Genomic DNA, 54451 nt, shown 5'->3' with positions numbered 1-54451 from the left:
GGTCGGCTGGGTGACGTGACAGCGCGCCGCCGCCTGGCCGAAGTGCCGCGTCTCGTCCAGGGCGATGAGAAAACGTAGTTGCTTGATATCCACAGATTACCTCCAGGCGCTCTGCCCCCTCTCCCACTGGGAGAGGGCCGGGGTGAGGGTCGCCAGGACTGCGGCAGTCGTCACTGCGGCAGCAACTCCCGATAATCCCGTACCGCCGCGAACTCCTCACTGTCCTTGGGCCCGCGGCGGCTGTCTGGCTCATGGATCGCCAACAGGTGGGCGACCCCGTAGTCACGAGCGCTACGCAGGATCGGCAGGTTGTCGTCGATGAACAGGGTACGCGCCGGATCGAAGGCGAAGTCGGCCTGCAGGGCGTGCCAGAACTGCTGTTCTTCCTTGGGGAAGCCATAGTCGTGGGAACTGATCAACCGGTCGAAATAGGGCGCCAGTTCGATGCGCTCCAGCTTCAGCGACAGGGAATCGCGATGGGCGTTGGTGATCAGCGCCACGCGCTTGCCGGCGCGCTGCAGGGCGGCGAGAAAGGTGTCGGCGTCGGGTCTCAGGGCGATCAGGTGAGCGATCTCCTTCTTGAGTTCGCGCATGGAAAAGCCCAGCTCGGCGCTCCAGAAGTCCAGGCAATACCAGGTCAGCTTGCCCTGGTGGCTGAAAAACAGCGGCTCCAGCTCGGCCTTGGCCAGCGCCAGGGACTGGCCGTGGCGCTCGGCATAGCGCTGCGGCAGGTACTCCAGCCAGAAATGGTTGTCGAAATGCAGATCGAGCAGGGTGCCGTCCATGTCCAGCAACACGGTATCGATACGGCTCCAGTCGAGAGGGGTCATGGTGACTCCGGATCATGTAACAGGCGGGTTATCATACCCGTCCGCCCAGCCCAGGAGCCGTCCATGCGCCAGAAACCCACTGTTCTCGCCCGACAGATCGTGGCCAAGAGCCGTCTGTTCACCGTCGAGGAGATGCAGTTGCGCTTCGCCAACGGCGAGGAACGCACCTATGAGCGCCTGGCCAACAAGGGCACCGGTCACGGTGCGGTGATGGTGGTGGCCCTGCAGGACGCCACCCGCGCCCTGCTCATCGAGGAATACTGCGGCGGCGTGGAAGACTACGAACTGTCGCTGCCCAAGGGTCTGGTGGAGCCGGGCGAAGAGATCCTCGACGCCGCCAATCGCGAACTCAAGGAAGAGGCGGGTTTCGGTGCCCACCAGCTGGAATACCTCACCGCGCTGTCGCTGAGCCCCGGCTACATGAGTCAGCGCATCCATGTGGTGCTGGCCCGCGACCTCTATCCGGAGCGCCTGCCGGGCGATGAACCCGAGCCACTCGAAGTCAGCAGCGTCGACCTGCGCGAGCTGTCGCAGCTGGTGCAGAATCCGCGCTTCTCCGAAGGCCGCGCCCTGGCCGCCCTCTACTTGGTGCGCGACCTGCTCACCCAACGCGGAGAACTGCCGGCATGATGGCGCCCGTTTCCATTACCGCTCCGCTGGTACTCAACGTCATCGACCTGGTGCGCCAGGCCGGCGCGGCCATCCTGCCCCACTGGCGCCAGGGCGTGGCGGTGCGGCAGAAGAGCGACGACTCGCCGGTGACCGCCGCCGACCTCGCCGCCCACCGGGTGCTGGCGGACGGCCTCGCCCGGCTGACCCCGGACGTGCCGGTGCTATCGGAAGAAGCCTGTGACATCCCCTTCGCGGCGCGTAGCGCCTGGGACGTCTGGTGGGTGGTCGATCCCCTGGACGGCACCAAGGAATTCATCGACGGCAGCGAGGAATTCACCGTCAACGTGGCCCTGGTCGAACGCGGCCAGGTGATCTTCGGCGTGGTCGGCATCCCCACCCGGGATGTCTGCTTCAGCGGCGGTCGTGAACTGGGCGCCTTCCGCATCCAGGGTGAAGACGGCGTCGAGATCGGCGTGCGCAACCAGCCGGAAGACGCCTTCACCGTGGTCGCCAGCCGCCGCCACGGCAGTCCGGCGCAGCAACGGCTGCTGGAAGAACTGGGCAACACCCTCGGCGAACCCAAGCTGGTCAGCGTCGGCAGCTCGCTGAAGTTCTGCCTGCTGGCCGAGGGGCTGGCCGACTTCTATCCCCGACTCGCCCCCACTTCTCAATGGGACACGGCCGCCGCCCAAGGCGTGCTGGAAGGCGCCGGCGGCGAGGTCCTGACCCTGGACGGTCAGCCCCTCACCTACGAGATGCGCGAGTCCTTCCTCAATCCGCACTTCCTCGCCCTGCCCCGCGAGGCCGCCTGGAGGCAGCAGGTGCTGGAGCTGGCCGGCTCCTTGGGCGACGCCTGAGCCGTCAGACCACGACCCTGGCCAGCTCCGGCACATCGCCCGACAGGCCCAGGGCGCGGCGCACGAACAGCGCCTTGGCCTCGAAATGGCGGTCGACCTGCTTGAGCGCGGCGTTGCGCAACCAGCGCAGCGGCAGGCGGTCGTCCTGGAACAGCCGCTGGAAGCCTTCCATCGCCGCCATCATCGCCAGGTTGTGCGGCATGCGGCGGCGCTCGTAACGTTCCAGCACCCGCTGTTCGGCGATGGATTCACCGCGGGCCTGGGCATGGCGCAGTTCCTCGGCCAGCACCGCGGCATCGAGAAAGCCCAGGTTGACGCCCTGCCCGGCCAGCGGATGGATGACGTGGGCGGCATCGCCGATCAGCGCCAGGCCAGGCTCCACATAGCGCTTGGCATGGCGCTGGCGCAGCGGGATGCACAGCCGCGTGTCGCTGCATTCCACCTTGCCCAGGCGATGCTCGAAGGCCTCGCCCAGGGCCTGGCAGAAGGCCGCGTCGTCCAGGGCCATCAGCCGCTCGCCCTGCTTGGGCGTGCAGGACCAGACGATGGAGCACCAATTCGTGTCGCCGCCGCGATCTAGCGGCAGGAAGGCCAGCGGGCCGTCGTCGGTGAATCTCTGCCAGGCGGTGCGCTGGTGCGATTCGGCGCAGCGCACGCTGGTGACGATGGCATGGTGCAGATAGTCCCACTCGCGGGTTTCCAGCCCGGCCAGGCGACGCACGGCGGAGGTGGCGCCATCGGCGGCCACCACCAACGGCGCGCGGATCTGACGATCGCCGGCCAATTGCACCAGCCACTGGTCGCCGGAGCGACGCAGCAACTCCAGGCGCGCCTCCGGCAGGAGCAGGACGTTGGCCTCGGCCAGGCGTTCGAGCAGGGCCTCCTGCACCACGCGATTCTCGACGATGTGGCCGAGCACCTCGGCGTGCACGCTGGCGGCATCGAAATGCACGGCGCCGGTACCGGAGCCGTCCCAGACGTGCATCGCCTGGTAGGGACTGACGCGGCGCGCCAGGATGCCGTCCCAGGCGCCCAGGCGCTGCAGGATGCGCTGGCTGGCCAGCGACAGGGCGCTGACCCGGGGCTCGAAGGGCAGGTCGCTTTCGACCGCGCCCGGGGTGAGCGGGCCGCGGTCGAGCAGCACCACCGACAGGCCGCTGTCGGCCAGCGCCAGGGCCAGGGCGCTGCCGACCATGCCGGCACCGACGATCACCAGATCCGCATGGGTCAGCATGCTCGTTTCTCCTCGCAGGTCAGGGACGGGTACCCAGGCCCATGGCCTGGCGGGCGAAGGCACTCTTGGCCGGTGGGCACAGCTCCAGGCCGACCAGGCCCAGGTTGCGTCCGGCACTGAGCCAGGGCCGGCTGTTGGAAAACAGTCGGGTGATGCGATCGGAAAAGCCGATGGTCAGCTGCTGATCCAGACGCTGACGCTGCAGATAGTCCTGCAAGGTGGCGAAATCACCGGGCGCCGCGCCGCTTTCCAGCAGGCACTCGGCCAGGCTGTCCACGTCGCGCAGAGACAGATTGAAGCCCTGACCGGCGATGGGATGCAGGCTGTGGGCGGCGTTGCCCAGCACCACCAGATGCGGGCGGACCTGTTCGTTAGCCTCCAGTAAGGTCAGCGGATAGGCGTGACGGGTGCCGACCTGGGTGAAGCTGCCCAGGCGATAGCCCACCGCCTGCTGCAATTCGGCGAGAAAGACGGCATCGGGCGCCTGTTGCAGCCGCAATGCTTCGGCATCCGGCTGGGTCCAGACCAGGGCGCTGCGCTGGCCCGGCAGGGGCAGCAGCGCCAGGGGACCATGGGGCGTGAAACGCTCGAAGGCGCGGCCGCCATGCCCCAGATTGGTCGAGACGTTGGCGATCAGCGCGGTCTGCTCGTAGACCGTGCGGCGCACCTCGATGCCGAGGGATTCGCGCAGCGCCGATCGCCCACCGTCGGCCAGCACCGCCAGGCCGCATTCGAGGACGTCGCCATCATCCAGTTCCAGACGATAGCCATCGGGTATGGCGGTGAGCGTGCGCACCTCGGCCGGGCAGCGCCAGTCCACCACCTCGCGATCCAGCGCCTGCCAGAGCACCTGGCCGATCCAGGCGTTCTCCACCACATAGCCCAGCGCCGGCAGATTCTCGTCGCGGGCGAGCAACTGGGTCACGCCGAAGCGGCCCTGGTCGGAGACCTGGATCTCGCGGATCGCCTCGGCATGTTCCGCCAGGGCCTCCCACACGCCGAGACGCTGGTAGATCAGCCGTGAACCATAGGACAGCGCCGAGGAGCGAGCGTCGTAGCTGGGCTGATAGGTATCGCCGGGGGCGAAGGGTTCCACCAGCAGGATGCGCCAGCCGCGCGCCTTGGCGCCGGCCTGCAGGGCCAGGGCCAGGCTGGCACCCACCAGGCCGCCGCCGATGATGGCGATATCAGGACGTTGCATGAGCGTTCTCCCGGCGGTCGCGCGCGGCCGCCATCAAGCCTTCGATCTCCGCGGCCGCCTTGGGCAGGCCGGCGGTCAGCACCTCGCAACCACTGCGCGTCACCAGCACCTCGTCCTCGATGCGGATGCCCAGGCTACGCCATTTGCGCGGCACCTCGGCGTCCGGCGGGATATAGAGTCCGGGTTCCACGGTCAGCACCATGCCCGGCTCCAGCATCCGCCACTGGTCGCCGATGCGATATTCACCCACATCATGGACATCCAGCCCCAGCCAGTGACCGGCGCGGTGCATGTAGAACTCGCGACAGGCGCCCGCCTCGATCAGGTCGTCCAGTTGGCCCTGGAGCAGGCCCAGGGCCAACAGCCCTTCGGTGATCACCCTGACCGTGGCCTCGTGGGGTTCGTTCCAGTGCCGCCCGGGCGCCACGCAGGCAATGGCGGCCTGGTTGGCCGCCAGCACGATGTCGTACAGCTGCCGCTGCTCGGGCGAGAAGCGGCCATTGACCGGAAAGGTACGGGTCACGTCGCTGGCATAGCACTCCAGCTCGCAGCCGGCGTCGATCAGCACCAGGTCGCCGTCGCGCAGGGGCGCGTCGTTGGCCTGGTAATGCATCACGCAGGCGTTGGCCCCCGCGGCGACGATGGAGCCATAGGCCGCCAGCCGTGCGCCCCCCTGGCGAAAGCAGTAGTCCAGCTCCGCCTCCAGGTGATACTCGCGCAGCCCCGGCCGGCAGGCCTGCATGGCACGCAGGTGGGCGGCGCAGGTCAGCTCGGCGGCGGCCTTGAGCAGGCGCACTTCGGCGGCCGACTTGTACAGTCGGCTGTCGTGCAGCAGGGTATCCAGCGCCAGCAGCTCTCGTGGCGGCGAGGCGCCCTGATCGGCCTTGGCGCGGATCAGTTCGATCCAGTTGAGCAGTTGCCGCTCGAATTCCGGATGGGCACCCATGGCGTAGTAGACCCGCTCGCGGCCTTCCAGCAGGCCGGGCAGGATGTCGTCCAGATCGCCGATGGGAAAGGCGTCGTCCGCGCCATAGTCGGCCAGCGCCCCTTCCTGACCCGCGCGCCGGCCCTCCCAACGCTCCATCTCCAGGTCCCGCTCGCGGCAGAACAGCAGGTATTCACCATGGGCACGGCCGGGAATCAGCACGGCCAGGGCTTCCGGCTCGGGAAAGCCGGTGAGGTACTGGAAATCGCTGTCCTGGCGATAGGGCTGCTCGATGTCGCGGTTGCGCAGGCACACCGGCGCAGCGGGCAGCAGGGCGATGCCGCCGTGGCCGATCTCGGCCATCAGGGCGCGGCGGCGGCGGGCGAATTCGGCCTTGTGGATTCGCGGCATGGCCGCTCAGTGCACCACGGGCGCAGGTTCGAGGAGAGGACCGCGGCCGTACTCGCCATAGAGCAGCAGCGGAGCCACGCGCAGGTATTCGGTGACTTCCATGAAGTCGGTCTCACCCTCTTCGCCTTCCTCGGCGGGCTCCTGGATCTGCGCGATAGCCGCCAGGTCTTCGAGCACCTCGCGCGCCTCGCCGGAGACTTCGCCCGTGCGCCCGGACAGGCCGAAACCGGCCAGAAAGCCCTGGCACCACTCGCCCAGGGCGGCGGTGCGCTCGACCAGGGGGAATTCGTCCGGTGGCAGCATCAGCACCAGGGCCACCTGCTGACCGGCGAATTCCTGCTGCACCATGCCCAGCAGCCCCGAGAGCGCCGCCTGCAGACGTTCGCCCGGCGCGCCACCGAGCAGCTCGCTGGCCGCGGCCAGCCAGTCGTTCTCGTCGAAGCCCGCGCCGCCACAGACCCGGCCGAGCAGGTGACCGTGGAGTTCGGCGGGCGAGACCGGCAGAGCGGCCTCGGCGAGCAGGGTGGAGAAGGCGGCGTAGGCGGATGCTGAGCTGGACATGGCGTCGAGGTGAGGCGCTGGCTAGAATGAAGCCTTATCCTACGCGCTGACCCCGCCGGCGGCCAATCTCGTTGCACCCTTCTGGAGCTGTAGCCCTCATGAGCGAGTCTCGCGACACGCCCCTCGACGCCGATCTGGAAGCCCTCGGTGACCGTGTGGAGCGCCTGCTCCTGCGGCTTGAGGAATTGCAGCGGCAGAATCGACAACTGCGCCAGGGCGAGCGCAACTGGCGCCAGGAGCGCGCCGAGTTGATCGAAAAGAACGAATTGGCCAGATCGAAGGTCGAAGCGATGATTTTACGCCTGAAAGCTTTGGAGCAGGACTCATGAGCATCGAGACCGTGACCGTCCAGATAATGGAAAAGGAATATCGCATCAGCTGCCCGGCTGACGAGCGCGCCAACCTGGAGAGCACCGCTCGCTACCTGGACGGCAAGATGCGCGAGATCCGCGCCAGCGGCAAGGTCATCGGCGCCGACCGCGTGGCCGTGATGGCCGCCCTCAACATCACCCACGAACTGCTGCACCGCCAGGACGACGTCAGCCTGGAAGTCAGCAGCACCCGCGAGCGGGTCCGCGACCTGCTGGATCGCGTCGACCGGGCACTGATCACCGAACACGACACCACTGCCTGACCGCCGACCCGGGGATCGGCGGGGGTTTGCATCCTGGCTCAGGGGCGTATACTGGAGGTCACTCTCTGGTGTGTGCGCCAGTCGGTCATGTCCCCGAGCCGATAAGCAACACCCCGGGGGTTGCTCGTAAGACTGGTGTGCATGTCCGCTACGGCGGAAAGCCTAAAGGTCTACGACTTCTCCCACCTTGAACCAAGGGTTCAAGGGCTACACCGGCAGCGGCATTCCGGAGAGCTCATTTCTTCCATGACCACCCCGCCTTCTACCGATCTCAGCAGGCCCGCGCTGCGCAAGCTTCTCCGCCAGCGACGTCGCGCCCTCACCCCCGTACAGCAACGCCAGGCCGCCCGCGAACTGTATCGCCAGCTTGCCCAGCATCCGCTGTTTCGTCGCGCCCGCCATATCGCCTTCTACCTGCCCAGCGATGGCGAGATCGATCCGCGTCCATTGTTCGAAGAAGCCCAGCGCCGCGGCAAGGCCACCTATCTGCCGGTACTCTCCCGCTGGCCACGCACCGCCATGATCTTTCAGCGCGTCGGCCGCGGTGAATCCTGGGTGCGCAATCGCTTCGGCATAGCCGAGCCACGCCCGGATCGGCGCCTGGGTCGGCCGACCTGGGCTCTCGGGCTGATCCTGATGCCGCTGGTGGGCTTTGATCCGCAGGGCGGACGCCTGGGCATGGGCAAGGGCTTCTATGACCGCAACCTGGCCTATCTGGCACGCCGGCGGCAATGGCGCAGCCCGCAGCTGATCGGCTGTGCCCATGAATGTCAGAAGGTGGAGCGACTGGCACTGGCGGCCTGGGACGTGCCCATGGCGGCCGTAGTGAGCGATGGCGGCTGGTACGGTCAGCGTACCGGAGAGACTTCCCGCGCCGGCTGAGCGTCGCTGGTGTAGCGAGCGTATTGCTGCTGGTTCTGGCGCTGCTCCCAGAAGCTCTGGGTATACCCGGTGGTGACCACGCCCAGGGTAAAGATCAGGACCAGCACCCACAACAGATCAGGTTTGCGTTTCATCGAACTGGGCCACCCCCTTGCTGGCACCTTTGGGCAGGACAGGACGTCGCCCTGTTATGCTCAGCGCGTACGATCAGACTACATCCGGAATGCGCGGCATTCTGCGACAAGCGGTCGCCCCTTGCAATCGACCAGACCCTTTCCTGGAAGCTCCCGAGCCTCCATTCGTCAGGAGACGAACCGTGGCCTGCTGGCTGTTGAAATCCGAGCCCGATGAGTTCTCACTGGACGACTTGCAACGCCTGGGCCAGGCGCGTTGGGACGGCGTGCGCAATTACCAGGCACGCAACTTCCTGCGCGCCATGAAACCCGACGAGCTGTTCTTCTTTCATCATTCGAGTTGCGCCGAACCGGGCATCGCCGGCATCGGCCGGATCGTGGGCGAAGCCTTCGCCGACCCCACCGCCCTAGACCCGGAAAGCCCCTACCATGCGCCCAAGGCCAGCGCCGCAGACAATCCCTGGACGGCGCGCCAGGTGGCCTTCGTCGAGGCCTTTCCGCGAGTGCTGAGCCTACCGCGCCTGCGCCAGTTGCCGGCACTCGCCGACTTCGCCCTGCTGCGCAAGGGCAATCGTCTGTCGGTGATGCCGGTCAGCGCCGAGGAGTGGGCGGCGATCGTCGCCGCGGCCCACGCCTGACCGCGCTCAGGGCTGGATGATCAGGTTGTTGAACAGCAGGTCTTCCACCAGGGGCTTGCCTTCCTCCTGGGTGAGCACGTTCTGCACCTGCTTGAGCGCCTCCTGGCGCAGTTTCTCGCGGGCTTCCACGCCGGCCAGGGTCTCGTCGGTCTGCTGGGCGAAGAGCATCACCAGCTGATTGCGGATCAGCGGCTCGTGGAACTCGACCTTATCCTTGGCTTCCTTGCCGGTCATCATCAGGGCGATGTCGGCCTTGTAGTACTTGAGCTTGGGCCCGCTGCCATAGTTGCCGACCAGGGCCGGGGTCAGGTTGTAGAATTCGGTCTTGGGGGCCTCCCCTTCCTTTTTCTCTTCGTTCGCCCAGGCAGTGAAGGCCAGGCAGAAGGACAACAAAACGGCGGCGACGGCTTTCACGGCGAATCCTCTAGAGATGGATGGCTGCAGCATAGCCAGCGGAATTCAAGGGGTCACCTCGAACCTGAGGGTTCCGATCACCTGGCCGACGTCCGTAACCACTTGCACCTGCCAACGGCCGGTCACGTCGCCGGGAAAGTTCTGTTTGTGGGTCCAGGCGCGATAACCGGCCTCGCGACCGCCGCTGATATCCAGGGGAATCCGATCCACCTCCCGACCGGCATGACGCCAGACATGGTAGATACGCTCGTTCAGGCCACGCGGTGCGTTGATGGCGGTGAAGGCATAGAGCCCCTGGGTGCGCAGCTGGGCGCTGCTCAGGCTCTTCACCGCATCGCCGGGCTGGCGCTTGAGGCTGTCGAAGTTGGTGCTCATGCCCATGTCGGTCAGCCATAGGGTGGCCGGCGGCACCCAGGCGCGCCCCAGCCAGCCAAAGGCGCCGATGGCCAGGCACAGGCCCAGCAGCCCCAGCCAGCGCCAGCCCAGGCGCACCCGGAAGGCCACCGCCAGACTGGGAAAGGACAGCAGCACGGCGACGCCCAGGGCCAGTTCGTAGCTCTGGGTAGTGGTCAGGTGCAGGATGATCGGTAGCGCCGTGAGCAGTACCGCGAACAGCGTCAGGGTGTGATAGCTGAGAAATACCCAGCGCCGCGGCGCCAGGGTCTTGTAGTAGAGCGGATCGATGATGGACACCAGGGCGGCCGCGCCGAGCAGTCCGGTGAACAGCGCCTGGCCGCTGTTCCAGGCCGTGGTGATGGCAAAGAACGGCAGGCAGAAGAACAGACTTTCCTGGTGGATCAACTGGGTAGCGTAGCGTAGCAGCGGTGGTGGCAATTCCCAGCCGAAACGGCGGCTGACCCAGCCCCGCAGCACGTTTTCCAGCATCAGCCAGACCCAGCTCGCCAGCATGATCACCGCCATCACCGGGGCGAAACCCTTCTGCCGGTCCACCAGCAGGAAGCTGCAGATCCCCGAGATGAAGCCGGCCAGGGCGATCAATCGCGGATAGCGCTCGAACAGGGTGGTGATCAGGGTCAGGGCGCGGGAGGACAGGACTTTCCAGGCAGGCATGATGACTCGTGAAAACGGCAGCAAAGACGCGCCACCCTAGGCGCGCAACCCGTACAGATCAAGGGGGAATCCGGGCACCCACTGCCACAGGGCGGAAAAGCCTATGCAGGCTGTAATATCATTGTAATATTCGAAAACGAACCTGGAATGTTCGCTTTCGATTAATACCTATAACAATACCGAGGCTCCCATGCTTGGAATCTTCGCCCCTGCGGCCCATCGCACGCCGCTGCCCGCCGATCGCATCGATCCCGTCTACCGCCGTCTCCGCTGGCAGATCTTCGCCGGGATCTTTATCGGCTATGCCGGCTACTACCTGCTCCGCAAGAACTTCTCGCTGGCCATGCCCTATCTGGTGGAGCAAGGCTACAGCCGGGGTGAACTGGGCGTGGCGCTGTCCGCGGTGGCCATCGCCTACGGCCTGTCCAAGTTCCTCATGGGGCTGGTCTCGGACCGCTCCAATCCACGCTATTTCCTGCCCTTCGGGCTGGTGATGTCGGCGCTGGTGATGCTGCTGTTCGGATTCGCACCCTGGGCCACCTCCAGTGTCAGCATCATGTTCGTCCTGCTGTTCCTCAACGGCTGGTTCCAGGGCATGGGCTGGCCGCCCAGCGGTCGCACCATGGTGCACTGGTGGTCGCAGAAGGAGCGTGGCGGGGTGGTCTCGGTGTGGAACGTCGCCCACAACGTCGGCGGCGGCCTGATCGGCCCGCTGTTCCTGCTCGGCCTGGCCTGGTTCAACGACTGGCACGCCGCCTTCTATGTCCCGGCCGTGGTGGCTCTGGCGGTGGCGGTCTTCGCCTTCATCGCCATGCGCGATACCCCGCAGTCCTGCGGCCTGCCATCGGTGGAACACTGGAAACAGGACTTCCCCGAGGGCTACAGCGAAGGTCACGAACGCGAATTCTCCACCAAGGAGATCTTCGTCGAGTACGTGCTGAAGAATCGCCTGCTCTGGTACATCGCCTTTGCCAACGTCTTCGTCTACCTGCTGCGCTATGGCGTGCTGGACTGGGCCCCCACCTACCTCAAGGAGGCCAAGCACTTCTCGGTGGACAAGACCTCCTGGGCCTACTTCTTCTACGAATGGGCCGGCATCCCCGGCACCCTGCTCTGCGGCTGGCTCTCGGACAAACTGTTCCGCGGCAACCGTGGCGCCACCGGGGTGGTGTTCATGCTCGGCGTGCTGGTCGCCACCCTGGTCTACTGGCTCAACCCGGAAGGCAATCCCGGCATCGACCTGGCGGCCCTGGTATCCATCGGCTTCCTGATCTACGGCCCGGTGATGCTGATCGGCCTGCAGGCGCTGGAACTGGTACCCAAGAAGGCCGCCGGCACCGCCGCGGGCTTCACCGGCCTGTTCGGCTATCTGGGCGGTTCGGTGGCGGCCAACGCCCTGGTGGGCTACACCGTGGACCACTTCGGCTGGGATGGTGGCTTCATGCTGCTGGTCGGCTCCTGCGTCCTGGCCATCGTCTTCCTGGCGATGACTCTGAGACACACCGGCATGGTGGCCAAGTCGGCGCAGTAGCGCCGATTGCCCAGGATGGATGACGGCACAGCCTCATCCACTCTGGGTCCTGGTCGAAAACGCTTTGTGCTTTTCGATCAATCGCGGCCATGGGCCGCTCCTACAGGTAGAGCTTACCCGTAGGAGCGGCCCATGGCCGCGATAGGCTCACCCCCGCGGCGCGTAGGCGAAGACGTCGGCGCGCATCTGGTGCGCGTCCATGCCGGCTTCCACCAGGGCGTCCAGGGTGGCATAGACCATCGCCGGCGAGCCGCTGGCATAGACGTGCAGGCCGCTCAGGTCGGCGAAATCCGCGCGCACCACCTCGTGCAGCAGACCACAGCGCCCTTCCCAGCCACAGGCATCGCTCACCACCCGGTTCAGGGTGAGATTGGGCAGTTCCGCCCAGGCGTCCCAGGCCTCGATGGCGTAGAAGTCGTCTGGCGTGCGCACGCCCCAATAGAGGTGCACCGGATGGGCGAAGCCACGGGTGCGGGCATCTTCGATCAGGCTGTGCATCTGCGCCATGCCGGTCCCGGCGGCGATCAGTACCAGGGGGCCTTCAGGCAATTCGGCCAGATGGGCGTCGCCATAGGGCAACTCGACCTGGGCCATGCCCCTGCTTTCCAGTTGCGCCAGCAGCGCCTGGCTGCTGGCCTCGCGGTCCAGCACGTGCAATTCCAGCTCACGCCCCTGGTGGGGCGCCGAGGCCAGGGAAAAGGCCGATTGCTTGCCGTCATCGCGCTGGATCAACAGGTACTGACCGGCGTGATAGCGCGGCGCCCGGCCGGCCGGCGCGCGCAGGCGCACCCGGCGGACATCGCCCCCCACGTCATCCAGGGCAACCACCTGACAGGCCAGCTGGCGCACCGGCAAATCGCCGGGCGCCAGGACGCCATCCCACTGCAGCAAGCAATCGCCGAGCGGTACCGCCACGCAGACATAGACCTCGCCGTGATCGACGGTCTTTCCGTGCTGGGTGACCTGCCCCTCCACCAGCAGCGCGGCGCAGAGCTGGCAGTTGCCGTTGCGGCAGCTGTGCGGTCCGCTGTAGCCGAGACGCTGCGCGGCGGCCAGGATGGCTTCGCCGGGCTGGGTTTCCAATACCGCACCCGAGGGCTGCAGGGTGACCTTCATCGTCATCTCCGTTAATCGATCCCGAGACTGGACCACATCTCGTCCACCCGTTTGACCACCGCTTCGTCCTTGACGATCGCCCGCCCCCACTCACGCGTGGTTTCGCCCGGCCACTTGTGGGTGGCATCCAGGCCCATCTTCGAGCCCAGGCCGGAGATCGGCGAGGCGAAGTCCAGGTAGTCGATGGGGGTGTTGTCGATCATCACGGTGTCGCGCTTGGGATCCATGCGCGTGGTGACCGCCCAGATGACATCGTTCCAGTCGCGGGCATTGATGTCGTCGTCGGTGACGATCACGAACTTGGTGTACATGAACTGCCGCAGGAACGACCAGACACCCAGCATCACCCGCTTGGCATGGCCGGGGTACTGCTTCTTGATGGTCACCACCGCCATGCGATAGGAACAGCCTTCCGGCGGCAGATAGAAGTCGACGATCTCCGGAAACTGCTTTTGCAGGATGGGCACGAAGACTTCGTTGAGCGCCACGCCGAGGATGGCCGGCTCGTCCGGCGGCCGTCCGGTGTAGGTGCTGTGGTAGATGGGGTCGCGGCGGCGGGTGATGCGTTCCACGGTGAACACCGGGAAGGTATCGACCTCGTTGTAGTAGCCGGTATGGTCGCCATAGGGGCCTTCCGGCGCCGTCTCACCCGGATGGATGACCCCTTCCAGCACGATCTCGGCACTGGCCGGCACCTGCAGGTCGTTGCCCACGCACTTGATCAGCTCGCTGCGACTGCCGCGCAACAGGCCGGCGAAGGCGTATTCGGACAGGGTATCGGGCACCGGAGTGACTGCGCCCAGGATGGTGGCCGGATCGGCGCCCAGGGCCACGGCCACCGGGTAGGGCTGGCCGGGATGCTTCTGGCACCACTCGCGGAAATCCAGGGCACCGCCTCTATGGCTCAGCCAGCGCATGATCAGCTTGTTGCGGCCGATGACCTGCTGGCGATAGATGCCGAGGTTCTGGCGCTCCTTGTTGGGTCCGCGGGTGACGGTCAGGCCCCAGGTGATCAGCGGCGCCACGTCGCCCGGCCAGCAGTGCTGGATCGGCAGCTTGCCGAGATCGACCGCCTCGCCCTCTTCGATCACCTCCTGGCAGGGCGCGTCCTTGAGAACCTTGGGCGCCATACTGATGACCTTCTTGTAGATCGGCAGCTTCGACCAGGCGTCCTTGAGGCCCTTGGGCGGCTCGGGCTCCTTGAGAAAGGCCAGCAGCTTGCCGATCTCGCGCAGAGCGCCGACGTCTTCGGCGCCCATGCCCAGGGCCACGCGCTGGGGCGTACCGAACAGGTTGCCCAGCACGGGCATGGAGAAGCCCACGGGATTCTCGAACAGCAGCGCCGGGCCCTGCTTGCGCAGGGTCCGGTCGCAGATTTCGGTCATCTCGAGGATCGGCGAGACCGGGGCGGTCACGCGCTTCAGTTCACCACGCTGCTCCAGGCTGCGGATGAAGTCACGCAGATCTCGGTATTGCATGCGGCCTCTTGGCGCTGGGGAAAGTCTGGCAGTCTACCGCCTGAGTCGCGCATCGAGAAAGCATTGGCCCAGAAACGCCAAAGGCCGGGATTTCCCGGCCTTTGCTTGCGACTGCGCCTTACTTGCTGCGCTTCATCGAATCGAAGAACTCGTTGTTGGTCTTGGTCTGACGCAACTTGTCGAGGAGGAATTCGATCCCGGCGATCTCGTCCATCGGATGCAGGATCTTGCGCAGGATCCACATGCGCGACAGCTCTTCCTCGTCGGTGAGCAGCTCTTCGCGGCGGGTGCCGGACTTGTTGATGTTGATGGCCGGGAAGACGCGCTTCTCGGCGATCCGACGCTCCAGGGGCAGTTCCATGTTGCCGGTGCCCTTGAATTCCTCGTAGATCACCTCGTCCATCTTCGAGCCGGTTTCCACCAGCGCGGTGGCGATGATGGTCAGGCTGCCGCCTTCTTCGATGTTACGGGCGGCACCAAAGAAGCGCTTGGGCTTCTCCAGGGCATGGGCGTCGACACCACCGGTGAGCACCTTGCCGGAGCTGGGGATCACCGTGTTGAAGGCCCGCGCCAGACGGGTGATGGAATCCAGCAGGATGACCACGTCCTTCTTGTGCTCGACCAGGCGCTTGGCCTTCTCGATCACCATGTCGGCGACCTGCACGTGGCGGGTCGGCGGCTCGTCGAAGGTGGAGGCCACCACTTCACCGCGCACGGTGCGCTGCATCTCGGTCACTTCCTCGGGACGCTCGTCGATGAGCAGCACGATGAGGTAGCACTCGGGATTGTTGCGAGTGATGTTGGCCGCGATGTTCTGCAGCATGATGGTCTTGCCGGCCTTGGGCGGCGCGACGATCAGACCGCGCTGACCCTTGCCGATGGGGGCACAGAGGTCGATGACCCGACCGGTGAGGTCTTCGGTGGAGCCGTTGCCGGCTTCCATGGTCAGGCGCTTGTTGGGGAACAGGGGCGTGAGGTTCTCGAACAGCACCTTGTTCTTGGCGTTTTCCGGCCGGTCGAAGTTGATGGTGTCGACCTTGAGCAACGCGAAGTAGCGCTCGCCCTCTTTCGGCGGACGAATCTTGCCGATGATGGTATCGCCGGTGCGCAGGTTGAAGCGGCGGATCTGGCTGGGGGAGACATAGATGTCGTCGGGACCGGCCAGGTAGGAGGAGTCGGCGCTACGCAGGAAGCCGAAGCCGTCCTGCAGGATCTCCAGCACGCCATCTCCGGAAATCTCGTCGCCACCTTTCGCATGCTTCTTGAGCAGCGCGAAGATGATGTCCTGCTTGCGGGACCGGGCCATGTTTTCCAAGCCCGCGGCATCCGCCATTTCCAACAGTTCCGTGATGGGCTTTTGCTTGAGTTCGGTCAGATTCATAGACGTATGTTGACGTGAGAAGAGGCGAAGGAGGGAATCGAGCTGAGCGGTCGGATGCGAGATTAGCTTCGCGGGATGCGTTCTGAAGAGGAGAACTGACGGCTGCAGCAGATGAGAAGACGACCCGCTGATGGGGTCGTGGGCTGGAATCTAGCACCTGCATGGGTGCTCGTCCAGCCGTCCAGGCATAAAAAAGCCCCGCATGGCGGGGCTTTCGACTGGATTCCTCAGACGTTGGCGTCGAGGAAGGCGGCCAGTTGCGACTTGGACAGGGCACCGACCTTGGTGGCCTCGACCGCGCCGTTCTTGAACAGCATCAGGGTCGGGATGCCACGCACGCCGTACTTGGGCGGGGTGTCCTGGTTTTCATCGATGTTCAGTTTGCAGACCTTGAGCTTGCCCTGGTAATCCTTGGCGATCTCATCCAGGACCGGGGCGATCATCTTGCACGGACCGCACCATTCGGCCCAATAGTCGACCAGCACGGGGCTGTCGGACTTCAGCACGTCCTGCTCGAAGCTGGCGTCGCTGACGTTGGTGATGTATTCGCTCATTGACTCTCTCCGAATTCGGGTGCGACTTGAAGTATGGCCATGATAGCCCTGCTGCCGTCACTTCGAAAGCATTCGAACATTGATGGTGACTATGACGGGCATTGATGGCAGAGGCAGCTCACGATCCGGCGAGCCGGCGATAGGGTCTTTTTAGCACCGTTTGACCACCGCGCCGCCGATCATGGACAGCTGGTTAGACAGCGGGCACCGGGAAAGGGGTTCCACTGCGCAGCGCCGCATTGCGGATATGTTCGCGCATGGCCTTTTGCGCCGCTGCCGGCGAGCGGCGACTCAGGGCCCGAAGGATACGCCGGTGTTCCTGCCAGGTTTCCAGTGCCCGCTCGGGCCGGACGAAGGGCAGCTTCTGACTTTCGTGAAAGCGCTCGGGGCTGGTGGTGATCACTGCCAGCATGGCCGGATTGTCCGCGGCCAGCAGCAGCTGGCGATGGAAATCGAAGTCCAGCGCGGCCGCTTCTTCCAGCTCATTGGCCCGCAGCGCCCGGTGCAGGGCGGCGAGATTGACCTCCAGGCGATCCAGGTCGGCGGGGCCCAGGGTAACGGCGGCCAGACCGGCCGCGAAGCCTTCGAGGGCAAAGCGCAGCTGGAAGACATGGGCGGCGGCGACCTCGCCAGCGAAGGGCCAGTGTCCGTCCGCCGTGCTCGCCGTCTCCTGGACATAGACCCCACGTCCAGGCTGCACGCTGACCAGGCCCAGGGCACTGAGGGTGGACAGCGCCTCGCGCAGGGAGGCGCGACTCACTCCCAGCCGCTCGGCCAGCTCACGCTGCGCCGGGAGCGCCGCGCCGGGGGCATAGCCTTCGGTCTCGATCAGCCGGCGAATGGCGTCGACGGCATATTGGGGTACGGCGCGGGTGGCAGCGAAGGGCATGGGGTGGTCAGGCCAGTCAGTCCGGAAGTTCGCCTTTTATGCCGATTTTCCCGCCAGTTCAAGCCTGGCCCCATGGCGGAGCAGAGGGCGGTAAGCGCGCACCAAAGCGGCCCACACCCAAAGCAGAGGTCTGCTTAGCCACCAGCGAGCTGTTCAGACCAGTAAGACCAATCCTCAGGTCTGACGGCCCTCGCGCCCGTCTGGCCAGGGACTGGCACATGAAATGCACTGGGCACAGCCACCCATCCTGCTTCCGGAGTCTCGTCATGCTCAAGCGCTGGACCGCCCTCTCCCTGCTCGCCTTGGGCCTGACCGCCCTGCACACCCCCGTCCAGGCCGACCAGCTGGCCGATATCCAGCAGCGCGGCACGGTGCGCATCGCCGTGCCCCAGGACTTTCCGCCCTTCGGCACCGTGGGCCCCGACCTCAAGCCCCGCGGCCTGGACATCGACACCGCCCAGTTGGTCGCCGACAAGCTGGGCGTCAAGCTGGCGCTGACCCCGGTCACCAGCACCAACCGCATCCCCTTCCTGACCACCGGCAAGGTGGACATGGTCATCTCCAGCCTGGGCAAGAATCCCGAGCGCGAACAGGTCATCGACTTCACCAAGCCGTATGCGCCCTTCTTTCTCGGCGTCTTCGGCGCCAAGGGCAGCGGCCTGAGCACGCCCGAGGAGCTGGCTGGCAAGACCATCGCCGTGACCCGCGGTGGCATCGAGGACATGGAGCTGAGCAAGGTGGCGCCCAAGGAGGCGGTGATCAAGAGATTCGAGGACAACAACGCCACCATCGCTGCCTATCTCGCCGGCCAGACCGAATTCATCGCCAGCGGCAGCTCGGTGATGGCCTCCATCGCCGAGAAGAAGCCCGAGCGCGCGCCGGAAATGAAGCTCACCCTGAAGAATTCGCCCAACTACATCGGCCTGGCCAAGCACGAACCGGCACTCAAGGCCAAGCTGGACAGCATCATCGACGCCGCTCGCGCCGACGGCAGCCTGGATCGCCAGGCCGAGAAATGGCTGGGCCAGCCGCTGCCCAAGGACATGTAAGGCATGGCCTATCAGTTCGACTTCCAGCCGGTCCTGCAGCAGGGTGACCTGCTGCTCAAGGGCGCCCTCTTCACCCTGGAGCTGACCGCCATCGGCGCGGCGCTGGGCATCGCCCTGGGCATCCTGGGCGCGGTCTGCCGCGCCTGGCAGCTCAAGCCCTTCGACCGGGTGTTCGGCGTCTATGTCGAGCTGATCCGCAACACGCCCTTTCTGATCCAGCTGTTCTTCATCTTTTTCGGCCTGCCCTCGCTGGGGGTGCACATCAGCGAATGGCAGGCGGCGGTACTGGCCATGGTGATCAATCTGGGCGCCTATTCCACGGAGATCATCCGTGCCGGCATCCAGGCGGTACCCAAGGGCCAGCTGGAAGCCGCCGCGGCCCTGGCCATGACCCGCGCCGAGACCTTTCGCCACGTGATCCTCAGGCCCGCCCTGGCCAAGGTCTGGCCGGCGCTGTCGAGCCAGGTGGTGATCGTGATGCTGGGTTCGGCGGTCTGCTCGCAGATCTCCACCGAGGAGCTGACCTTTGCCGCCAACTTCATCCAGTCGCGCAACTTCCGCGCCTTCGAAACCTATCTGCTGACCACCCTGCTCTATCTAGTCATGGCCATCGGCGTACGCCAGCTGCTGCACTGGATCGGTCGGCGCTTCATCCAGGGAGGCCGCTGATGGACTTCACCCTCTGGGACATCGTCCGCAACCTGGGCACCGGGCTGTACTGGACCTTTGTCCTCTCGCTGGCGGCCTTTGCCGGCGGCGGTCTGGCCGGCCTGCTGGTGCTCTGGGCACGACTGTCGCCGCTGCGGACGCCACGCACGCTGGCGCGCCTGCACATCGAGCTGTTCCAGGGCACGCCACTATTGATGCAGCTGTTCCTGGTGTTCTTCGGCGTCTCGCTGCTGGGGCTGGAGATTCCCGCCTGGCTGGCCGCCGGGGTGGCCCTGACCCTGTTCACCAGCGCCTACCTCGCCGAGATCTGGCGCGGCTGCGTCGAGGCCATTCCCCATGGCCAGTGGGAAGCCTCGGAAAGCCTGGCCCTGACCCGCTTCGAGCAGTTGCGCCACGTCATCCTGCCGCAGGCCCTGCGCATCGCCGTGGCGCCCACCGTGGGCTTCTCGGTACAGGTGGTCAAGGGCACCGCGGTGACCTCCATCATCGGCTTCACCGAGCTGACCAAGATCGGCGGCATGCTCGCCAATGCCACCTACCAGCCCTTCACCGTCTACGGCCTCGCCGCCCTGGGCTACTTCCTCCTCTGCTACCCCCTGTCGCTGGCCGCGCGCTGGCTGGAAAGGAGACTGCATGCCGCTGCTTAGAGTGACCGCCCTGCACAAACACTATGGCAATCACCATGTGCTCAAGGGCATCGACCTGACCGTCGAGGAAGGCCAGGTGGTGGCCATCATCGGCAAGAGCGGCTCGGGCAAGAGCACCCTGCTGCGCACCCTGAACGGTCTGGAGTCGATCAACGACGGCGTCATCGAGGTGGATGGCGAGTACCTGGACGCCGCGCGGGTCAATCTGCGTTCCCTGCGGCAAAAGGTCGGCATGGTCTTCCAGCAGTTCAACCTCTTCCCGCATCTCACGGTGGGCGAGAACGTGATGCTGGCGCCCCAGGTGGTCAAGAAGACGAGCAAGGACGGGGCCCGCGCCCTGGCCCAACAGATGCTCGACCGGGTCGGCCTGGCGGAAAAATTCGACAGCTATCCGGATCGGCTGTCCGGCGGCCAGCAGCAGCGGGTGGCCATCGCCCGCGCCCTGGCCATGTCGCCCAAGGTGCTGCTGTGCGACGAGATCACCTCGGCACTGGACCCTGAGCTGGTCAACGAGGTGCTGGCGGTGGTCAAGCAACTGGCCAGCGAAGGCATGACCTTGATCATGGTCACCCACGAGATGAGATTCGCCCGCGAGGTGGGCGACAAGCTGGTGTTCATGCATCAGGGCAAGGTGCATGAAAGCGGCCATCCCCAGGCGTTGTTCGCCCAGCCGCAGACCCCGGAACTGGCCCAATTCATCGGTCAAGTGGCCTCCTGAGCCGAAAAACCCCATTTTTTCTGCCACTTTGCGCAACCGTCACCGCTGTGCGCTTGAAGCCGTCACCGGCTAGCTGGCACGATGGCGCGGTTTATCGCCGAGAGCCTCCAGATGCAGCCTTCGCCAGCCGAACCCCACGAACTGATCGCCGCCATCGACCTGGGCTCGAACAGCTTTCATATCGTCCGGGCACGCAATTTCCACGGGGAGATCCGCATCCTTGAGCGGCTGGGCGAAAAGATCCAGCTGGCCGCCGGCCTGGACGACTCGCGCCTGCTCAGCGAAGAGGCCATCCAGCGTGGCCTGGACTGCCTGCGCCGCTTCGCCCAGCTGATCGCCGGCATGCCGCGCGGCGCCGTGCGGGTGGTGGGCACCAACGCCTTGCGCGAGGCACGCAATCGCGCCGAATTCATCCAGCGCGCTGAAGCCGTGCTCGGCCATGCGGTCGAGGTCATCTCCGGTCGCGAAGAGGCGCGTCTCATCTATCTGGGCGTGTCCCACTCCATGCCCGATGTGCCCGGGCGTCGCCTGGTCACCGATATCGGCGGCGGCAGCACCGAATTCATCATCGGCCAGCGCTTCGAAACCCTGCAGCGCGAGAGTCTGCAGATGGGCTGCGTCAGCTTCACCAAGCGTTTCTTCGCCGACGGCAAGATCACCGCCGCCCAGTACGCCCGTGCCTATACCGCCGCGCGTCTGGAATTGATGAACATCGACCAGGGTCTGCGCGAGATGGGCTGGCACCAGGCCCTTGGCGCCTCCGGCACCATTCGCGCCGTGGCTCTGGCGATCCAGGCCGCCGGTCGCGGCACTGGCGAGATCACCCCGGACGGCATCGAGTGGCTCAAGCGCAAGCTGCTCAAGCAGGGCGACATCAACCTGCTCAACATCGACGGCGTGAAGCCGGATCGGCGCGCCATCCTGCCCGGCGGCCTGGCCATCCTCGAAGCCCTGTTCAAGGCCCTGGAACTGCAGGAGATGCACCTCTCCGAAGGCGCCCTGCGCGAAGGGGTCCTTTACGACATGATCGGCCGGCACAGCCATGAGGACGTGCGCGAACGCACCCTCAAGGGCCTGGCCGAGCGCTACCACGTCGATCAGCGCCATGCTGAGCGGGTGGAAAAGCGCGCCCTGAAGTCCCTGGCACAGGTCGCCGAGGCCTGGGCCCTGACCGACGAGAACCATGCCGAACTGCTGCGCTGGGCGGCGCGCCTGCATGGCGTGGGGCTGGACATCGCCCACTACCAGTACCACAAGCACGGTGCCTACCTGATCGAGCACTCGGACCTGCCCGGCTTCTCCCGCCGCGATCAACAGGCCCTGGCTCTGCTGGTACGCGGCCATCGCCGCAACATCCCCCTGGAGCGCCTGCAGGAGCTCGGCCCGGAAGGCGAGCCGCTGCTGCGCCTGACCCTGCTGCTGCGCTTCGCCATCCTCTTCCACCACATCCGCCACAAGAGCATCCCGGACGTCCAGCTCAGCGCCGGCGAGCGCAGCCTGGACGTGCAGTTCCCCGACGGCTGGCTGGAGGAAAATCCCCTGACCCAAGCCGACTTCGAACTGGAAGCCCAGTGGCTGGAGCGGGTGGGGTATCGGTTGAGCGTGCGCTGAGGGGATTTTTCGTAGGTTGGGCTGAGCGCCAGCGAAGCCCAACTGTTGGCTTTTCACCGCCCTAACTGATTATCGTGTTTTGTTGATGGCTCTTGTTTCGCCTGGCCGGCGACTTACTTTTCTTTGCTTGTGCAAAGAAAAGTAAGCAAAAGAAAGCACACCCCAACAGTTCGGCCCTACGCTGCGCTCCGGGTCCCCTCGTCCCGGCGCCGTGGCGGGGGCACGGCACGAAGGGGCCTCCTGCCCCTCGCGCCTTGCTCGGCGTCCTGCCTCGCAACCCCCGCCACGACACCGGAACTCGGCCTCACTGACGGGGACAGGGCGCCAGCCGGAGGCCACAGTGTTTACAGAGAGAACTAGAGCGGATTCGTAGCGTGGAAAACCGCGCAGCGTTTTCCACAGGTGAATACCGACGTCATCAGTGGACAAGACTTGGCTGTTGTCCACGCTACTAGTCGGCTCTGGTTTTTCAACCAAAACTTTCAGGCTGGCGAAATCGCCCCGTTCAGGAGGACGAACCCTAGCGTCGTGGAGTGGGTCGAGCCGCATGGATGCGGCGAGAGGCCTAACGGGCCATGGACGGCCCGTGCAGGCCGACCCCGGAACGGCGCTGGGGTGAGCGAAACGTAGCGTAGCGAAGTAACAGCCGCAGGCTGGCCCGAAGGGCGAGCAACGCGAGTCACCCGAGGCGCAGCGGAGGGCCGGATGTCCGGGGCAAGCGTTTTTGGTTACTTTTGTCCGGGGCGCGCAGCTGCGACTGGCAAAAGTGACTCGCCCGGGTGGGCGAAACAAGAGCAATCTGCAGAGTTCGATAAGCAGCTATGGCACCAATAAAGCCGAGCTGAAGTACCGCAACGTTGGGCTTCGCTGGCGCTCAGCCCAACCTACGGAACGGTCAGGGCCCATGGCGGCATGGGCCCGAAACTCCCTCAGCGGGTATTCACCACCGGACTGGCCAGCCGCTCCAGCAGCGTCGCCTGCACGCTACGGGCGTTCTGGTTGCCGGTCGGCGACTGCCGCACGTAGCTGCCGTCTTCCTGCAGCACCCAGGCCTGGGTGTTGTCGGTGAGGTAGCTTTCCAGCTCCTTCTTGACCCGGCTGATGAGCTTCTTGCCTTCCACCGGGAAGCAGGTCTCGACGCGCATGTCGAGGTTGCGCTCCATCCAGTCGGCGCTGGAGAGATAGAGCTTCTCGTCGCCGCCGTTGAGGAAGTAGTAGATGCGGCTGTGCTCCAGGAAGCGGCCGATGATGGAGCGCACCTGGATGTTGTGGGACACGCCCGGTACGCCCGGACGCAGGCAGCACATGCCGCGCACCACCAAGTCGATCTTCACCCCGGCCTGGCTGGCCTTGTAGAGGGCGCGGATGACCTTGGGATCGGTGAGGCCGTTGACCTTGGCCATGATCTGCGCCGGGCGCCCCTCGCTGGCCGCCACCGCTTCGCGGTTGATCATCTCCAGCAGGTTCTTCTTCAGGGTGAAGGGCGCGTGCAACAGCTTCTTCATGCGCAGGGTCTTGCCCATGCCGATCAGCTGGTTGAACAGCTTGTGCACGTCCTCGGTGAGGGCCACGTCGGCGGTCAGCAGGCTGTAGTCGGTGTACAGCTTGGCGTTGCCGGCGTGGTAGTTGCCGGTGCCCAGGTGGGCATAGCGGCGCAGCTCGCCGTTCTCGCGGCGCAGGATCAGCATCATCTTGGCGTGGGTCTTGAAGCCCACCACGCCATAGATGACCACGGCGCCGGCCTGCTGCAGGCGGCTGGCCAGCTGCAGGTTGGACTCCTCGTCGAAACGCGCGCGCAATTCGATGACCGCGGTCACCTCCTTGCCGCTACGCGCCGCGTCCACCAGGGCATCGACGATCTCGGAGTTGGCGCCGCTGCGGTAGAGCGTCTGCTTGATCGCCAGGACGTTGGGGTCCTTGGCCGCCTGGCGCATCAGGTCGATCACCGGGGTAAAGGACTCGAAGGGGTGCAGCAGCAGCACATCGAGCTTGCCCAGCACGTTGAAGAGGTTGTCCTTCTTCTGCAGCAGCTTGGGAATGGTCGGGGTGAAGGGGGCGTTCTGCAGCTCCGGGTGGCTGTCCAGGCCGGTGATGGAAAACAGCCGGGTCAGGTTGACCGGGCCGTTGACCTTGTACAGCTCGTTTTCGCCCAGGCCGAACTGCTTGAGCAGGTAGTCGGTGAGGTGTTTCGGGCAGATGTCCACCACCTCGAGCCGTACCGCATCGCCATAGCGCCGAGAGAACAGCTCGCCGCGCAGGGCGCGGGCCAGGTCTTCGACATCCTCGGTGTCCACCGAGAGATCGGCGTTACGGGTCAGACGGAACTGGAAGCAGCCCTTGACCTTCATGCCGGGGAACAGATCGTCGGCATGGGCGTGGATCATCGAGGACAGGAAGACGTAGTTGTCCCCGGGACCGGCGACTTCCTCCGGCACCCGGATGATCCGCGGCAGCAGGCGCGGCGCCGGGATGATGGCCAGGCCCGAGTCGCGGCCGAAGGCGTCCATGCCCTCCAGCTCGACGATGAAGTTGAGGCTTTTGTTCACCAGAAGCGGGAAGGGGTGGGTCGGATCCAGGCCGATGGGGGTGATGATGGGCGCGATCTCGTCGCGGAAGAACTTGCGCACCCAGGCCTTGATCTTGACGTCCCAGTAACGCCGACGGATGAAGCGGATCTGCTGCTCGGCCAGGGCCGGCAGCAGCACGTCATTGAGGATGGCGTACTGCCGCTCCACCTGGCCGTGGACGATGTCGCTGATGCGCGCCAGCGCCTGGTGCGGCAGCAGGCCGTCGGCGCCGGCCTGCTCACGGGCGAAGGTGATCTGCTTCTTCAGGCCCGCCACGCGGATCTCGAAGAACTCGTCCAGGTTGCTGGAAAAGATCAGCAGGTACTTGAGCCGTTCGAGCAGCGGATAGGATTCGTCGAGGGCCTGCTCCAGCACCCGGATGTTGAACTGCAGCTGCGACAACTCGCGATGGATGTAGAGGCTGCTGTCATCCACATTGGCCGCCGGCACGCTAGGCACGGCCGGCAATTCGGCGGGGGCCGGCACCTCGGCGTCCAGCGCCAGCGTCTCTTCCGTGGATTCTGGAGACTCGGCGGCGACGGACTGTTGCAGATCGGTTTCGACGAAATCCTGGCTACTCATTGAAGCTCCTTAGGAACGCGAAGGCCCCTGGCAAAGTTGTTGGGCGGCGCGCTTGGCGAAATAGGTGAGGATGCCGTTGGCCCCGGCACGCTTGAAGGCCAAGAGCGACTCGAGGATGACGGCGTCGGACAGCCAGCCGTTCTGGATCGCGGCCATGTGCATGGCGTACTCGCCGCTCACCTGGTACACGAAGGTCGGCACGCGGAATTCCTCGCGGACCCGGCGGACGATGTCCAGATAGGGCATGCCCGGCTTGACCATCACCGAGTCGGCACCCTCGGCCAGATCGCCGGCGATCTCGTGCAGCGCCTCGTCACTGTTGCCCGGATCCATCTGGTAGGTGGCCTTGTTGCCCTTACCCAGATTGGCGGCCGAGCCAACGGCGTCGCGGAACGGCCCATAGTAGGCACTGGCGTACTTGGCCGAGTAGGCCATGATCTGCACGTTGTGATAACCGGCGTCTTCCAGGGCGGCACGGATGGCGCCGATGCGACCGTCCATCATGTCTGAGGGCGCGATCACCTGGGCCCCGGCAGCGGCATGGGACAGCGCCTGCTTGACCAGCACCTCGACCGAGATGTCGTTGAGCACGTAGCCGCGCTCGTCAAGGATGCCGTCCTGGCCGTGGGTGGTGAAGGGATCCAGGGCCACGTCGGTGATCACCCCCAGTTCCGGGAAATGCTCGCGCAGGGCACGGGTGGCGCGCTGGGCGATACCGTCGGGGTTGTAGGCCTCGGCGCCGTCCAGCGACTTGCGCTCGGTGGGCGTGACCGGGAACAGCGCGACCGCGGGAATCCCCAGCGCCACCAGCTCGGCGGCCTCTTCCAGCAGCAGGTCGATGGACAGCCGCTCGACGCCAGGCATCGAGGGGATCGCCTCGCGGCGGCCTTCACCGTCGAGCACGAAGACCGGCAGGATCAGGTCATCCACCGTCAGCACATGCTCGCGCATCAGGCGACGGGAAAACTCGTCACGGCGCTGACGACGCATGCGAGTGGCAGGATAGCTACGGTTGATGGGGGTAAAACTCACGATCGACTCCCGGACCCGGATCACGGGTCAGTGTGAGGGGTTATAGGCCACAATCATGACCGATTGGTAACAACGGATGACAATATGGTGTGCCTATAGGTGCTATCCAAGGCAGACGCCGGCTGGACCCGGCGTGACACAGAGTCGCATGGAAATCGCGGACTGACCGTCTGGCACCCGGCGGACGGAAGTTCGTCACACTTTCTTTCCAGACTCCAACCGGGGTAGGCTGCGCCATCCTTATCCACCTCGTGTAGCGCCGAATGCTCCAGCAATTCCTCCACGATTTCGGCTATTTCGCCCTTTTTCTCGGTACTTTTTTCGAGGGCGAAACCATTCTGGTGCTGGCCGGCTTTCTTGCCTTTCGCGACTACATGAACATCCAGACGGTAATCCTGGTCGCCTTCTGCGGCAGCTACGCCGGCGATCAGCTCTGGTATTTCCTCGGCCGCCGCCACGGGCGCAAACTGCTGGCGCGTAAACCCAAATGGGAAGCCGCTGGCGAGAAGGCCCTGGCGCATATCCGGCGCCACCCGGATCTCTGGGTGCTCAGCTTTCGCTTCGTCTATGGCCTGCGCACGGTGATGCCGGTGGCGATCGGCCTGTCGGGTTATCCCCCGGCGCGCTACCTGATCCTCAATGGCATCGGCGCCATCGTCTGGGCCACGGTGCTAGGCTATGCCGCCTACCACTTCGGTGCCGTCCTCGAAGGCGTGCTGGGCAATCTCAAGCGCTATGAACTGATGGTGCTGGGCGGTCTGGTAGTCATCGGGCTGCTGCTCTGGCTGTGGCGACGCAGCCGTACGCCCAAGACCTGATTGCCAGCCAGCTCTTTACTCGGTACGTCTATCGAAACCGGATTAAAGGCTCGGTCAGCGCTGCCGATGCCCTGAGCATCAACCTCTTTCAACGCCCCGTGCGGCAAGCTGGCGATCGAGCATGCTGAACTTCTCCACCTTGCTTCCCCCCGGCCATCAGATCCTGGCTGCCAACGAGTACGAAAGCGTACTCGTGGTCCTGTCGTACCTGATCGCCAGCGCCGCCGGCTATACCGCCCTGGCCATGGCCGACTGGGTCACCAATAGCCGCTCCCGTCGCGGCAGCGAGCTGGCCAAGCTGATCGGCGCCATCGCCCTGGGCGGCGGCATCTGGTCGATGCACTTCCTCGCCATGCTGTCGTTCAAGATCGGCATCCATGTGCACTACGCGCCGTGGCAGACCCTGGCCTCGTTGCTGATCGCCATCGCCGTGTCCTACACGGTCATGCATCTGATCGGGCGTGAATCCCTCACCGCACCTCAGTACCTGCTCGCCGCCCTGGCTGCCGGCCTGGGCATCGCGACCATGCACTACACCGGCATGCTGGCCATGCAATCGGTCGCCGTACAGCTCTATGATCCGCTGCTGGTGGTGGTCTCGGTGATGATCGCCAGCCTCGCCTCCCTGGGCGCCCTGCTGCTGGCCTTCCGCCTGCGTGGCAGGACCGGTATCAGGACCTTCTGGCTGCGCCTGCTGGGCAGCCTGGTCCTGGGCTTCGCCATCGTCTCCATGCACTTCACCGGCATGGCCGCCCTGACCCTGGCCGTACCCATCGGCTTCGAACCCGACGGCCTGGCGGAAGTGAATCAGCACCTGGAGCTGGGCACGGGCATCGCCCTCGGCACCCTGTTCATCATCATGGTCGGCCTGCTCGCGGCCTGGGCCGGCGAACGCTTCCATGCCCAGCGCCTGCGGCTGGAGCGGGTCTCGACCACCCTCGACCAGATCACCCTGCACGATCCCCTCACCCACCTGCTCAACGGCGGCAGCTTCATCCAGACCGTCGACCGGGCCATCGGCCAGGCCCGCACCGGTGAGCAGTTCGCCCTGCTGATGCTCGACATCGACCACTTCAAGCGTATCAACGACAGCCTCGGCCATGCCCTGGGCGATGAACTGCTGATCCAGATGGCGCAACGGATCCGCGCGGTCCTCGATAACGATCTGCCACTGGCCCGCTATGCCGGTGACGAATTCAGCCTGCTGCTGCCCCTCGGCCAGCGCGGCGATAGCCAGCCCTTGGCCATGCGCCTGCTGGAGCAGTTGCGACCGCCCTTCGAGCTGGCCGGACAGCGTATCGCCATGACCTTCAGCCTGGGTATCGCCCACTATCCCCAGGACGGTGCCAATGCCGGCCAGTTGCTGCGCAGTGCGGGCCTTGCGGTCGGCCATTGCAAGCGCAGCGGGCGCAATCGCAGCCAGAGATTCACCACCGAACTCCAGCGCGATGCCGACGACCTGCTCAGCCTGGAGATGGACCTGCGCCATGCCCTGAGCCAGGGCGGCCTGCATGTGGCCTATCAGCCCATCGTCGACCCCGCCGGTGCTCCGGTGGCCCTGGAGGCCCTGGTCCGCTGGCAGCATCCGGTGCTGGGTCCGCTGAGTCCCGAGCGCTTCGTCCGCGTCGCCGAGGAGACCGGCTTGATCGCCGACCTGGATGGCTGGGTGATGCGCCAGGCCTGCGCCGATTTGGCCCAGCTGCATCGCGAAGGCCATGCGGCCCTACGGGTATCGGTAAATTGCTCGGCGCTGAATCTGAGCGATCGGCTGCTGCCTCAAGCCATTGCCCGGACGCTGCAGGCCGAGGATCTGCCGGCGTCGGCACTGATCCTCGAGGTGACCGAGAATGCGCTGATGCACAGCCTCAACGTCGCCGTTGAGGTACTCAACGAAATCCGTACCCTGGGCGTGCGGGTGTCCATCGACGATTTCGGCAGCGGCTATTCGTCCCTGGCCTACCTGAGCCGGCTGCCCGTGGACTCGCTCAAGGTGGATCGCGCCTTCGTCCGCACCATTCCCAAGCAGAGCAACGACATGGCCATCGCCGCGGCGATCATCGCCATGGCCCACAAGCTGGGCCTCAATGTCGTCGCCGAAGGGGTGGAAACCGTCGAGCAACGCCAGTTCCTGCAGGCCAATGACTGCAACTTCATGCAGGGCTACCTGTTCGGACGACCCATGCCGTTGCCGCACTTGCGCACCTGGCTGCAGCAATCCGCCATCGCGTCCGTGCCGGCCTAGCCGGCTGCAGATCGCAGCTAGCCCGCGGCGCTGCGCTGGAGGCGGGTGATCAGCCGATCCAGGGCACTGGCGAAGGCCTGGCGATCACGCTCACCATAGCCGGCCTGGCCCCCACCCATCTGCCCCTGGTCGCGTAGATCGGTCATCAGATTGCGCATGGCCAGGCGCTGGCCCATGTTGCGCTCATCGAATTCCTGGCCACGCGGATCGAGGGCGACCACGCCCTTCTTCACCAGCCGATCGGCCAGGGGGATGTCGCTGCAGATCACCAGGTCACCCGGCTGCGCCTGCTCGACCAGGTGGTCGTCGGCGGCATCCGGTCCGCTGGGGACCACCACCAGGCGTACGCAGGCGAAGGGCGGCTTGATCTGTGGCTGGCCAGCCACCAGCACCACCTCCAGCTTGCGCTTGAGGGCGAATTTGCAGACCAGCTCCTTGGCGGCGCGTGGACAGGCATCGGCATCGATCCACAGGATCACGAGGGATTTCTCCGGCAAAAGCCCAGGATACCGCGCCGCGGCGACGCACCCCAGCGCAGCGGTGCGGTCGGACAGGGATAGCGATCGGATTGGAGCTCCCCATGACCTTCTGGCAACGCCTGGAGCAACCTGCCCAGGCGCTGGTGTATGGCGCCACCGGCGGCCTTGGCCTGGCCCTGTGCGAGCAGCTGCTGGCCCGCGACGACGTCGCGCGGGTCTGGGCCTGCGCGCGCCACGCCGAGACGCATGAGGCCCTGGCCGCACTGGCACGGCGACATGGCCCGCGGCTGTGCCGACTCGACCTCGATCCGTTGGCCGCAACCGACCTGGCGGCCCGGCTGGCGGCCGAGACGCCACGCCTGGATCTGCTGCTGTGCGCCTCTGGGCTGCTGCAGGGCGAGCGGGCGCGCGCCGAGAAGAGCCTGGCGCAGGTGGACCAGGCCGGACTGCTGGAAAGCTATCTGGCCAATGCCGTGCTGCCGCTGCTGCTGATCCGCCAGCTGACGCCCCTGCTCAAGGGCCAGCACCCCTGTCAGATCGCCGCGCTCTCGGCGCGGGTCGGCTCCATCGGCGACAATCAGCTGGGCGGCTGGTACGGCTATCGGATGGCCAAGGCCGCACTCAACCAGGGCCTGCGCTGCGCCAGCATCGAACTCGCCCGGCTCAACCCTCAGAGTTGCGTGCTGGCCCTGCACCCTGGCACCACCGACACGGCGCTGTCCCGCCCCTTCCAGGCCCGGGTACCGGCCGACAGGCTGTTCACCCCAGCCTATGCGGCAGCACGGCTGCTGGAGGTGCTGGCCGCACGAACGCCGGCCGAGACCGGCAGCTTCTGGGATTGGCAGGGGCACCCGGTAGTCTGGTAGCGCCTGGCTTCACACCGCGGCGCGGCGCACCGTGGACAGCAACGCGGCCGCGGCGAGGAACAGGCTGGCGAATACCCGGTTGGTGATGCGCTGCTGTCTTGGCGTGCGCAGCAGGGTCAGCACCCGGGCGGCCAGACCGGTGTAGCCGGCCATCACGATCAGGTCGACGGTGACCATGGTCACCCCGATGAGCAGATACTGCGCAGCCAGGGGCGCCTGGGGATCGACGAATTGCGGCAACACCGCGAGCAGGAAGATCAGCGCCTTGGGGTTGCTCACGTTGACCAGGAAGCCGCGCATGACCAGGGCGCCGATCCGCGGTGGCAGACGTTCGCCGACCAGCTGCTCACCCAGGTCCAGCGGCGCGGCGCGCCATTGGCGGATGGCCAGGTAGGCGAGATAGGCCACGCCGAACCACTTGATCAGGGTAAAGGCCAGCTGCGAGGTCGCCAGCAAGGCGCCGACGCCCACGGCGACCACGGCGATCTGCAGCGCCAGGCCCAGCTGCAGGCCCAGCGCCGTCCAGTAGCCACGCCGGAAACCGTGGTTGACGCCTGCGCTCATGGAGGCAACGGCGCCTGCACCTGGCGAGAGGCTGATCATCCAGCAGGCGATGAAGAAACCGGTCCAGACCTGCAGACTCATGGGTTCACCTGTCGAGATGGAAATCGAAGGAGCCATCGGCATCGCGCCAACGGCGTACCGACTTCTGGAAGAACTGGGTGTTGGGAATCTGCACCAGTGCGCCCTCCTGGTTGTCGTCCAGTTCCTGCAAGGTCACGAAGAGCATGTTGATGGCCACCACCCGGCCCTTGATGCCGGGCTTGTCCGAGGCGTCCAGCACCTCGATGCGATCACCCAGGCGGAAGGGTCCGACGGTAAAGATCAGCACTGCGCAGAACAGGTTGGAGAGCACGCTCCAGATGGCGAAGAAGGCCACCGCGGCCACGGCGACGAAACCGGAGATGGCCGTCCAGAGCACCGCCGCGGACACCCCGAAGCGCTCCAGGGCCATAAGGATGGCGCTGCCCATGATCAACCAGCGCAGGGTCCCGCGCAGCCCCAGGACGATCTGCGGCGGCAGCGGATAGCGCTCGCCCAGGCCGGTGACCGTGCGGGCCACGATGCGCTGCAGCACGTAGCCGATCAGCAGCACCAGGGCGACCTGGCCGGCCACCAGCAGGTAGTCGCCCCAACCCGGTAGCCAGGTGTGCAGCCACTCGATCATCAGGCCCCCTCGAGTTCGGCTTGCAGGCTTTCCAGCCGTTCCAGGGCCTCCAGCCACTGCTCTTCCAGTTCGGCCTCGCGGGTCTTGGCGGCGGCCTGATCGGCCAGCGCCTGGCGCAGCTCCTCCTTGCGGGCCGCGTCATAGAGGCCGCTGTCACCCAACCGAGCTTCCAGGGCGGCGAGTTTTTCCTGCAGCTTGCCGAGTTCGGCTTCCAGCTTGTCGGCGGTCTTCTTCAGCGGCGCCAGCTGCTGGCGCAGGGCGGCAGCGGCCTGGCGCTGGGCCTTGCGATCGGTCTTGTCGACCGCGGCGCCCTCGCCGGCGGCGAGGCCTGGCTCCTGACGGGCGCGGAAATCCACCAGCCAGCGGCTGTAGTCGTCCAGATCACCGTCGAAGGCCTGCACCTTGCCATCGGCCACCAGCAGGAATTCGTCGGTGGTGCTCTTGAGCAGGTGACGGTCGTGGGAGACCACCAGCACCGCCCCGGCGAATTCCTGCAGGGCCAGGGTCAGGGCCAGGCGCATGTCCAGGTCCAGGTGGTTGGTGGGTTCGTCCAGCAGCAGCAGGTTGGGCTTCTGCCAGGCGATCAGCGCCAGGGCCAGGCGCGCCTTCTCGCCACCGGAGAAATTCAGCACCGCTTCGTCGCAGCGCGGCCCGCGGAAATCGAAGCCGCCGAGAAAGTCGCGCAGGCTCTGCTCGCGCTCGCCGGGGGCGATGCGCTGCAGGTGCAGCAGCGGACTGGCCTTGGCGTCCAGCGAATCGAGCTGATGCTGGGCGAAATAGCCGATGGCCAGGTTCTCACCACGCTGCAGCCGGCCGCCGAGGGGCTCGAGTTCCGCGGCCAGGGTCTTGATCAGGGTCGACTTGCCGGCGCCATTGGGGCCGAGCAGACCGATCCGTGCGCCCGGCGTCAGTTGCAGCTTGACCGGATGCAGGATGGTGGTCTCGCCGTAGCCGAGCCGACCCTCGGCCAGATCGAGCAGCGGGCTGGACAGCTTGTCTGCCTCGCGGAAGACGAACTCGAAGGGGGAGTCGACATGGGCCGGCGCCAGCTCTTCCAGGCGCTCCAGGGCCTTGATCCGGCTCTGCGCCTGACGGGCCTTGGTGGCCTGGGCCTTGAAGCGGGCGATGTACTTCTCCATGTGGGCGCGCTGGGCCTGCTGCTTGTCGTAGGCCTGCTGCTGCTGCGCCAGGCGTTCGGCGCGGGTGCGCTCGAAGCTGGAATAGCCGCCGCGATAGAGCACCAGTTTCTGCTGGTCCAGGTGCACCACATGATCGACCACGGCATCGAGGAAGTCGCGGTCGTGGGAGATCAGGATCAGGGTGCCGGGATAGCCCTTGAGCCAGTCTTCCAACCAGAGGATGGCGTCCAGATCCAGGTGGTTGGTGGGTTCGTCCAGCAGCAGGAGGTCCGAGGGGCACATCAGCGCCTGGGCCAGGTTCAGGCGCATCCGCCAGCCCCCGGAGAAGTCGCCGACCTGGCGCTCCATCTGTGCGGCGGTGAAGCCCAGACCGGCCAGCAGCTTGCGCGCCCGGGCATCGGCGGTATAGCCGTCGGCGGCCTCGAAGTCGGCATGCAGCCGGCCGAGGGCGTTGCCGTCCTGGGCGGCTTCGGCCGCCGCCAGCTCGCGCTGAATGCGGCGCAGGTCGATGTCGCCGTCCAGCACATAGTCCACCGCCAGCCGTTCCAGGGTATCCACCTCCTGGCGCATGTGGGCGATGCGCCAGGCCGCCGGGATGTGGCAGTCACCGGCGTCGGCCCCGAGCTGCCCACGCAGGAGGGCGAACAGACTGGATTTGCCGGCGCCATTGGCACCGATCAGACCGGCTTTCTGGCCGGGATGCAGGGTCAGCTCAGCGCTTTCGAGCAGACGCTGGGGACCACGCTGTAGAGTAAGGTTCTGTAGTCGGATCATGGCGGCGGAGTGTAGCAGCTCCACCACCCACGAATGGGGAGGCGGACATGCAAGAGGACCTGTGGGAATTCGCGTTGGCAGTATACGCCCGGCCCGGCGTGGAAGGCGCCTGTTTGCGTCTGCAGGAGGCTGGCGCCGATGTCTGCCTGGTGCTGACGGCGCTCTGGCTGGATCGGCGCGCCTGCGCCCTGGATGCCGAGGGGCTGACCCGGCTGCAGCGCGCCTCGCAGCACTGGCAGGACACGGTGGTGCGCCCCCTGCGCCAGTTGCGGCAGGCCTGGAAGGCGCCGTCCGGCGCCGACGAACGCCTGGCGGCGCTGCGCGAACAGCTCAAGGGATTGGAATTGGCCGCGGAGCGTGAACAGCTCGCCCGCCTGGCGCGACTGGCCGGACATTGGCCGTGCCGCGATGCGCAGGACTCAAGGGGCTGGCTGCATGCACTGGCACCGCGCGAGGCAGTGCCAGCGGACCTCGACCTGCTGGCCGAGGCGGCACGAGCGATCCGGGTCTAGACTGACGCCAGCCGCGGTTGCTGGTGCGAGGTGTGCAGCACCTCGATCAGGCAGTCTTCCAGCTCGAAGCGCTCGCGCAGGGTTTCACCCAACAGCTTGAGTTCGATGGTCAGCAGACCCGGGTCCCGATAGGCCCCGCGCTCGAATCTGTCGTTGAAGTTCAGCGCGGCGTCGGTCAGGGCCTGCAGGCGCGGATAGACGCTGTCGGCGAACTCGATGGCGCGCTCGTCCTGGAATTCCCGGGCTTCGGCCACCAGTTGCTCGTAGATCTCGAAATGCGCGGTGGACATGTAGTCGACCAGCATGTCGCAGAGTCGCTCCAGTTCGCTCACCTCGCGTACCGGTGCCAGCAGGGGCTCCATGTCCAGGGTTTCATAAGCGGTCACCAGCTCGCGGCGGGCAATCAGCCAGCGGTCGATCAGCTGGTGGACCCCACCCCAGCGTTCCTGGGCATTGCGGCAGGTTTCTAGCATGACGGCAGCTCTCTATGCGGGCGAAACGATCCGGGCGCAGGCACCCGGCTGTTATCAGGAACTATACCGACATCGTCCCGCCAGGCGAGTGCCGTTGCTCGGAGAAAGGCCTGGTGTGGTATTTCAGAAGTTACCTCCACAATTTTGGCGGCGCTTTTTCTCCGCAGCGGCGGACCGCCTTGGACGTCGTTGCCACTCCTCGCCATAGCCCTGCTATGACTCGCCCCGGCGCCTAGTCCATTCGGGGCGCCGAACCGAACAGAAATCACTCGCCAACTCTTGCGCGAACTTCAGAAACACCACATTAGCGACGGCGGAAGATCTTGATCAGGCTCAAGGCCATGAGCACCACGAAGGCCAGCAGGCTCCATTCCGGGATGCTCAGGCCGAACAGCGTCCAGTTGACCTCGGCGCAGTCGGCGGTGCCGTGCAGCACCAGGCGGATGATCTCCTGGAAGGGCAGTGCCTGCATCATGTAGTCCAGGCTTGGCAGGCAAGCCGCCAGCTCTTCCGCCGGTACCGTCTGCAGATAGACCTGGCGACCCGCGGTGGCGGCGCCGGCCGCGGCCAGCAGCAGCAGGACCACGCCATAGATGCGCCGCCCACGCTTGCCGGGCGCCTGGATGCCCGCGATCAGCGCCACCACCCCGACCAGGATGAAGAAGATCCGCTGCACGACGCACAGTGGGCAGGGCTCGAGGCCGACCACGTGTTCAAGATAGAGACCGACACCCATGAGCACCGCACAGGTGGCGGCCATGAACAGAAAGATGAAGCGGGGACTATTCACGGACGCGCCGTCTCCAGCAAGGAATTGGGACGTTACGGTAGTGAAAGCCCGGGCACCTTTCAAGGACCCGGGTAGACGAGACGCGCCGTCAGACCCTGGGGGTCGGCAGCGACGTGGCATCCGACTCGCGCCATTGACTCTGCAGGAGCTGCTGACTGCGGTTCACATCGCCAAGCTGGATGGCCACCCGGGCCAGTTCGCCGGCGGTAACGGCAGACGGCCGCTGCGCCAGGCTGCGCTCCAGGTACTCACGCGCCTTGCCCCACAGCTGGTTGTTCATGCACAGCCGCCCCAGGGCCAGCAGCAGCACCGGATCCTGGGGCCGATCCTTGAGCCAGCCTTCGGCATGGTGCAGCGGCCGGCTGGCGTCACGGGGACGCAATTGGCCATAGAGTTCGACCAGACGCTCGTCCCACTGGCGATTGAGGGTGATGTGCAAGACCTCTTCGGCCAGATCGTCGCGGCCTATGGCACGCAGCTGACGGGCATAGGCCAGCACCACCGAGGCATCGCCCTTGAGCGCCGTCGGTACCTGCTGCCACTGGGCATCCACCGCCGATTCCGCGCCCTGGGCGGGGACCTCGTCGAGGGTGGCGATCCAGACCTTGCGTTCCAGGTCGTCCTGCTCCTGGGGCCGCAAGACCTGCTGCTTACGCAGCTGAGGCAACAGGGCGATCAACGCCGGCCAGTCGCGCAGGGTCACCTGCAGGCGCTGCAGCTGCAGCAGCACCTCGCCATTCTTCGGATACTTGGCCTGCAACGGCGCCAGGCTGTCGCGGGCTTCCAGGTACTGGCCACGATCGATCTGCAGCCGGGCCTGCTGCAGGCCGATGGCCAGGTCGGCCTGGGGCTCACGCTCGCGGGCCTGGCGCAGCAGACGATCGCGCTCTTCCAGATCGCCCAGTTCGTTGGCGGCGCGGGCTGCACCCAGCAGCACGAACAGCGGCTGGTCGGCGTGCTCGGCGGCGCCCTTCAGGTGCTTGAGCGCACCGCTCCAGTTGCCTTCGGCCAGTTCCAGCTGGCCCTTGTGGCGCGCCTGCTCCAGACGGCGTTGGCGGTTGTGCCGCGACCAGGGGTTGAGCACCTTGCCGGTCAGGCCCAGGGCGCCCAGCACCAGCTTGAGGATGTAGAGCGCCAGCCAGACCGCCACCAGCAGGGCTAGAAAGGCCCAGAGACTCGATTCGTAGCGGAAGTTGCTGTAGGACAGCAGCACGTAGCCCGGCTCCTTGGCCAGCACCACGGCAACGCCCAGGCCGACGAGCAGGGCGAACAGGAACAGCAGGTACAGGCGCTTCATGGGCGATTCTCCTGAGCCGCGCCGGCGGCGGCATTGTTCGGCTGGATTTGCTGACGTTGCGCGATGTAAGCCTGCAGCGCGGTCAGGGCCGGCGTCAGGTCAGGCGCTTCGAAGGTGACCGGCCGCTCGGCCAGCTCCTGCAGGCGCAGCTTGACCGCACGGCTGTCGGGATTCTGATTGTTGAAGTGGGCGGCGAGGACATCTTCGGCCTGCTCGATGGCGAGTCGATAGACCTCCTGATTGCCGTTGAGCACGGCCCACTGCGCCTGCTCTAGTGCCAGGCTCATGGCCAGGCGCACCTGGGCCAGGGACTCCTCGGCCAGCAGCGGACGGATCGGCTGGTCGGCGGAAAAGTCGATGCGGAAATAGCTGGAGATGCGCTGGCGGAAATCCTGCCACCATTGCTGCAGGGCGTTGCTCGGCGGGACCGCGGCCTTTTCCACGCCGGGCTGGTCGGCCACCGTGGTGGAGAAGCGCGGCGGCAGGGGCTCCAGGCTCTGCACCTGGTTGCGCAGCGAGGCCAACTGGACGAACTGCCCGGTACGATCCAGATCAGGCAACTGACGCAGGGTCTGCTGGGCATTGGCCACCTGCTGGCGCGCGTTGAAGGCGGCCGGATCGTTTTGCGCCTTGAGGATGTCATCGACGCCCTGCAGCAGATTCTGGGCGCTGGGCACATCCTGCAGCGCGACCATGCGCAGAGTCGCCATGCGCAGCAGGTGCTCGGCTTCGGTCAGGCGCCAGGCCTGGCGACTCTGGCCGACCACCTCCTTGAACTGCTCGGCGAGGTGCTGCTGATCGCCCTGCAGCGCGCCCAACTGACGGCGACGCTCTTCCAGCTCGTTGGCCGAAGGCAGACGCCCCAGATCGGCACTCAAGGCCTGGTTGCGCATTTCCAGCTGGCGCAGCTGGCTGCGCAGATCCTCGGCCTGGGCGGCCTGGCCCTGCTCGGCCTGCCGCACCTGCTGCAGTTGCCAGACGCTCCAGCCACCGACACCCAGGCCACCGGCGGCTACCAGCAGGGCCAGCAGCGCCAGACCGGACGCCTTGCCCGACCCCTTGCGGCGCGCACCCGCCGGAGGGGGGGGCGGCGGCGGCGAGGCGGGAGTCACGACTGGATCGGGAGAGACGTCGTCGGCGCGGGGGGCTTGAGTTTCGCTCACGGGAATTCCTTGTAGGGTCAATCCGGATGGTGATGGGCAAGCGCGGTGATCAAGGCGCTGGCGCTGGCGCCCTGGCACTCGATGATGAGTTCGCAGCCGCTGGCGCGAGCCAGTTCGGCCACACGGGCGCTGGGTACCAGCAGGGGATAACGGCGCACCGCGGGCCAGTCCGCACCCGCACAGGCCTGCAGATGCGCGAAACCCTGCCCACTGCTGACCATGATGGCATTCAGGCGTTCCGCTGCCAGGGTCTCTAGGACCTGCCCTGGCGGGTACTCCGGGCACTGGCGGCGATAGAGTTCGAGTACCTCGACGCGCGCGCCGCGGGCGGTGAGGGTTTCGACCAGCAGATCACGGCCGCCCTCCCCGCGCAGGAGCAGCACCTCGGGTTCCGGGCGCTGCAGGGCTTCCTGCAAGGCCGGCAGCGCCAGCAGGCCTTCGCTGTCTTCGCGCTGGGGATGATGCACCTGCAGTCCATAGTCTTCGAGCACGGCGGCAGTGGCCGCGCCCACGGCGAACCAGGCCTGCAACGGGGGTTGCGGCCAGTAGCGGTCCAGGGCGGCGAGCCCCAGGCGAGCGGCCGGCTTGCTCACCACCAGCACGGCGGCATAGCGGTCCAGATCGAGCCAGAGGGTGCGCTGCTCGGGGGTTTCCGCCAGCGGCTGGAGTTCCAGCAGCGGCAGACTGGCACTGGCGATGTCCGCCGCGGCCAGGGCGGTGGCCAGGGGTGGATTCTCCTCCGCCGGCCGGGTCAGCAGCAATCGCCAGGCGCTCATGATGCGCCGGAGGCCCCGTAAACGGCGTCGAGAATGCCCTGGGCGCCCTGGGCCAGCAGGTCTTCGGCCACGGCTACACCGAGACCAGCCGGATCGTTGACGGGACCACGGGCTTCGGCGCGCAGCAGCAGGCCGCCATCGGGCTGGCCGACCAGCCCACGCAACCAGAGCAGCTCGCCTTCCTGCACGGCATAGCAGGCGATGGGCACCTGGCAGCCGCCGTTGAGGCGACGATTCAGGGCGCGTTCCGCAGCGACTCGGCGCTCGGTGTCGAAATGGTGCAGGGGTTCGAGCAAGGCATGGACCTCGGCATCGTCGGTCCGGCATTCGATGCCCACGGCACCCTGGCCACCTGCGGGCAGGCTGTCTTCGACGGTCAGGGATTCACGGATGCGCTCGGCGAAGCCCAGGCGGATCAGGCCGGCGGCGGCCAGGATGATGGCGTCATAGTCGCCGGCGTCAAGCTTGGCCAGGCGGGTATTGACGTTACCGCGCAGGAAGCGGATCTCCAGGTCCGGCCGCAGGGCCAGCAACTGGGCCTGGCGTCTCAGGCTAGAGGTACCGACCACACTGCCCTGGGGCAGATCGGCGAGTCGCGCATAGCGATTGGAGACGAAGGCGTCGCGCGGGTCTTCCCGCTCGCAGATGGCGTATAGCCCAAGGCCCGCGGGAAATTCCATGGGCACGTCCTTCATGGAGTGCACGGCGATGTCGGCGCTGCCGTCGAGCAGGGCGTTTTCCAGCTCCTTGACGAACAGACCCTTGCCGCCGATCTTGGCCAGCGGCGCGTCGAGCAGCTTGTCGCCGCGACTGGTCATGGGCAGCAGGCTCACCCGCAATCCCGGATGCGCCGCTTCGAGGCGGGCTTTCACATAGTCGGCTTGCCACAGTGCCAGGGCACTCTGGCGCGTGGCGATACGGATTTCGCGGAGCATGGGCATTACCGGCACGTCAGATTGCCGGCCATGATAGCAGGTCGACCGGCGCCCCTCCCCCGCTACGCGCCAGTCATCGACCCGGAAGCGACGTCAGATGCTGTGCATCAGGCGGCGCACACCGGCCACATGGCGGCGGCTGACGGTCAGGGCATCGCCGTTCATGCCCTTGAGGAACAGCTGGAAGTGGCCCAGAGGGGTGCGCTGCAGACGCTCGATGCGCTCGCGGGAGACCAGCGCATTGCGGTGGATACGTACGAAGCGCTCGCCGAATTCGTCTTCCAGAGCCTTGAGTGGTTCGTCCAGCAGGACCTCGCCACCCGAGTGTCTCAGGGTCACGTATTTGTGGTCGGCGATGAAGTAAACCACGTCGTCCAGCGGAATCAGCTCGATACCCTTGCGGGTCCGGGCGCTGATATGGCTGCGCGGCCCCGGACCACCGCTGGCCGGCGGCTTGGTCAGGGCGGCGAGCTGCATCCGGTTCGGACGCTGGGCCTTGCCCAAGGCGGCAGCCAGGTCTTCCTGGCGCACCGGCTTGACCAGATAGCCAACGGCACTCACCTGGAAGGCGTCGAGCGCGTATTCATCGTGAGCGGTCACAAAGATCACCGCGGGCGGCGATTCGCGCTCGCAGAGTCGCGCGGCCACCTGCAAACCGTCCAGACCCGGCATGCGGATGTCGAGCAGGACGATGTCAGGCTTGAGGTTTTCGACCAAAGCGAGGGCTTCCTCACCGTTGGTGGCTGTTGGCTCCAGGGCGGTATAACCGTCCAGTTGCCCCACCAGACGGGCCAGACGCTCGCGCGCCAAGGGTTCGTCATCGACGATCAGGACATTCATAAGCTCAGGCTTCCCGCATGAGTCGCTCGCATGGATAGCGAAGAGACGTTGTATGCCGCTGGTCGCGGCGTTCGATTTTGAGACTCGCAGCTGGTCCGAAAAGTGCCGTTAATCGCGCCTCGATATTGCTCAAAGCTTGACGAGTACCCTTTGGCGGGCGGGGCTGCTGCTCCACCTCGGGATCGTAGGGGTTACTGATCACCAGTTCGAACACCCCTTCTCGGTAGGTGGCGAAGATGGTTACCAAACCGCCTTCGATACGCGGCGCGACGCCGTAGATCAGGGCGTTTTCCAGCAGCGGCTGCAGAGTCAATTGGGGAATCGGCAGATCCGCCGGCACTCCGTCCACGTCCCACTGCAGTTGCAGGCGATCACCCAGGCGCAGGCGTTCGATCTCCAGGTAGCGGCGCGACAGCTCCAGTTCCTGGGACCAGCGCACCTTGGTGCCGGGCTGGGCCAGGCTGGCACGGAACAGGGCCGAGAGGTCCAGCACCGCGCGCTCGGCCTTGTCCGCATCCAGAGCGATGAGACTGGCGATGCTGTTCAGGCTGTTGAACAGGAAGTGCGGACGGATGCGCGCCTGCAGGGACTCGATACGCGCGTGCAGTTCGGCCTGCTGCTGGCGGCGCCACTGGCTCTGCAGCCAGAAGTAGCGCAGCAGCAGCATGGACATGATCAGGGCGATCAGTGCATGGCGCATGTACAGCCGCACCTCGCCGGTCCGCTGCAGCGGACCGGCCAGTTGCAGCCAGTCGGCCACCAGGGTGCAGAGCAGGGTCAGGGCCACCACGATGGCGCAGCAGAAGCCGCCAGCCACCACCGGGCGATGCCGCGCGAGCCAGGGCCGCAGGCGACAGAGCAGCGCCGCCGACAGCAGCACGATCCATTGCACGAACAGCGACACCAGCGCCAGCCGGATCCAGTTGAACTGCAGGGTGAAGGGCTCCGCCAGGACCAGGACCAGGACCAGCAGCTCGGCCAGCACCACCAGCACGAGCAGGGCTTCCGGTTCGCAGAGCGCCGGGACGAAGAAGTCGTCGACCTTGACCGGCCGAGGGGTTTTGCGGCGTTCGAGTATCATGGAGCCAGTGTGGGTCAGATACCACTCGTCGGCAAGTCGGCTCCGTTGAATCGGGCCGGAACCCGCTCAGGACTGCTATCATCGGCCCCCTCTCACTTCCACCGACAAGCCCAGCAGCAGGCCGATCCATGAGCAGCGAAAAAACCAACCAGTCCTGGGGCGGACGCTTCAGCGAACCCGTCGACGCCTTCGTCGCCCGCTTCACCGCTTCGGTGGACTTCGACAAGCGCCTCTACCGCCACGACATCCTCGGCAGCCAGGCCCATGCGCGCATGCTGACCCAGGCCGGCGTGCTCAGCGAAGCCGAGCGCGACGCCATCGTCGCAGGGCTGGACGAGATCCGCCGCGAGATCGAGGCTGGCACCTTCGAGTGGCGCGTCGATCTGGAAGACGTGCACATGAACATCGAGGCGCGCCTGACCGAGCGCCTGGGCGTGGTCGGCAAGAAGCTGCACACCGGCCGCAGCCGTAATGACCAGGTGGCCACCGACATCCGCCTCTGGCTGCGCGACGAGATCGATGCCATCCTCGTCGAGCTGAATCGCCTGCAGGCCGGCCTGCTGCAACTGGCCGAGACCGAAGCCGACACCATCATGCCCGGTTTCACCCACCTGCAGACCGCCCAGCCGGTGACCTTCGGCCACCACCTGCTGGCCTGGTTCGAGATGCTTTCCCGCGACCACGAGCGCCTGGTCGACTGCCGCAAGCGCGTCAATCGCATGCCCCTGGGCAGTGCGGCCCTGGCCGGCACCACCTACCCCATCCAGCGCCAGGTCACCTGCGAGCTGCTGGGCTTCGAGGCCATCGGTGGCAACTCCCTGGATGGCGTCTCGGATCGCGACTTCGCCATCGAATTCTGCGCCGCCGCCTCCCTGGCGATGATGCACCTGTCGCGCTTTTCCGAGGAGCTGGTGCTCTGGACCAGCGCCCAGTTCCAGTTCATCGACCTGCCCGATCGCTTCTGCACCGGCTCCTCGATCATGCCGCAGAAGAAGAATCCCGACGTTCCCGAACTGGTACGCGGCAAGACCGGCCGGGTGTTTGGCGCCCTTACCGGCCTGCTGACCCTGATGAAGGGGCAGCCGTTGGCCTACAACAAGGACAACCAGGAAGACAAGGAACCCCTGTTCGACGCCGCCGATACCCTACGAGACTCCCTGCGTGCCTTCGCCGACATGGTCCCGGCCATCAAGCCCAGGCGTGAGATCATGCGCGAGGCAGCGCGTCGCGGCTTCTCCACCGCCACCGACCTTGCCGACTACCTAGTGCGCAAGGGCCTGCCGTTCCGCGATTGTCACGAGATCGTCGGCCATGCGGTGAAGTACGGTGTGGATAGCGGCAAGGACCTGGCCGAGATGAGCCTGGACGAACTGCGTCGCTTCAGCGATCAGATCGAGCAGGACGTCTTCGCCGTCCTGACCCTGGAAGGCTCGGTCAATGCCCGCGACCACATCGGTGGCACCGCACCGGCCCAGGTCCGCGCCGCCGTGAAGCGCGGCCGCGAGCTGCTGGCCAAGCGCTGAAAGCTGTCTTGCGCTCCCCACCGCCTCTCAGCGGTGGTTGCCCGGGAGCAGGCAAGCCGTCCAGCCGTCCATCGGACGGCTCTGCCTGCCGGAGAGCCAGGCCGTATGGCCTTGGTAGCACTATGCCCACCTGCAATCCGTCTACGACACGGCTCTCTGGCTGAAGGCCTTGGCAGGCCACTAAGCGGCCGCCGACCAGCCGTCGATAGGTACGACCACCGGCACTCAGGACAGTGACCAGGCGGCCGATACTGGAGACTTGACCAGCCGTTCGAGTCAAGTCTCATGCGCCTTTCAGCCTGCTCCATCCTGCTTTGCGGAATGTTCGCCGCGGCTTCCAGCCAGGCCGCCCTGCCGCCGCCGCTGCCACAGACGCTCACCTGGCATGTCCAGCTGAACGGCGTGCTGCAAAAGCCCAATCGCACCCTCTATGACATCGATCTCTATGACACCAGCAAGGCGGTGATCGCCAATCTGAAGGGCAATGGGAAGACGGTGATCTGCTATTTCAGCGCTGGCACCTGGGAAGACTGGCGGCCCGATGCCGCTCTCTATCCCAAGGCGGCCCTGGGCAAGGCGTTGGACGCCTGGCCGGGCGAGCGCTGGCTGGACATCCGTCGCGCCGACGTCCGCGTGCTGCTGGCCAAGCGCCTGGACCTGGCGGTACAGAAGGGCTGCCAAGGGGTGGACCCGGACAACGTCGACGGCTACTCCAACCCCAACGGCCTCAAGCTGACCAAAGCCCAGCAGCTGGACTTCCTCAACTGGCTGGCCGACGAGGCGCACAAGCGCAGTCTGCTGGTGGGTCTGAAGAACGCCGTTGATCTGGTGCCGAGCCTCTACACCAAGTTCGACTTCGCCCTCAACGAGAGCTGCTACGACTACGCCGAGTGCAACGCCTACAGCTACTTCCGCACCCAGAAGAAGCCGGTGATGATCATCGACTACGGCCTCTACAGCACCAAGCGCTGCAGCCAGGCCAAGACCTCGGGCTACAACCTGCAGTTCTACCCGCTGTCGCTGGCGGCGCTGGGCACCGCCTGCAAGTAGCCATGGCGCGGGATCTGGGTCAGGTCGCGCGAGCGGGAGCCACGTCCAACGCGGCTTGGCCGACGCGCAGCGGATTTTGAGCAGGCGCTCAGAACTTGTTTACGCTCTTTTGGACTAGAGCCAGACAAGGCAAAAACAGCTGAGGAAGCGCAGTTTACAAGTTGTAAATGAGCATTCCGAAGCTGTTTTTAACGCCGTATGGCCGACGGCCAGGAGATCGTAAACAGGTTCTCAGTCGAGGCCGGCCTTCTTGTGCGATCTCTGCCCCAGCGCGATCCAGTCCAGATCGCCTTCGCCCTGGGCGACCGCTTCCAGCAGGTTGTCTCTCAGAACGCTGGCGAAGGGTAGCGGCACCGCCTTTTCCTGCCCGGCCGCCAGGGCCAGACCGACGTCCTTGAGTCCCATGCTGAGCTTGAAGGCCGCCGGCGAGAACTTTCGCTCGGTCAGCAGGCGTCCGTAGTTCTGGTACACCGGGGCGGCGAACAGGGTGCTGGTGAGGATTTCCAGCAGCGCTGCCGGCTCCACGCCATAGCTGCGGGCCAGGGCGGTGCTCTCGCCCATGGTCTCGATGGCGCTGGCGATCATGAAGTTGCCAGCGATCTTCACCACGTTGGCCTGGCGCGGCTCCGCGCCCACCGGCCAGGTCTTGCGTCCCAGCACGTCGAGCAGCGGCTGGACGCGCTGGATCGCCTCGGGCTCGCCGGCCACCACGATGTTGAGCTGCCCACTGGCAGCTACGTCGGTGCGGCCGAAGACGGGTGCCGCCACATAGCCCAGGCCGGCCTCGGCATGGCGCGCGACCAGTTCGTCCACCAGGGCCACCGACAGGGTGGCCATGCTGACGTGGATCAGCCCGCCCCGTGCCTGCTCAAGGGCGCCGCTGTCGAGGATCACCTCGCGGGTGGCGGCGTCATTGGCCAGGATGCTGAAGACCACCTCCACGTCGAAGGCCTCCGCCGGCGTCGCCGCCGCGCGGGCACCCTGCTCGACCAGCACCTGGACCGGCGCCTGGGAGCGATTCCAGACCACGACCTCATGACCGGCCTTGAGCAGATTGGCGGCCATGCCCTGGCCCATGCCACCCAGGCCAATGAATCCGATACGCATAGTGTTGCCTCCTTGAGGTGCGATGGATGCCGCCGGCTACAGCCAGCGGCGAAACTTGAACCAGGCATAAGGAATCAACGCCGAGACCACCATGGCGCCCAGCGCCAGCGGATAGCCGAAGTGCCAGTCCAGCTCCGGCATGACCTTGAAGTTCATGCCGTAGACGGTGCCCACCAGGGTCGGCGGCAGGAACAGCACCGAAGCGATGGTGAACACCTTGACGATGTTGTTCTGCTCCACGCTGATCAGGCCCAGGGTGGCGTCGAGCAGAAAGCCGATCTCGCCGTTCATCTTGGCCTGGTAGTCGCTCAGCGAGCGGACGTCGCGCTCCAAGGTCTTGAACCAGGTCTTGGCCGTGCCGGAGATCCAGGTGGCGCCCGCCCGGCGCAGGTAGGAGACGATGCGATTGATGCCCAGCAGACTCTCGCTGAGCTGGGCCAGCAGCTGATTGCTGCGCCCCAGCTGCTTGACGATGGATTGCAGGTCGGTCTTGGGCTGCTGCTTTTCCTGCGGTGAATCCAGGGGTTCGCGAAACACCGCCTTGGCCAGGCGATTGAGATGCGCCTGCACCGATTCGAGGATGTCGGCCACCCGGTCCACCAGGCTATCCAGCAGCGAGGCGAAGATGACATCGCTGCGACAATGCTGGCTCGCCTGCTGCTGGGCCTTGCCGAGAAAGGTCTTGAAGGCCGCCAGTTCGGCGTAGCGCACCGTCACCAGCCACTCGGGCGTCAGCACGAAATTGACCACCGAGGCCTGCGGCTGATGCTCGCTGAAGCCACTGACGACGGTGGTGGTCAGGTGCAGAGCCTGGTCGGTCTGGTAGAGTCGCGAGGATTCCTCGATCTCGGCGATCTCTTCCCGGGTGGGGATGTCCATCGCCAGTGCCTGCTCCAGATAGCGCTCCTCCGCCTCGCTGGGGTCGAGCAGATCGACCCAGAGCAAATCGTCCGGCAGCGCGTCTCCCGGCGACAGCGGCTGGGCCACCAGCTCGTTGGCGGACAGGCGATAGCAGGTGATCATCGAGAAGACTCCAGGCCAGAATCAGGGGTCGCACTGTAACAAAAGGTATCCGAACATGATTGACCACGCCGATGACGAAGAATCCTTTGTCTCCTCCCATCTGATCGAAGCGGTGGAGAACCAGCTTGCCGCTGGCGAGCCGGCCTATGTCCAGGCCGTGCTCAACAAGCTGACCCTGGTCGGCTACGAGCGCGAAGAGGCCGTGCTGCTGATGGCCCAGGCGCTGTCCTACGAGATCGCCGCCATGCTCGACGCCGATCGTCCCTTCGACGGCGCCCACTACGAGCGCCTGCTACGGGCTCTACCGGAACTGCCCGAGGTCGCGGACGACTAGGCCTCGACCGGCTCCAGCGCCAGCAGCTCCACCTGCTGCTCCTTGCCGCCGGGCACCGGCCAGCTGAGGCGCTCGCCGGGGGTCGCGCCGAGCAGCGCGCTGCCGGCCGGCGCCAGCACCGAAATCCGGCCCTCCGCGCCGGCGTCCTCCGGATAGACCAACACCACCTGATACTCCTTGCCGGTATCGGTCTCGCGGCAGCGCACCCGCGAATTCATGGTGACCACCGCGCCGATCTCCTCGGGCGCCACCACTCGCGCCTGAGCCAGTTCCTCGTCCAGGGCCTCGGCCACGGGCCCGAATTCGGGCAGGGCGTCGAGCAGCCGTTCGAGACGGGGCAGATCGACGGCGGAAACGGTGATGGGCGATGCATGACGCATGGCGGACTCCTGGAAGACGAGACGATGCGGCCCAACCGCGCGGTGCGGCGGACCACCGGGATGACGGGCGACCGGCGCCCAGCGAGAAGCCGCACAAGGGCGGCAAAAGAAAACGGCGCTCGAAAGGCGCCGTCAGATCACGCTAGCACAGGGCTCAAGGCTCGGGTCAAGCTGCACCGACCGCAGGTCATTACAGCCCGGGCAAGGCCACGCTCTCGCCGGTCTGCTCCAGGGTCACCCGTACCAGCAGCGCGCCGAGGGTCTCGGACGAGCTGTCGCAGATCCAGTTCTGGCCGTCCCAGTCGAAGTGATAGCCACCCGAACGCGCGGCGACCCAGAGCTGCACCAGCGGGGGCTGGCGGCTGAGAATCACCTGGCTGCCGTTGTCGAACTTGATCGTCAGCACGCCGCCGGCATTTTCCAGATCGAGGTCCAGACCGCTGTCGTCATAGGCGTCTTCGACCTGACGCTGGGTCTGGTCGACGAGGTGATGGAATTGCGCTTCGCTGAGCCGGCTCATGACGATCCTCGAAAGAAGAGAAAGAATCGCCGCACGGTAGCGGGCTGCCCAGATGACGTCCAGTCGCGGCGGCTGTCGGCAGCTGCGCTTCAGCCATCCGGGCGTGTCAAAGAGTCGCTCAACCCCGTTATACTCCGGGCAATATTCGCCTGAATAAAGGTTTAGCGTCATGAAGCGCCTGTCTCTCCTCTTCATCGCCTGCGCCTGCCTGCTGGCCGGCTGCGGTCAGAAAGGCCCGCTGTACCTGCCCGACGACCAGAAAGCCGCCAAAGAACACCGCCACGACGTGTTCTAAGGAGCCACCATGGAAGTCTTTGCTGTCCGTGCAGGTGAACTGCATGCGGAAGGGGTAGCCCTGAGCGCCGTGGCGCAGGAATTCGGCACCCCCGCCTATGTCTATTCGCGAGCGCACATCGAGGGCCAGTACCGCGCCTATACCGATGCGCTGGCCGGTCTGCCGCACCTGGTCTGTTTCGCCGTCAAGGCCAACTCCAACCTCGGTGTGCTCAATGTCCTGGCCCGCCTCGGCGCCGGCTTCGACATCGTCTCCCGCGGCGAGCTGGAGCGCGTCCTGGCCGCCGGTGGCGATCCGCACCGGGTGGTGTTCTCCGGGGTCGGCAAGACCCGTGACGACATGCGCCGCGCCCTGGAAGTGGGCGTGCACTGCTTCAACGTCGAATCCACCGACGAGCTGGAACGGCTGCAACAGGTGGCCGCGGAGCTGGGTGTGGTCGCGCCGATCTCGCTGAGGGTCAATCCCGATGTCGACGCCGGTACCCACCCCTACATCTCCACCGGTCTCAAGGAAAACAAGTTCGGCATCGACATCGCCGACGCCGAGGCGGTCTACGCCCGCGCCGCCGCGTTGCCGAACCTGGAAATCCTCGGCGTGGACTGCCATATCGGCTCCCAGCTCACTACCCTGCCGCCCTTCCTCGACGCCCTCAACCGCCTCCTGGCGCTGATCGATCGCCTCGCCGAGCGCGGCATCGTCCTGCGCCACCTGGACCTCGGCGGCGGCCTGGGCGTGCGCTATCGCGACGAGCAACCGCCGCTGGCCGGGGATTACATCCAGGCCATCCGCGAGCGCATCGCCGGACGCAGCCTGACCCTGGTGTTCGAACCGGGCCGCTTCATCGTGGCCAACGCCGGCGTCCTGCTGACCCGCGTGGAATACCTCAAGCACACCACCCACAAGGATTTCGCCATCGTCGACGCGGCGATGAACGATCTCATCCGTCCGGCGCTGTACCAGGCCTGGATGGCGGTGGAGCCGGTGGTCGCGCGCCAGGGCGAAGCCCGCCGCTACGACCTGGTCGGTCCCATCTGCGAGACCGGCGACTTCCTCGCCAAGGACCGCGAGCTGGTGCTGGCCGAGGGCGATCTGCTGGCCATCCGCTCCGCTGGGGCCTATGGCTTCACCATGAGTTCCAACTACAACACCCGCGGCCGTGCGGCCGAGGTGATGGTGGATGGCGACCAGGCGCACCTGGTCCGTCGGCGCGAGACGCTGGAAGAACTCTTCGCAGGCGAGAGCCGGCTGCCGGCCTGAGGGGAGTTCCATGCAACTGCGCTTCACCAAGATGCACGGTCTGGGCAACGATTTCATGGTCCTCGACCTGATCAGCCAGCACGCCCACATCCAGCCCAAGCACGTCCGTCTGTGGGGAGATAGAAACACCGGGATTGGCTTCGACCAGTTGCTGATCGTCGAGACCCCGAGCACCCCGGACGTGGACTTTCGCTATCGCATCTTCAACGCCGATGGCTCCGAGGTCGAACAGTGCGGCAATGGCGCCCGCTGCTTCGCCCGCTTCGTCTTCGACAAGCGCCTCACGGTCAAGAAGCAGATCCGCGTCGAAACCAAGAGCGGCATCATCGAATTGCACCTCAAGGGTGATGGCCAGGTGCGCGTCGACATGGGCGCACCGCGCCTGCAGGCCGCCGAGATCCCCTTCATCGCCGAGGCGGAGACCCTGAGCCATGCCGTCCAGGTCGACGGCGAGACGGTCGAGCTGGCGGTGGTCTCCATGGGCAACCCCCACGGCGTGCTGCGGGTCGCCGACGTCGACCAAGCGCCGGTGCTCACCCTCGGACCCAAGCTGGAGTGCCATCCGCGCTTTCCGCAAAAGGCCAACATCGGCTTCCTGCAGATCATCGACGCCCAGCGCGCCCGCCTGCGGGTCTGGGAGCGCGGTGTCGGCGAAACCCGCGCCTGCGGTACCGGCGCCTGCGCCGCCGCCGTGGCCGGGATTCGCCAGGGCTGGCTGAAATCGCCGGTCAGCATCGAGTTGCCAGGCGGTCTGCTCAACATCGAGTGGGACGGCGTCGGCCAACCGGTGCTCATGACCGGTCCGGCCACCCGTGTCTACGAAGGCCAGGTAAGAGTATGAGCGATACCCCCGAACTGACCGCGGACCAGGTCGCCGACTGGCTGCTAGACCATCCGCACTTCTTCGCCGATCGTGAAGAGCTGCTGGCGGAGATGCGTGTCCCCCACCAGCGGGGGACCGCCATCTCCCTGGTCGAGCGGCAACTCGGCCTGCTGCGCGATCGCAACGGCGAGATGCGCCATCGCCTGGCCCACCTGATGGACGTGGCCCGGGACAACGACCGGCTGTTCGACAAGACCCGCCGGCTGATCATCGGCCTGCTGGACGCCAACAGCCTCGAAGAGGTGATCGGCACCGTCGAGGACAGCCTGCGCCATGAGTTCAAGGTGCCCTACGTCGGCCTCATCCTGTTCCACGAGCACCCGCTGCCGGTCGGCCGCAGCGTCACCCCGGCCGAAGCGCAAAAGGTGATCGGCGGCCTGCTGGGTGGTGAGAAGACCACCAGTGGCGTCCTGCGCGCCCACGAACTGGCCTTCTTGTTCGGTGACTCGGCCAAGGAAGAAGTCGGCTCGGCTGCCGTCGCCGCCCTCTCCCACCAGGGCCTGCATGGTGTCCTGGCGATTGGCAGCCCCGACCCCCAGCACTATCGCAGCAGCCTGGGCACGCTGTTTCTGAGCCATGTGGCGGAAGTCTTGGCGCGGGTACTGCCCCGCTTCCCCGTCCCCTTGCGCACGGTGCGCTGAGCCCGGGAGCGGAGCATGCAGATCCAGCTCGATGCCTATCTCGACCATCTGCGCCTGGAACGCCAGGTTTCGCCCCGCACCCTCGACGGCTACCGCCGCGATTTGCGCAAGCTGCTGACCTTCGTCGAAGCCGAGGGGCTGAGCGACTGGGGCGGCCTGGACAGTCGCCGCCTGCGCGCCCTGATCGCCCAGCTGCACCGGGCCGGTGCCTCCAGCCGCAGCCTGGCGCGATTGCTTTCAGCCTGTCGCGGCTTCTATCTCTACCTGATCCGCGAAGGTCACTGCAGCCAGGACCCGGCCCACGGGCTCTCGCCGCCCAAAGCCCAGAAGGCCCTGCCCAAGGTGCTCGACGTCGACCGCTCCATGCAGCTGCTCGACGGCGCCGTGGAAGACGACTTTCTCGCCCTGCGCGACCAGGCCCTGCTGGAACTCTTCTACAGCTCCGGGCTGCGGCTGTCCGAACTGGTGGGTCTGGACCTGGCGGATGTGGACCTGGCCCAGGGCCTGGTTCAGGTGCGCGGCAAGGGCAACAAGGAACGGGTGCTGCCCATCGGCAGCAAGGCTCGCGACGCCCTGGAGACCTGGCTCAAGGTCAGACCCCAGGCCGCCCCGCGTGACGATGCCCTGTTCATCGGCCAGCGCGGTCTGCGGCTGACGCCCCGCGCGGTGCAGCTGCGGGTGCGCGAGGCCGGCGTCCGCGAACTGGGCCAGCACCTGCATCCGCACATGCTCAGGCACAGCTTCGCCAGCCACATGCTCAGCGCCTCCGGCGATCTGCGCGCGGTGCAGGAGCTACTCGGCCACGCCGACATCGCCACCACCCAGATCTACACCCACCTGGACTTCGGCCAGCTCGCCGAGGTCTATGACAAGGCGCACCCCCGCGCCAAGCGCAAGGCCAGCCGATGACGATTCGCCTCGTGACCTTCGACCTCGACGACACCCTCTGGGAAATCGCTCCCGTCATTCATTCCGCGGAGGCCCTGCTGCGCGACTGGTTCGCCGATGCCGCTCCGCGGCTGGGCAGCGTTCCGGTGGAGCACCTCTGGGCGATCCGCGATCGCCTGCTGCAGCAGGACGCCGGGCTCAAGCACCGGGTCAGCGAGATGCGCCGCCGGGTCATCCACCAGGCACTGCTCGATGCCGGCTATGGCGAACCCGAGGCCGCCCAGCTGGCCGAAGCGGGCTTCGCGGTCTACCTGGCCGCCCGCCAGCAGGTCACCTTGTTCGACGACGTCCACCCCACCCTGGAGCAACTGGCCGATCGCTACACTCTGGGCGTGCTTACCAATGGCAATGCGGACGTCCAGACCATCGGCCTGGCCGACTACTTCCGCTTCGCCCTGAATGCCGAGCAACTGGGTGTCGGCAAGCCCGACCCCACGCCCTTTCGCGAAGCCCTGCGCCTCACCGGCATTCCCGCCGAGGCCACCGTGCACGTAGGGGACAACCCCGTGGATGATGTCGAGGGCGCCCAGCGCGCCGGTATCCGCGCGGTCTGGTTCAACCCCTTGCAGCATCCCTGGCAGGGCCCCGGCAAACCGGATGCGGAGGTCCGCAGCCTGAGCGAGCTTCCCGCCGTGCTGGAGGGATGGTCAGGCAGACCGAAAAATAGTAATACTAAATAATGAAAAGCTGAGTTTTTCGCGCTTGCCAGCCGTCTGCTTGCTCCTTCGATTCTGTTAACCAATCGTCAAAATATTCGTCACACTTGCAGCCCGCATTAGCAGGTGCTTTGCGACTCTCTTCACCAAAAACTTTGGGAGCCGACGGTTTTTTGCCAAGCACACCTCATTTGGCCGTCTATTCCCTAAGAACAACAGCAGTAATGGCCGTCTCGCTGACCAACTTCCCCTGCCGGACCTCGCGTTGACAGTCCAAACCCTTTTGACAATCATTGCCGCAGATTCGAAGTAGCGCTGGGATTGCGCGCTGAATCTGCTGCCGTACAGGTCAGGGAAGACAGCATTACCTCCCCCTCCTCTGCGTCTCGCCGATGGTTTCTCAAGTTTCTGGACGTTGCGTTGTCAGGCCTTGATATCGGTAACTAAACCCTCTGCTCATTCCGTCCAGGTGCAAACCCGTGCGGTAGCCATGTCCGAACAGGACCGGTTACCAGCCAAGACGCGGTAAACCTGTGCGGTAGCCATGCCCAGGCGCTGGACAGAGCGGGACGATCACCGTGCCAGCGAGCACCTGCAGGACTACATGGATGTCATCTGAACTGGACTTAATTCTCTTTGCTCACGCAACTTCGGTCTTGCCTGAAACGGGCAAGCGAATGGCGGTGCGGGCAAACAAGCTACCGCGAGCTTCAGCGCCCTGCGTGCTGGTTCGGATCAGTTCGAAAAGAGTGGAAAGCGCTCGCTAGACAGTCTCGAGCAAGTTGGCGAAGTCCTGGCACTGACAACCAAGCATTAGTTATCCGCACTGGCTGTCGCGGGCCCTGACCGACGTTCATCAGACGGTCATTTACTCAATAAAGATTAAAAAGCTCTGCTGCATTTTTTGCTGACTGCCGGGCACGGCGAAAGCCAGTTTCAACCACGTTAATTGCGCCCTGATGGCGCACGGAGAGGATGCCCCGATGGCAAGGAATGATCTATCGGAAGCGACATTAGGATGTCTAATTGGCGGCGCTGGTCCGGCGGGCCTGGGATTCCTGTTCAATGCCATCAAGCGTGGCGCCCTGGAGCAGTTGGCCCAGGCGGGCACCATCATCGTCGACGCCGGGACCGAACTCGGTGCCGGCAAGCTGGGTGACTATCAGATCATCGCCAACTCGGTGAGCGACGTCTTCCTGGACTGTCTGCGCGACCCCCTGTTGGCGCCCATCCTGGCGCCGCTGCAGGCCTCGCCGACCTTTCGCCACCTCAAGTTGAATGCCCAGGAAGCGCCGGCGCTGCCCATCGTCGGCCAGCTCTTCCAGCAGGCCGCCGGCCTGATCCTGCCCTGGCTGGAACGCCAGTACGGTATCCCCACCTGGCGCCAGACCCGTATCACCGAGGTCACCTGCGAAGGTTCGAGCTATGTCGTCTGGCTGGAACAGGCCGGCGCCATCCGCCGCGTGCGCACCTCCAGCCTGATGCTGAACCTGGGCGGCAAGCAGACCCGCTCCAGCTTCGAGGAAAGCAGCCAGGCCATGGGTCTGCAGCTGCCCCAGAGCGCCTCGATCGACAGCTCCGACAGCCTGCTGCGCCTGCAACCCGAGGCCCTGCGCCAGCGCTATCGTGCCCGTCTCAAGGATGGCGGTCCGATCTGCGTGGTGGGCGGGTCCCACAGCGCCTTTTCCGCCCTGGACAACCTGGCCAGTGCCCTGCACCACGACGGCCTGCGCGAACTGACCCTGGTCCATCGCTCGCCGATCCGACTGTTCTACGAGACCGCTGCCGAAGCCCTGGCCGCCGGCTATGACTTCGACCCGCTGCAGGACATCTGCCCCATTTCCAAGCGGGTCAACCGCTCGGGCGGGTTGCGCTACCGAGCCCACGAGATCGGTCGCCAGGTCCTGGCCGGTCAGGGCATCGGCGGTACCCCGGTCAAGGTCAAGACGCTGCAACTGGATGGCAGCGCCGAGCGCCTCGCCAGCGCCCAGACGCTGTTCGACAGCGCCGCCCTGCTGGTTCAGGGCATGGGTTACCAACCCATAGTGCCCGAGCTGCGCTGCCAGGACGGTCGTCCGCTGACCCTGCGCACCCTGCGCGGCGGTCTGGATTCCGACGCGGCCGGCAGCCCGCTGGACCAGCACGGCCAGCGCCTCAAGGGCCTGCACCTGTTCGGCCTGGGTTCGGGGTTGG

Annotated in this window: 58 protein-coding genes and 1 other RNA gene (2 of these 59 only partly in view); 27 read left to right on the top strand and 32 right to left on the bottom strand. The window is 65.9% G+C overall.

Annotation, left to right across the window (positions count from 1 at the left end; all coding sequences use genetic code 11):
• Positions 1 to 93, bottom strand: the 5' end (the start) of a protein-coding gene (locus tag BMZ43_RS11200) for a LysR family transcriptional regulator (protein WP_093253406.1). 801 nt of this gene lie to the left of the window's left edge; only the first 93 of its 894 coding nucleotides appear in the window; the start codon lies at positions 91 to 93; its stop codon lies off the left edge, out of view.
• 77 nt (positions 94 to 170) lie between these two features.
• The gene (gene yrfG, locus BMZ43_RS11195; protein WP_093253401.1) at positions 171 to 830 is read right to left on the bottom strand and encodes a GMP/IMP nucleotidase; all 660 of its coding nucleotides are present in this window, start codon (positions 828 to 830) and stop codon (positions 171 to 173) included.
• Positions 831 to 893: 63 nt separating this feature from the next.
• On the opposite strand from yrfG, the gene nudE reads away from it, so the two are divergent.
• Both nudE and cysQ read left to right on the top strand, forming a co-directional pair.
• Positions 894 to 1460 (top strand): ADP compounds hydrolase NudE, encoded by a 567-nt coding sequence (gene nudE, locus BMZ43_RS11190; protein WP_059316538.1) that lies wholly within the window; start codon positions 894 to 896, stop codon positions 1458 to 1460.
• Entirely contained in the window at positions 1457 to 2299 is an 843-nt protein-coding gene (gene cysQ, locus BMZ43_RS11185; protein ID WP_017639433.1) for a 3'(2'),5'-bisphosphate nucleotidase CysQ, read from the top strand. The genes nudE and cysQ overlap by 4 nt, the downstream gene beginning before the upstream one ends.
• 4 nt (positions 2300 to 2303) lie before the next feature.
• Here cysQ and BMZ43_RS11180 read toward each other — a convergent pair whose 3' ends face one another.
• Genes BMZ43_RS11180 through BMZ43_RS11165 form a run of 4 tightly spaced genes read right to left on the bottom strand, consistent with a single transcriptional unit; the run spans position 2304 to position 6631 of the window.
• Positions 2304 to 3533: a 2-octaprenyl-3-methyl-6-methoxy-1,4-benzoquinol hydroxylase gene (locus tag BMZ43_RS11180; RefSeq protein ID WP_068384698.1), complete on the bottom strand. Its 1230-nt coding sequence runs from the start codon at positions 3531 to 3533 to the stop codon at positions 2304 to 2306.
• Positions 3534 to 3552: 19 nt separating this feature from the next.
• The gene (ubiH, locus tag BMZ43_RS11175) at positions 3553 to 4734 is read right to left on the bottom strand and encodes a 2-octaprenyl-6-methoxyphenyl hydroxylase (protein ID WP_093253398.1); all 1182 of its coding nucleotides are present in this window, start codon (positions 4732 to 4734) and stop codon (positions 3553 to 3555) included.
• Positions 4721 to 6070, bottom strand: coding sequence for a Xaa-Pro aminopeptidase (gene pepP, locus BMZ43_RS11170; RefSeq protein ID WP_093253394.1), 1350 nt, complete (start codon positions 6068 to 6070; stop codon positions 4721 to 4723). Before pepP ends, ubiH begins: the two co-directional genes overlap by 14 nt.
• 6 nt (positions 6071 to 6076) lie before the next feature.
• On the bottom strand, positions 6077 to 6631 hold the full coding sequence (locus tag BMZ43_RS11165; RefSeq protein WP_093253389.1) for a UPF0149 family protein: 555 nt from the start codon (positions 6629 to 6631) through the stop codon (positions 6077 to 6079).
• Positions 6632 to 6729: 98 nt separating this feature from the next.
• Between BMZ43_RS11165 and BMZ43_RS11160 the strand changes: the two genes are divergently transcribed.
• The 4 genes from BMZ43_RS11160 to BMZ43_RS11145 all read left to right on the top strand — a co-directional run bounded on the left by BMZ43_RS11160 (position 6730) and on the right by BMZ43_RS11145 (position 8147).
• Positions 6730 to 6960, top strand: coding sequence for a TIGR02449 family protein (locus BMZ43_RS11160; RefSeq protein ID WP_017639428.1), 231 nt, complete (start codon positions 6730 to 6732; stop codon positions 6958 to 6960).
• Entirely contained in the window at positions 6957 to 7265 is a 309-nt protein-coding gene (locus tag BMZ43_RS11155) for a cell division protein ZapA (protein ID WP_017639427.1), read from the top strand. The genes BMZ43_RS11160 and BMZ43_RS11155 overlap by 4 nt, the downstream gene beginning before the upstream one ends.
• 59 nt (positions 7266 to 7324) lie before the next feature.
• Positions 7325 to 7502: non-coding RNA, 6S RNA (ssrS, locus tag BMZ43_RS11150), on the top strand.
• Between the two features lie 9 nt (positions 7503 to 7511).
• On the top strand, positions 7512 to 8147 hold the full coding sequence (locus tag BMZ43_RS11145) for a 5-formyltetrahydrofolate cyclo-ligase (RefSeq protein ID WP_093253386.1): 636 nt from the start codon (positions 7512 to 7514) through the stop codon (positions 8145 to 8147).
• Here the strand turns inward: BMZ43_RS11145 and BMZ43_RS26520 are convergent.
• Positions 8114 to 8281 carry a hypothetical protein gene (locus BMZ43_RS26520; RefSeq protein ID WP_017639425.1) on the bottom strand — a complete coding sequence of 56 codons (168 nt, stop codon included), beginning with the start codon at positions 8279 to 8281 and terminating at the stop codon, positions 8114 to 8116. The genes BMZ43_RS11145 and BMZ43_RS26520 overlap by 34 nt on opposite strands.
• A gap of 182 nt (positions 8282 to 8463) precedes the next feature.
• On the opposite strand from BMZ43_RS26520, the gene BMZ43_RS11140 reads away from it, so the two are divergent.
• The gene (locus tag BMZ43_RS11140; RefSeq protein ID WP_093253382.1) at positions 8464 to 8919 is read left to right on the top strand and encodes an EVE domain-containing protein; all 456 of its coding nucleotides are present in this window, start codon (positions 8464 to 8466) and stop codon (positions 8917 to 8919) included.
• Positions 8920 to 8925: 6 nt separating this feature from the next.
• Here the strand turns inward: BMZ43_RS11140 and BMZ43_RS11135 are convergent, their stop codons facing one another.
• Together BMZ43_RS11135 and BMZ43_RS11130 are read right to left on the bottom strand one after the other, a co-directional pair.
• Positions 8926 to 9333 (bottom strand): flagellar basal body-associated protein FliL, encoded by a 408-nt coding sequence (locus BMZ43_RS11135; RefSeq protein ID WP_017639423.1) that lies wholly within the window; start codon positions 9331 to 9333, stop codon positions 8926 to 8928.
• 45 nt (positions 9334 to 9378) lie between these two features.
• Positions 9379 to 10404, bottom strand: a complete 1026-nt coding sequence (locus tag BMZ43_RS11130) for a DUF5924 family protein (RefSeq protein ID WP_093253378.1) — start codon at positions 10402 to 10404, stop codon at positions 9379 to 9381.
• A gap of 190 nt (positions 10405 to 10594) precedes the next feature.
• On the opposite strand from BMZ43_RS11130, the gene glpT reads away from it, so the two are divergent.
• Positions 10595 to 11935 (top strand): glycerol-3-phosphate transporter, encoded by a 1341-nt coding sequence (gene glpT, locus BMZ43_RS11125; protein ID WP_064307798.1) that lies wholly within the window; start codon positions 10595 to 10597, stop codon positions 11933 to 11935.
• 147 nt (positions 11936 to 12082) lie between these two features.
• Here glpT and BMZ43_RS11120 read toward each other — a convergent pair whose 3' ends face one another.
• The 5 genes from BMZ43_RS11120 to BMZ43_RS11100 all read right to left on the bottom strand — a co-directional run bounded on the left by BMZ43_RS11120 (position 12083) and on the right by BMZ43_RS11100 (position 17353).
• The gene (locus tag BMZ43_RS11120; protein ID WP_093253373.1) at positions 12083 to 13051 is read right to left on the bottom strand and encodes a CDP-6-deoxy-delta-3,4-glucoseen reductase; all 969 of its coding nucleotides are present in this window, start codon (positions 13049 to 13051) and stop codon (positions 12083 to 12085) included.
• 11 nt (positions 13052 to 13062) lie between these two features.
• The gene (ubiD, locus tag BMZ43_RS11115; RefSeq protein ID WP_017639419.1) at positions 13063 to 14529 is read right to left on the bottom strand and encodes a 4-hydroxy-3-polyprenylbenzoate decarboxylase; all 1467 of its coding nucleotides are present in this window, start codon (positions 14527 to 14529) and stop codon (positions 13063 to 13065) included.
• Positions 14530 to 14647: 118 nt separating this feature from the next.
• Positions 14648 to 15910 (bottom strand): transcription termination factor Rho, encoded by a 1263-nt coding sequence (rho, locus tag BMZ43_RS11110; RefSeq protein WP_017639418.1) that lies wholly within the window; start codon positions 15908 to 15910, stop codon positions 14648 to 14650.
• A gap of 227 nt (positions 15911 to 16137) precedes the next feature.
• A complete protein-coding gene (gene trxA / locus BMZ43_RS11105) occupies positions 16138 to 16464 on the bottom strand; it encodes a thioredoxin TrxA (RefSeq protein ID WP_017639417.1) in 327 nt (108 codons plus the stop codon).
• Between the two features lie 193 nt (positions 16465 to 16657).
• Positions 16658 to 17353 carry a FadR/GntR family transcriptional regulator gene (locus tag BMZ43_RS11100; RefSeq protein WP_017639416.1) on the bottom strand — a complete coding sequence of 232 codons (696 nt, stop codon included), beginning with the start codon at positions 17351 to 17353 and terminating at the stop codon, positions 16658 to 16660.
• 266 nt (positions 17354 to 17619) lie between these two features.
• On the opposite strand from BMZ43_RS11100, the gene BMZ43_RS11095 reads away from it, so the two are divergent.
• From BMZ43_RS11095 to ppx, 5 genes are all read left to right on the top strand, one after another.
• Positions 17620 to 18402: a transporter substrate-binding domain-containing protein gene (locus tag BMZ43_RS11095; RefSeq protein WP_017639415.1), complete on the top strand. Its 783-nt coding sequence runs from the start codon at positions 17620 to 17622 to the stop codon at positions 18400 to 18402.
• Positions 18403 to 18405: 3 nt separating this feature from the next.
• Positions 18406 to 19071, top strand: coding sequence for an amino acid ABC transporter permease (locus BMZ43_RS11090; RefSeq protein ID WP_064307796.1), 666 nt, complete (start codon positions 18406 to 18408; stop codon positions 19069 to 19071).
• A complete protein-coding gene (locus BMZ43_RS11085) occupies positions 19068 to 19718 on the top strand; it encodes an amino acid ABC transporter permease (protein WP_173148739.1) in 651 nt (216 codons plus the stop codon). The genes BMZ43_RS11090 and BMZ43_RS11085 overlap by 4 nt, the downstream gene beginning before the upstream one ends.
• A complete protein-coding gene (locus BMZ43_RS11080) occupies positions 19705 to 20436 on the top strand; it encodes an amino acid ABC transporter ATP-binding protein (protein WP_093253368.1) in 732 nt (243 codons plus the stop codon). Before BMZ43_RS11085 ends, BMZ43_RS11080 begins: the two co-directional genes overlap by 14 nt.
• A gap of 111 nt (positions 20437 to 20547) precedes the next feature.
• Positions 20548 to 22047, top strand: a complete 1500-nt coding sequence (ppx, locus tag BMZ43_RS11075) for an exopolyphosphatase (protein ID WP_026083659.1) — start codon at positions 20548 to 20550, stop codon at positions 22045 to 22047.
• Positions 22048 to 22976: 929 nt separating this feature from the next.
• Here the strand turns inward: ppx and ppk1 are convergent.
• Positions 22977 to 25196, bottom strand: coding sequence for a polyphosphate kinase 1 (gene ppk1, locus BMZ43_RS11070; RefSeq protein WP_017639410.1), 2220 nt, complete (start codon positions 25194 to 25196; stop codon positions 22977 to 22979).
• A 9-nt stretch (positions 25197 to 25205) separates the two neighbouring features.
• Positions 25206 to 26228, bottom strand: coding sequence for a porphobilinogen synthase (hemB, locus tag BMZ43_RS11065; RefSeq protein WP_017639409.1), 1023 nt, complete (start codon positions 26226 to 26228; stop codon positions 25206 to 25208).
• Positions 26229 to 26491: 263 nt separating this feature from the next.
• Here hemB and BMZ43_RS11060 point away from each other — a divergent pair, with 263 nt between their 5' ends.
• Both BMZ43_RS11060 and BMZ43_RS11055 read left to right on the top strand, forming a co-directional pair.
• Entirely contained in the window at positions 26492 to 27046 is a 555-nt protein-coding gene (locus BMZ43_RS11060) for a DedA family protein (protein WP_017639408.1), read from the top strand.
• 121 nt (positions 27047 to 27167) lie between these two features.
• Positions 27168 to 29288 carry a putative bifunctional diguanylate cyclase/phosphodiesterase gene (locus BMZ43_RS11055; RefSeq protein WP_093253365.1) on the top strand — a complete coding sequence of 707 codons (2121 nt, stop codon included), beginning with the start codon at positions 27168 to 27170 and terminating at the stop codon, positions 29286 to 29288.
• Positions 29289 to 29305: 17 nt separating this feature from the next.
• Here the strand turns inward: BMZ43_RS11055 and BMZ43_RS11050 are convergent, their stop codons facing one another.
• Positions 29306 to 29767, bottom strand: a complete 462-nt coding sequence (locus tag BMZ43_RS11050) for a YaiI/YqxD family protein (RefSeq protein ID WP_093253361.1) — start codon at positions 29765 to 29767, stop codon at positions 29306 to 29308.
• 101 nt (positions 29768 to 29868) lie between these two features.
• Between BMZ43_RS11050 and BMZ43_RS11045 the strand changes: the two genes are divergently transcribed.
• Complete coding sequence (locus tag BMZ43_RS11045; RefSeq protein ID WP_093253357.1) at positions 29869 to 30633, top strand: SDR family NAD(P)-dependent oxidoreductase; 765 nt, start codon at positions 29869 to 29871, stop codon at positions 30631 to 30633.
• A 9-nt stretch (positions 30634 to 30642) separates the two neighbouring features.
• Here BMZ43_RS11045 and rhtB read toward each other — a convergent pair whose 3' ends face one another.
• From rhtB to BMZ43_RS11030, 3 genes are read right to left on the bottom strand one after another with little or no spacing between them, the layout of a single operon-like run.
• Positions 30643 to 31278: a homoserine/homoserine lactone efflux protein gene (gene rhtB / locus BMZ43_RS11040; RefSeq protein WP_093253353.1), complete on the bottom strand. Its 636-nt coding sequence runs from the start codon at positions 31276 to 31278 to the stop codon at positions 30643 to 30645.
• Positions 31279 to 31282: 4 nt separating this feature from the next.
• Positions 31283 to 31861 carry a mechanosensitive ion channel family protein gene (locus tag BMZ43_RS11035; protein WP_017639403.1) on the bottom strand — a complete coding sequence of 193 codons (579 nt, stop codon included), beginning with the start codon at positions 31859 to 31861 and terminating at the stop codon, positions 31283 to 31285.
• Positions 31861 to 33774: an ATP-binding cassette domain-containing protein gene (locus BMZ43_RS11030; protein ID WP_017639402.1), complete on the bottom strand. Its 1914-nt coding sequence runs from the start codon at positions 33772 to 33774 to the stop codon at positions 31861 to 31863. The genes BMZ43_RS11035 and BMZ43_RS11030 overlap by 1 nt, the downstream gene beginning before the upstream one ends.
• A gap of 47 nt (positions 33775 to 33821) precedes the next feature.
• Here BMZ43_RS11030 and BMZ43_RS11025 point away from each other — a divergent pair, with 47 nt between their 5' ends.
• Entirely contained in the window at positions 33822 to 34286 is a 465-nt protein-coding gene (locus tag BMZ43_RS11025) for a TIGR02444 family protein (protein ID WP_064307789.1), read from the top strand.
• Here the strand turns inward: BMZ43_RS11025 and BMZ43_RS11020 are convergent.
• The 8 genes from BMZ43_RS11020 to BMZ43_RS10985 form a co-directional block, all read right to left on the bottom strand.
• A complete protein-coding gene (locus BMZ43_RS11020; protein ID WP_017639400.1) occupies positions 34283 to 34759 on the bottom strand; it encodes an Rsd/AlgQ family anti-sigma factor in 477 nt (158 codons plus the stop codon). The genes BMZ43_RS11025 and BMZ43_RS11020 overlap by 4 nt on opposite strands.
• Positions 34760 to 35063: 304 nt before the next feature.
• Positions 35064 to 35549 carry a disulfide bond formation protein B gene (locus BMZ43_RS11015; protein WP_017639399.1) on the bottom strand — a complete coding sequence of 162 codons (486 nt, stop codon included), beginning with the start codon at positions 35547 to 35549 and terminating at the stop codon, positions 35064 to 35066.
• 88 nt (positions 35550 to 35637) lie between these two features.
• Positions 35638 to 36846 (bottom strand): heme biosynthesis HemY N-terminal domain-containing protein, encoded by a 1209-nt coding sequence (locus BMZ43_RS11010; protein WP_093253348.1) that lies wholly within the window; start codon positions 36844 to 36846, stop codon positions 35638 to 35640.
• Positions 36843 to 38009 (bottom strand): uroporphyrinogen-III C-methyltransferase, encoded by a 1167-nt coding sequence (locus tag BMZ43_RS11005; RefSeq protein WP_017639397.1) that lies wholly within the window; start codon positions 38007 to 38009, stop codon positions 36843 to 36845. Before BMZ43_RS11005 ends, BMZ43_RS11010 begins: the two co-directional genes overlap by 4 nt.
• Before the next feature lie 17 nt (positions 38010 to 38026).
• A complete protein-coding gene (locus BMZ43_RS11000; RefSeq protein WP_093253343.1) occupies positions 38027 to 38785 on the bottom strand; it encodes a uroporphyrinogen-III synthase in 759 nt (252 codons plus the stop codon).
• Positions 38782 to 39720 (bottom strand): hydroxymethylbilane synthase, encoded by a 939-nt coding sequence (hemC, locus tag BMZ43_RS10995; protein WP_017639395.1) that lies wholly within the window; start codon positions 39718 to 39720, stop codon positions 38782 to 38784. The genes BMZ43_RS11000 and hemC overlap by 4 nt, the downstream gene beginning before the upstream one ends.
• 93 nt (positions 39721 to 39813) lie before the next feature.
• Positions 39814 to 40560: a LytR/AlgR family response regulator transcription factor gene (locus BMZ43_RS10990; protein ID WP_017639394.1), complete on the bottom strand. Its 747-nt coding sequence runs from the start codon at positions 40558 to 40560 to the stop codon at positions 39814 to 39816.
• A 4-nt stretch (positions 40561 to 40564) separates the two neighbouring features.
• A complete protein-coding gene (locus tag BMZ43_RS10985; protein ID WP_017639393.1) occupies positions 40565 to 41641 on the bottom strand; it encodes a sensor histidine kinase in 1077 nt (358 codons plus the stop codon).
• Between the two features lie 128 nt (positions 41642 to 41769).
• On the opposite strand from BMZ43_RS10985, the gene argH reads away from it, so the two are divergent.
• Complete coding sequence (gene argH, locus BMZ43_RS10980; protein WP_064307784.1) at positions 41770 to 43164, top strand: argininosuccinate lyase; 1395 nt, start codon at positions 41770 to 41772, stop codon at positions 43162 to 43164.
• Positions 43165 to 43449: 285 nt separating this feature from the next.
• Positions 43450 to 44214 (top strand): endo alpha-1,4 polygalactosaminidase, encoded by a 765-nt coding sequence (locus BMZ43_RS10975; protein WP_231893047.1) that lies wholly within the window; start codon positions 43450 to 43452, stop codon positions 44212 to 44214.
• Between the two features lie 231 nt (positions 44215 to 44445).
• On the opposite strand, the gene BMZ43_RS10970 is transcribed toward BMZ43_RS10975, so the two are convergent.
• Together BMZ43_RS10970 and BMZ43_RS10965 are read right to left on the bottom strand one after the other, a co-directional pair.
• Positions 44446 to 45321 (bottom strand): NAD(P)-dependent oxidoreductase, encoded by an 876-nt coding sequence (locus BMZ43_RS10970; RefSeq protein ID WP_064307782.1) that lies wholly within the window; start codon positions 45319 to 45321, stop codon positions 44446 to 44448.
• 36 nt (positions 45322 to 45357) lie between these two features.
• Positions 45358 to 46344: a magnesium transporter CorA family protein gene (locus BMZ43_RS10965; RefSeq protein ID WP_017639389.1), complete on the bottom strand. Its 987-nt coding sequence runs from the start codon at positions 46342 to 46344 to the stop codon at positions 45358 to 45360.
• A gap of 55 nt (positions 46345 to 46399) precedes the next feature.
• Between BMZ43_RS10965 and BMZ43_RS10960 the strand changes: the two genes are divergently transcribed.
• Positions 46400 to 46678, top strand: coding sequence for a hypothetical protein (locus BMZ43_RS10960; RefSeq protein ID WP_064307781.1), 279 nt, complete (start codon positions 46400 to 46402; stop codon positions 46676 to 46678).
• On the opposite strand, the gene rnk is transcribed toward BMZ43_RS10960, so the two are convergent.
• Together rnk and cyaY are read right to left on the bottom strand one after the other, a co-directional pair.
• Positions 46675 to 47058, bottom strand: coding sequence for a nucleoside diphosphate kinase regulator (rnk, locus tag BMZ43_RS10955; RefSeq protein ID WP_017639387.1), 384 nt, complete (start codon positions 47056 to 47058; stop codon positions 46675 to 46677). The genes BMZ43_RS10960 and rnk overlap by 4 nt on opposite strands.
• Positions 47059 to 47248: 190 nt before the next feature.
• Positions 47249 to 47578: an iron donor protein CyaY gene (cyaY, locus tag BMZ43_RS10950; RefSeq protein ID WP_017639386.1), complete on the bottom strand. Its 330-nt coding sequence runs from the start codon at positions 47576 to 47578 to the stop codon at positions 47249 to 47251.
• A 169-nt stretch (positions 47579 to 47747) separates the two neighbouring features.
• Between cyaY and BMZ43_RS10945 the strand changes: the two genes are divergently transcribed.
• The 7 genes from BMZ43_RS10945 to BMZ43_RS10915 all read left to right on the top strand — a co-directional run.
• Positions 47748 to 47873, top strand: a complete 126-nt coding sequence (locus tag BMZ43_RS10945) for an LPS translocon maturation chaperone LptM (RefSeq protein ID WP_007161378.1) — start codon at positions 47748 to 47750, stop codon at positions 47871 to 47873.
• Positions 47874 to 47882: 9 nt separating this feature from the next.
• Entirely contained in the window at positions 47883 to 49130 is a 1248-nt protein-coding gene (gene lysA, locus BMZ43_RS10940) for a diaminopimelate decarboxylase (protein ID WP_064307780.1), read from the top strand.
• Positions 49131 to 49140: 10 nt separating this feature from the next.
• The gene (gene dapF, locus BMZ43_RS10935; protein WP_064307779.1) at positions 49141 to 49971 is read left to right on the top strand and encodes a diaminopimelate epimerase; all 831 of its coding nucleotides are present in this window, start codon (positions 49141 to 49143) and stop codon (positions 49969 to 49971) included.
• The gene (locus BMZ43_RS10930; protein ID WP_017639383.1) at positions 49968 to 50654 is read left to right on the top strand and encodes a DUF484 family protein; all 687 of its coding nucleotides are present in this window, start codon (positions 49968 to 49970) and stop codon (positions 50652 to 50654) included. Before dapF ends, BMZ43_RS10930 begins: the two co-directional genes overlap by 4 nt.
• 15 nt (positions 50655 to 50669) lie before the next feature.
• Positions 50670 to 51563: a tyrosine recombinase XerC gene (gene xerC / locus BMZ43_RS10925; protein ID WP_093253338.1), complete on the top strand. Its 894-nt coding sequence runs from the start codon at positions 50670 to 50672 to the stop codon at positions 51561 to 51563.
• A complete protein-coding gene (locus BMZ43_RS10920; protein WP_064307777.1) occupies positions 51560 to 52282 on the top strand; it encodes an HAD family hydrolase in 723 nt (240 codons plus the stop codon). Before xerC ends, BMZ43_RS10920 begins: the two co-directional genes overlap by 4 nt.
• 959 nt (positions 52283 to 53241) lie before the next feature.
• On the top strand, positions 53242 to 54451 hold the 5' portion of the coding sequence (locus BMZ43_RS10915; RefSeq protein WP_064307776.1) for a hypothetical protein. Its footprint extends 170 nt past the window's final position; the window shows 1210 of its 1380 coding nt (coding positions 1-1210); it begins with the start codon at positions 53242 to 53244; the stop codon falls past the right edge of the window.

This window comes from Pseudomonas sp. Snoq117.2, from assembly GCF_900110545.1.
Taxonomy (GTDB): Bacteria; Pseudomonadota; Gammaproteobacteria; order Pseudomonadales; family Pseudomonadaceae; genus Chryseomonas; species Chryseomonas benzopyrenica.
Note: the sequence above shows the minus strand (reverse complement) of the source record. Positions and strands in the feature narration are given on the sequence as shown.

Bases quoted from the DNA above. Each gene is read 5' to 3' on its own strand.
- yrfG (WP_093253401.1), bottom strand. From the start codon at position 830: ATGACCCCTCTCGACTGGAGCCGTATCGATACCGTGTTGCTGGACATG.
- nudE (WP_059316538.1), top strand. From the start codon at position 894: ATGCGCCAGAAACCCACTGTTCTCGCCCGACAGATCGTGGCCAAGAGC.
- cysQ (WP_017639433.1), top strand. From the start codon at position 1,457: ATGATGGCGCCCGTTTCCATTACCGCTCCGCTGGTACTCAACGTCATC.
- BMZ43_RS11180 (WP_068384698.1), bottom strand. From the start codon at position 3,533: ATGCTGACCCATGCGGATCTGGTGATCGTCGGTGCCGGCATGGTCGGC.
- ubiH (WP_093253398.1), bottom strand. From the start codon at position 4,734: ATGCAACGTCCTGATATCGCCATCATCGGCGGCGGCCTGGTGGGTGCC.
- pepP (WP_093253394.1), bottom strand. From the start codon at position 6,070: ATGCCGCGAATCCACAAGGCCGAATTCGCCCGCCGCCGCCGCGCCCTG.
- BMZ43_RS11165 (WP_093253389.1), bottom strand. From the start codon at position 6,631: ATGTCCAGCTCAGCATCCGCCTACGCCGCCTTCTCCACCCTGCTCGCC.
- BMZ43_RS11160 (WP_017639428.1), top strand. From the start codon at position 6,730: ATGAGCGAGTCTCGCGACACGCCCCTCGACGCCGATCTGGAAGCCCTC.
- BMZ43_RS11155 (WP_017639427.1), top strand. From the start codon at position 6,957: ATGAGCATCGAGACCGTGACCGTCCAGATAATGGAAAAGGAATATCGC.
- BMZ43_RS11145 (WP_093253386.1), top strand. From the start codon at position 7,512: ATGACCACCCCGCCTTCTACCGATCTCAGCAGGCCCGCGCTGCGCAAG.
- BMZ43_RS26520 (WP_017639425.1), bottom strand. From the start codon at position 8,281: ATGAAACGCAAACCTGATCTGTTGTGGGTGCTGGTCCTGATCTTTACC.
- BMZ43_RS11130 (WP_093253378.1), bottom strand. From the start codon at position 10,404: ATGCCTGCCTGGAAAGTCCTGTCCTCCCGCGCCCTGACCCTGATCACC.
- glpT (WP_064307798.1), top strand. From the start codon at position 10,595: ATGCTTGGAATCTTCGCCCCTGCGGCCCATCGCACGCCGCTGCCCGCC.
- BMZ43_RS11120 (WP_093253373.1), bottom strand. From the start codon at position 13,051: ATGAAGGTCACCCTGCAGCCCTCGGGTGCGGTATTGGAAACCCAGCCC.
- ubiD (WP_017639419.1), bottom strand. From the start codon at position 14,529: ATGCAATACCGAGATCTGCGTGACTTCATCCGCAGCCTGGAGCAGCGT.
- rho (WP_017639418.1), bottom strand. From the start codon at position 15,910: ATGAATCTGACCGAACTCAAGCAAAAGCCCATCACGGAACTGTTGGAA.
- trxA (WP_017639417.1), bottom strand. From the start codon at position 16,464: ATGAGCGAATACATCACCAACGTCAGCGACGCCAGCTTCGAGCAGGAC.
- BMZ43_RS11100 (WP_017639416.1), bottom strand. From the start codon at position 17,353: ATGCCCTTCGCTGCCACCCGCGCCGTACCCCAATATGCCGTCGACGCC.
- BMZ43_RS11095 (WP_017639415.1), top strand. From the start codon at position 17,620: ATGCTCAAGCGCTGGACCGCCCTCTCCCTGCTCGCCTTGGGCCTGACC.
- BMZ43_RS11090 (WP_064307796.1), top strand. From the start codon at position 18,406: ATGGCCTATCAGTTCGACTTCCAGCCGGTCCTGCAGCAGGGTGACCTG.
- BMZ43_RS11080 (WP_093253368.1), top strand. From the start codon at position 19,705: ATGCCGCTGCTTAGAGTGACCGCCCTGCACAAACACTATGGCAATCAC.
- ppx (WP_026083659.1), top strand. From the start codon at position 20,548: ATGCAGCCTTCGCCAGCCGAACCCCACGAACTGATCGCCGCCATCGAC.
- ppk1 (WP_017639410.1), bottom strand. From the start codon at position 25,196: ATGAGTAGCCAGGATTTCGTCGAAACCGATCTGCAACAGTCCGTCGCC.
- BMZ43_RS11060 (WP_017639408.1), top strand. From the start codon at position 26,492: ATGCTCCAGCAATTCCTCCACGATTTCGGCTATTTCGCCCTTTTTCTC.
- BMZ43_RS11055 (WP_093253365.1), top strand. From the start codon at position 27,168: ATGCTGAACTTCTCCACCTTGCTTCCCCCCGGCCATCAGATCCTGGCT.
- BMZ43_RS11045 (WP_093253357.1), top strand. From the start codon at position 29,869: ATGACCTTCTGGCAACGCCTGGAGCAACCTGCCCAGGCGCTGGTGTAT.
- rhtB (WP_093253353.1), bottom strand. From the start codon at position 31,278: ATGAGTCTGCAGGTCTGGACCGGTTTCTTCATCGCCTGCTGGATGATC.
- BMZ43_RS11035 (WP_017639403.1), bottom strand. From the start codon at position 31,861: ATGATCGAGTGGCTGCACACCTGGCTACCGGGTTGGGGCGACTACCTG.
- BMZ43_RS11030 (WP_017639402.1), bottom strand. From the start codon at position 33,774: ATGATCCGACTACAGAACCTTACTCTACAGCGTGGTCCCCAGCGTCTG.
- BMZ43_RS11025 (WP_064307789.1), top strand. From the start codon at position 33,822: ATGCAAGAGGACCTGTGGGAATTCGCGTTGGCAGTATACGCCCGGCCC.
- BMZ43_RS11020 (WP_017639400.1), bottom strand. From the start codon at position 34,759: ATGCTAGAAACCTGCCGCAATGCCCAGGAACGCTGGGGTGGGGTCCAC.
- BMZ43_RS11010 (WP_093253348.1), bottom strand. From the start codon at position 36,846: ATGAAGCGCCTGTACCTGCTGTTCCTGTTCGCCCTGCTCGTCGGCCTG.
- BMZ43_RS11000 (WP_093253343.1), bottom strand. From the start codon at position 38,785: ATGAGCGCCTGGCGATTGCTGCTGACCCGGCCGGCGGAGGAGAATCCA.
- hemC (WP_017639395.1), bottom strand. From the start codon at position 39,720: ATGCTCCGCGAAATCCGTATCGCCACGCGCCAGAGTGCCCTGGCACTG.
- BMZ43_RS10990 (WP_017639394.1), bottom strand. From the start codon at position 40,560: ATGAATGTCCTGATCGTCGATGACGAACCCTTGGCGCGCGAGCGTCTG.
- BMZ43_RS10985 (WP_017639393.1), bottom strand. From the start codon at position 41,641: ATGATACTCGAACGCCGCAAAACCCCTCGGCCGGTCAAGGTCGACGAC.
- argH (WP_064307784.1), top strand. From the start codon at position 41,770: ATGAGCAGCGAAAAAACCAACCAGTCCTGGGGCGGACGCTTCAGCGAA.
- BMZ43_RS10975 (WP_231893047.1), top strand. From the start codon at position 43,450: ATGCGCCTTTCAGCCTGCTCCATCCTGCTTTGCGGAATGTTCGCCGCG.
- BMZ43_RS10970 (WP_064307782.1), bottom strand. From the start codon at position 45,321: ATGCGTATCGGATTCATTGGCCTGGGTGGCATGGGCCAGGGCATGGCC.
- BMZ43_RS10965 (WP_017639389.1), bottom strand. From the start codon at position 46,344: ATGATCACCTGCTATCGCCTGTCCGCCAACGAGCTGGTGGCCCAGCCG.
- BMZ43_RS10960 (WP_064307781.1), top strand. From the start codon at position 46,400: ATGATTGACCACGCCGATGACGAAGAATCCTTTGTCTCCTCCCATCTG.
- rnk (WP_017639387.1), bottom strand. From the start codon at position 47,058: ATGCGTCATGCATCGCCCATCACCGTTTCCGCCGTCGATCTGCCCCGT.
- cyaY (WP_017639386.1), bottom strand. From the start codon at position 47,578: ATGAGCCGGCTCAGCGAAGCGCAATTCCATCACCTCGTCGACCAGACC.
- BMZ43_RS10945 (WP_007161378.1), top strand. From the start codon at position 47,748: ATGAAGCGCCTGTCTCTCCTCTTCATCGCCTGCGCCTGCCTGCTGGCC.
- lysA (WP_064307780.1), top strand. From the start codon at position 47,883: ATGGAAGTCTTTGCTGTCCGTGCAGGTGAACTGCATGCGGAAGGGGTA.
- dapF (WP_064307779.1), top strand. From the start codon at position 49,141: ATGCAACTGCGCTTCACCAAGATGCACGGTCTGGGCAACGATTTCATG.
- BMZ43_RS10930 (WP_017639383.1), top strand. From the start codon at position 49,968: ATGAGCGATACCCCCGAACTGACCGCGGACCAGGTCGCCGACTGGCTG.
- xerC (WP_093253338.1), top strand. From the start codon at position 50,670: ATGCAGATCCAGCTCGATGCCTATCTCGACCATCTGCGCCTGGAACGC.
- BMZ43_RS10920 (WP_064307777.1), top strand. From the start codon at position 51,560: ATGACGATTCGCCTCGTGACCTTCGACCTCGACGACACCCTCTGGGAA.